53 protein-coding genes and 1 pseudogene (2 of these 54 running past the window's edge) are annotated in these 55,811 nt (G+C 72.1%); 22 read left to right on the top strand and 32 right to left on the bottom strand.

Annotation, left to right across the window (positions count from 1 at the left end; translation table 11 throughout):
- Both OO68_RS18830 and OO68_RS18825 read left to right on the top strand, forming a co-directional pair.
- Window positions 1–372, top strand: the 3' portion of a protein-coding gene (locus OO68_RS18830; RefSeq protein WP_051814719.1) for a PadR family transcriptional regulator. Its footprint begins 231 nt before the window's first position; only the last 372 of its 603 coding nucleotides appear in the window; its start codon lies off the left edge, out of view; the stop codon is at window positions 370–372.
- A gap of 4 nt (window positions 373–376) precedes the next feature.
- The gene (locus tag OO68_RS18825) at window positions 377–1,102 is read left to right on the top strand and encodes a class I SAM-dependent methyltransferase (protein WP_033309536.1); all 726 of its coding nucleotides are present in this window, start codon (window positions 377–379) and stop codon (window positions 1,100–1,102) included.
- 66 nt (window positions 1,103–1,168) lie between these two features.
- Here OO68_RS18825 and OO68_RS18820 read toward each other — a convergent pair whose 3' ends face one another.
- From OO68_RS18820 to OO68_RS18785, 8 genes are all read right to left on the bottom strand, one after another.
- Window positions 1,169–1,990, bottom strand: a complete 822-nt coding sequence (locus OO68_RS18820; protein WP_033309535.1) for an alpha/beta fold hydrolase — start codon at window positions 1,988–1,990, stop codon at window positions 1,169–1,171.
- Window positions 1,991–2,062: 72 nt separating this feature from the next.
- Window positions 2,063–2,872, bottom strand: a complete 810-nt coding sequence (locus OO68_RS18815) for a GntR family transcriptional regulator (protein WP_033309534.1) — start codon at window positions 2,870–2,872, stop codon at window positions 2,063–2,065.
- 130 nt (window positions 2,873–3,002) lie between these two features.
- Complete coding sequence (locus OO68_RS18810; RefSeq protein WP_033309533.1) at window positions 3,003–4,169, bottom strand: EstA family serine hydrolase; 1,167 nt, start codon at window positions 4,167–4,169, stop codon at window positions 3,003–3,005.
- 111 nt (window positions 4,170–4,280) lie between these two features.
- Window positions 4,281–5,249 (bottom strand): acetylxylan esterase, encoded by a 969-nt coding sequence (locus OO68_RS18805; RefSeq protein ID WP_033309532.1) that lies wholly within the window; start codon window positions 5,247–5,249, stop codon window positions 4,281–4,283.
- Window positions 5,250–5,387: 138 nt separating this feature from the next.
- The gene (locus tag OO68_RS18800) at window positions 5,388–5,972 is read right to left on the bottom strand and encodes an Rv1733c family protein (RefSeq protein WP_033309531.1); all 585 of its coding nucleotides are present in this window, start codon (window positions 5,970–5,972) and stop codon (window positions 5,388–5,390) included.
- Between the two features lie 210 nt (window positions 5,973–6,182).
- Window positions 6,183–6,938 carry a ferredoxin reductase gene (locus OO68_RS18795; protein WP_033309530.1) on the bottom strand — a complete coding sequence of 252 codons (756 nt, stop codon included), beginning with the start codon at window positions 6,936–6,938 and terminating at the stop codon, window positions 6,183–6,185.
- Window positions 6,931–7,536, bottom strand: coding sequence for a sulfite oxidase-like oxidoreductase (locus OO68_RS18790; protein ID WP_033309529.1), 606 nt, complete (start codon window positions 7,534–7,536; stop codon window positions 6,931–6,933). The genes OO68_RS18795 and OO68_RS18790 overlap by 8 nt, the downstream gene beginning before the upstream one ends.
- A 106-nt stretch (window positions 7,537–7,642) precedes the next feature.
- Window positions 7,643–8,095: a MarR family winged helix-turn-helix transcriptional regulator gene (locus OO68_RS18785; protein ID WP_403548090.1), complete on the bottom strand. Its 453-nt coding sequence runs from the start codon at window positions 8,093–8,095 to the stop codon at window positions 7,643–7,645.
- 232 nt (window positions 8,096–8,327) lie between these two features.
- Here OO68_RS18785 and OO68_RS18780 point away from each other — a divergent pair, with 232 nt between their 5' ends.
- Window positions 8,328–9,164 carry a putative protein N(5)-glutamine methyltransferase gene (locus tag OO68_RS18780; RefSeq protein WP_051814718.1) on the top strand — a complete coding sequence of 279 codons (837 nt, stop codon included), beginning with the start codon at window positions 8,328–8,330 and terminating at the stop codon, window positions 9,162–9,164.
- Here the strand turns inward: OO68_RS18780 and OO68_RS18775 are convergent.
- The gene (locus OO68_RS18775; RefSeq protein ID WP_033309527.1) at window positions 9,124–11,226 is read right to left on the bottom strand and encodes a SpoIIE family protein phosphatase; all 2,103 of its coding nucleotides are present in this window, start codon (window positions 11,224–11,226) and stop codon (window positions 9,124–9,126) included. The two genes, OO68_RS18780 and OO68_RS18775, sit on opposite strands and share 41 nt — an antisense overlap.
- Window positions 11,227–11,475: 249 nt before the next feature.
- On the opposite strand from OO68_RS18775, the gene OO68_RS18770 reads away from it, so the two are divergent.
- From OO68_RS18770 to OO68_RS18760, 3 genes are all read left to right on the top strand, one after another.
- Entirely contained in the window at window positions 11,476–11,844 is a 369-nt protein-coding gene (locus OO68_RS18770) for a hypothetical protein (protein ID WP_033309575.1), read from the top strand.
- Between the two features lie 171 nt (window positions 11,845–12,015).
- Window positions 12,016–14,031, top strand: a complete 2,016-nt coding sequence (locus OO68_RS18765; protein ID WP_033309526.1) for an NADPH-dependent 2,4-dienoyl-CoA reductase — start codon at window positions 12,016–12,018, stop codon at window positions 14,029–14,031.
- Window positions 14,032–14,059: 28 nt separating this feature from the next.
- Window positions 14,060–14,611: a PadR family transcriptional regulator gene (locus tag OO68_RS18760; RefSeq protein ID WP_033309525.1), complete on the top strand. Its 552-nt coding sequence runs from the start codon at window positions 14,060–14,062 to the stop codon at window positions 14,609–14,611.
- 85 nt (window positions 14,612–14,696) lie between these two features.
- Here OO68_RS18760 and OO68_RS18755 read toward each other — a convergent pair whose 3' ends face one another.
- On the bottom strand, window positions 14,697–15,236 hold the full coding sequence (locus OO68_RS18755; protein WP_033309524.1) for a hypothetical protein: 540 nt from the start codon (window positions 15,234–15,236) through the stop codon (window positions 14,697–14,699).
- A 169-nt stretch (window positions 15,237–15,405) separates the two neighbouring features.
- Window positions 15,406–16,395 (bottom strand): fibronectin type III domain-containing protein, encoded by a 990-nt coding sequence (locus OO68_RS18750; protein ID WP_245237048.1) that lies wholly within the window; start codon window positions 16,393–16,395, stop codon window positions 15,406–15,408.
- A gap of 410 nt (window positions 16,396–16,805) precedes the next feature.
- Between OO68_RS18750 and OO68_RS18745 the strand changes: the two genes are divergently transcribed.
- A complete protein-coding gene (locus OO68_RS18745) occupies window positions 16,806–17,504 on the top strand; it encodes a glycoside hydrolase family 75 protein (protein WP_033309523.1) in 699 nt (232 codons plus the stop codon).
- Between the two features lie 64 nt (window positions 17,505–17,568).
- Here OO68_RS18745 and OO68_RS18740 read toward each other — a convergent pair whose 3' ends face one another.
- The 6 genes and pseudogenes from OO68_RS18740 to OO68_RS18715 all read right to left on the bottom strand — a co-directional run.
- A complete protein-coding gene (locus OO68_RS18740; RefSeq protein WP_033309522.1) occupies window positions 17,569–17,979 on the bottom strand; it encodes a PTS-dependent dihydroxyacetone kinase phosphotransferase subunit DhaM in 411 nt (136 codons plus the stop codon).
- A complete protein-coding gene (dhaL, locus tag OO68_RS18735; RefSeq protein WP_033309521.1) occupies window positions 17,972–18,571 on the bottom strand; it encodes a dihydroxyacetone kinase subunit DhaL in 600 nt (199 codons plus the stop codon). Before dhaL ends, OO68_RS18740 begins: the two co-directional genes overlap by 8 nt.
- Before the next feature lie 49 nt (window positions 18,572–18,620).
- The gene (dhaK, locus tag OO68_RS18730; RefSeq protein ID WP_033309520.1) at window positions 18,621–19,613 is read right to left on the bottom strand and encodes a dihydroxyacetone kinase subunit DhaK; all 993 of its coding nucleotides are present in this window, start codon (window positions 19,611–19,613) and stop codon (window positions 18,621–18,623) included.
- 111 nt (window positions 19,614–19,724) lie between these two features.
- Window positions 19,725–22,172 carry a SpoIIE family protein phosphatase gene (locus tag OO68_RS18725; RefSeq protein WP_033309573.1) on the bottom strand — a complete coding sequence of 816 codons (2,448 nt, stop codon included), beginning with the start codon at window positions 22,170–22,172 and terminating at the stop codon, window positions 19,725–19,727.
- Between the two features lie 249 nt (window positions 22,173–22,421).
- Window positions 22,422–23,387: a glycoside hydrolase family 6 protein gene (locus tag OO68_RS18720; protein WP_033309519.1), complete on the bottom strand. Its 966-nt coding sequence runs from the start codon at window positions 23,385–23,387 to the stop codon at window positions 22,422–22,424.
- 111 nt (window positions 23,388–23,498) lie between these two features.
- A pseudogene (locus OO68_RS18715) lies at window positions 23,499–24,551 on the bottom strand (glycoside hydrolase family 10 protein); the annotation flags it as partial.
- A gap of 529 nt (window positions 24,552–25,080) precedes the next feature.
- On the opposite strand from OO68_RS18715, the gene OO68_RS18710 reads away from it, so the two are divergent.
- The 3 genes from OO68_RS18710 (at window position 25,081) to OO68_RS47710 (ending at window position 29,647) form a co-directional block, all read left to right on the top strand.
- Window positions 25,081–28,284, top strand: coding sequence for a glycosyl hydrolase family 95 catalytic domain-containing protein (locus OO68_RS18710; RefSeq protein ID WP_033309518.1), 3,204 nt, complete (start codon window positions 25,081–25,083; stop codon window positions 28,282–28,284).
- A 168-nt stretch (window positions 28,285–28,452) separates the two neighbouring features.
- Window positions 28,453–29,052, top strand: a complete 600-nt coding sequence (locus OO68_RS18705; RefSeq protein ID WP_033309517.1) for a hypothetical protein — start codon at window positions 28,453–28,455, stop codon at window positions 29,050–29,052.
- A gap of 430 nt (window positions 29,053–29,482) precedes the next feature.
- Window positions 29,483–29,647, top strand: coding sequence for a hypothetical protein (locus OO68_RS47710; RefSeq protein ID WP_245237046.1), 165 nt, complete (start codon window positions 29,483–29,485; stop codon window positions 29,645–29,647).
- A gap of 9 nt (window positions 29,648–29,656) precedes the next feature.
- On the opposite strand, the gene OO68_RS18695 is transcribed toward OO68_RS47710, so the two are convergent.
- The 3 genes from OO68_RS18695 to OO68_RS47705 form a co-directional block, all read right to left on the bottom strand.
- A complete protein-coding gene (locus OO68_RS18695) occupies window positions 29,657–30,031 on the bottom strand; it encodes a hypothetical protein (protein ID WP_245237044.1) in 375 nt (124 codons plus the stop codon).
- The gene (gene ctaD / locus OO68_RS18690; protein ID WP_078625366.1) at window positions 30,028–31,740 is read right to left on the bottom strand and encodes an aa3-type cytochrome oxidase subunit I; all 1,713 of its coding nucleotides are present in this window, start codon (window positions 31,738–31,740) and stop codon (window positions 30,028–30,030) included. Before ctaD ends, OO68_RS18695 begins: the two co-directional genes overlap by 4 nt.
- Window positions 31,741–31,879: 139 nt before the next feature.
- The gene (locus OO68_RS47705) at window positions 31,880–32,020 is read right to left on the bottom strand and encodes a hypothetical protein (RefSeq protein ID WP_245237041.1); all 141 of its coding nucleotides are present in this window, start codon (window positions 32,018–32,020) and stop codon (window positions 31,880–31,882) included.
- A gap of 814 nt (window positions 32,021–32,834) precedes the next feature.
- Here OO68_RS47705 and OO68_RS18685 point away from each other — a divergent pair.
- Both OO68_RS18685 and OO68_RS18680 read left to right on the top strand, forming a co-directional pair.
- A complete protein-coding gene (locus OO68_RS18685) occupies window positions 32,835–33,929 on the top strand; it encodes a carboxylate-amine ligase (protein ID WP_033309516.1) in 1,095 nt (364 codons plus the stop codon).
- Window positions 33,930–33,987: 58 nt separating this feature from the next.
- The gene (locus tag OO68_RS18680; RefSeq protein ID WP_051814716.1) at window positions 33,988–34,437 is read left to right on the top strand and encodes a hypothetical protein; all 450 of its coding nucleotides are present in this window, start codon (window positions 33,988–33,990) and stop codon (window positions 34,435–34,437) included.
- A 6-nt stretch (window positions 34,438–34,443) separates the two neighbouring features.
- On the opposite strand, the gene OO68_RS18675 is transcribed toward OO68_RS18680, so the two are convergent.
- Window positions 34,444–35,673, bottom strand: a complete 1,230-nt coding sequence (locus OO68_RS18675; RefSeq protein WP_033309515.1) for an acyl-CoA dehydrogenase family protein — start codon at window positions 35,671–35,673, stop codon at window positions 34,444–34,446.
- A 263-nt stretch (window positions 35,674–35,936) separates the two neighbouring features.
- On the opposite strand from OO68_RS18675, the gene OO68_RS18670 reads away from it, so the two are divergent.
- Both OO68_RS18670 and OO68_RS18665 read left to right on the top strand, forming a co-directional pair.
- Window positions 35,937–37,037 (top strand): winged helix DNA-binding domain-containing protein, encoded by a 1,101-nt coding sequence (locus tag OO68_RS18670; protein ID WP_033309514.1) that lies wholly within the window; start codon window positions 35,937–35,939, stop codon window positions 37,035–37,037.
- Window positions 37,038–37,150: 113 nt separating this feature from the next.
- Window positions 37,151–37,732, top strand: coding sequence for an Rv1733c family protein (locus OO68_RS18665; RefSeq protein WP_033309513.1), 582 nt, complete (start codon window positions 37,151–37,153; stop codon window positions 37,730–37,732).
- 63 nt (window positions 37,733–37,795) lie between these two features.
- On the opposite strand, the gene OO68_RS18660 is transcribed toward OO68_RS18665, so the two are convergent.
- The 10 genes from OO68_RS18660 to OO68_RS18615 form a co-directional block, all read right to left on the bottom strand.
- Window positions 37,796–39,028: a cation:proton antiporter gene (locus OO68_RS18660; protein ID WP_033309512.1), complete on the bottom strand. Its 1,233-nt coding sequence runs from the start codon at window positions 39,026–39,028 to the stop codon at window positions 37,796–37,798.
- 6 nt (window positions 39,029–39,034) lie between these two features.
- Window positions 39,035–39,523: a cation:proton antiporter regulatory subunit gene (locus OO68_RS18655; protein WP_033309511.1), complete on the bottom strand. Its 489-nt coding sequence runs from the start codon at window positions 39,521–39,523 to the stop codon at window positions 39,035–39,037.
- Between the two features lie 127 nt (window positions 39,524–39,650).
- Window positions 39,651–40,106 (bottom strand): hypothetical protein, encoded by a 456-nt coding sequence (locus OO68_RS18650; protein WP_033309510.1) that lies wholly within the window; start codon window positions 40,104–40,106, stop codon window positions 39,651–39,653.
- Window positions 40,107–40,280: 174 nt separating this feature from the next.
- Complete coding sequence (locus OO68_RS18645; RefSeq protein ID WP_033309509.1) at window positions 40,281–41,945, bottom strand: purine-cytosine permease family protein; 1,665 nt, start codon at window positions 41,943–41,945, stop codon at window positions 40,281–40,283.
- Between the two features lie 135 nt (window positions 41,946–42,080).
- Window positions 42,081–43,343: a glycosyltransferase family 39 protein gene (locus OO68_RS18640; RefSeq protein WP_033309508.1), complete on the bottom strand. Its 1,263-nt coding sequence runs from the start codon at window positions 43,341–43,343 to the stop codon at window positions 42,081–42,083.
- Window positions 43,340–44,614: a bifunctional glycosyltransferase family 2/GtrA family protein gene (locus OO68_RS18635; protein WP_051814714.1), complete on the bottom strand. Its 1,275-nt coding sequence runs from the start codon at window positions 44,612–44,614 to the stop codon at window positions 43,340–43,342. Before OO68_RS18635 ends, OO68_RS18640 begins: the two co-directional genes overlap by 4 nt.
- A 137-nt stretch (window positions 44,615–44,751) precedes the next feature.
- Window positions 44,752–45,279, bottom strand: a complete 528-nt coding sequence (locus OO68_RS45515; protein ID WP_051814713.1) for a hypothetical protein — start codon at window positions 45,277–45,279, stop codon at window positions 44,752–44,754.
- Window positions 45,280–45,290: 11 nt separating this feature from the next.
- Window positions 45,291–45,797 (bottom strand): SigE family RNA polymerase sigma factor, encoded by a 507-nt coding sequence (locus OO68_RS18625; RefSeq protein ID WP_033309507.1) that lies wholly within the window; start codon window positions 45,795–45,797, stop codon window positions 45,291–45,293.
- 162 nt (window positions 45,798–45,959) lie between these two features.
- Window positions 45,960–46,313, bottom strand: a complete 354-nt coding sequence (locus OO68_RS18620) for a DUF8129 domain-containing protein (protein ID WP_033309506.1) — start codon at window positions 46,311–46,313, stop codon at window positions 45,960–45,962.
- A gap of 45 nt (window positions 46,314–46,358) precedes the next feature.
- A complete protein-coding gene (locus OO68_RS18615) occupies window positions 46,359–46,718 on the bottom strand; it encodes a DUF6479 family protein (RefSeq protein WP_033309505.1) in 360 nt (119 codons plus the stop codon).
- 129 nt (window positions 46,719–46,847) lie between these two features.
- On the opposite strand from OO68_RS18615, the gene OO68_RS18610 reads away from it, so the two are divergent.
- Window positions 46,848–47,222, top strand: coding sequence for a four-helix bundle copper-binding protein (locus OO68_RS18610; RefSeq protein WP_033309566.1), 375 nt, complete (start codon window positions 46,848–46,850; stop codon window positions 47,220–47,222).
- A gap of 96 nt (window positions 47,223–47,318) precedes the next feature.
- Entirely contained in the window at window positions 47,319–48,497 is a 1,179-nt protein-coding gene (locus tag OO68_RS18605) for an acyl-CoA dehydrogenase family protein (protein ID WP_033309504.1), read from the top strand.
- 67 nt (window positions 48,498–48,564) lie between these two features.
- On the opposite strand, the gene OO68_RS18600 is transcribed toward OO68_RS18605, so the two are convergent.
- Complete coding sequence (locus OO68_RS18600; RefSeq protein WP_033309503.1) at window positions 48,565–50,343, bottom strand: helix-turn-helix domain-containing protein; 1,779 nt, start codon at window positions 50,341–50,343, stop codon at window positions 48,565–48,567.
- Window positions 50,344–50,560: 217 nt separating this feature from the next.
- Here OO68_RS18600 and OO68_RS18595 point away from each other — a divergent pair, with 217 nt between their 5' ends.
- The 6 genes in view from OO68_RS18595 to clpB are tightly spaced (at most 52 nt apart) and all read left to right on the top strand, a layout consistent with a single transcriptional unit that may run on beyond the window.
- Window positions 50,561–51,049 (top strand): general stress protein, encoded by a 489-nt coding sequence (locus tag OO68_RS18595; RefSeq protein ID WP_033309502.1) that lies wholly within the window; start codon window positions 50,561–50,563, stop codon window positions 51,047–51,049.
- Window positions 51,050–51,101: 52 nt separating this feature from the next.
- The gene (dnaK, locus tag OO68_RS18590) at window positions 51,102–53,009 is read left to right on the top strand and encodes a molecular chaperone DnaK (protein ID WP_033309565.1); all 1,908 of its coding nucleotides are present in this window, start codon (window positions 51,102–51,104) and stop codon (window positions 53,007–53,009) included.
- A 9-nt stretch (window positions 53,010–53,018) separates the two neighbouring features.
- Complete coding sequence (locus tag OO68_RS18585) at window positions 53,019–53,636, top strand: nucleotide exchange factor GrpE (RefSeq protein ID WP_033309501.1); 618 nt, start codon at window positions 53,019–53,021, stop codon at window positions 53,634–53,636.
- A 6-nt stretch (window positions 53,637–53,642) separates the two neighbouring features.
- Window positions 53,643–54,602: a DnaJ C-terminal domain-containing protein gene (locus OO68_RS18580; protein WP_033309500.1), complete on the top strand. Its 960-nt coding sequence runs from the start codon at window positions 53,643–53,645 to the stop codon at window positions 54,600–54,602.
- On the top strand, window positions 54,599–55,006 hold the full coding sequence (locus tag OO68_RS18575; RefSeq protein WP_033309499.1) for a chaperone modulator CbpM: 408 nt from the start codon (window positions 54,599–54,601) through the stop codon (window positions 55,004–55,006). Before OO68_RS18580 ends, OO68_RS18575 begins: the two co-directional genes overlap by 4 nt.
- Window positions 54,997–55,811: the start of an ATP-dependent chaperone ClpB gene (clpB, locus tag OO68_RS18570; RefSeq protein WP_033309498.1), read on the top strand. 1,825 nt of this gene lie beyond the right edge of the window; the window shows 815 of its 2,640 coding nt (coding positions 1–815); it begins with the start codon at window positions 54,997–54,999; the stop codon falls past the right edge of the window. Before OO68_RS18575 ends, clpB begins: the two co-directional genes overlap by 10 nt.

Below are 55,811 nucleotides of genomic sequence, written 5' to 3'. Positions count from 1 at the left end.
GACCTGCGCACGTTCGCCGCCGCACCACCCCGTCGTCCCACCGCCATCCGCGACGAACTCCTCATCAAGATCCAGGCGATGGACGGCGCCGATCCCGGGGCGACCCGCGCGCTGGTCGAGGAGCGCCAGGCGTGGGCCCGCGGCAAGCTCGCCCGGTACCGGCGCGTGCGCGAGCGCCTCCTGGCCGGCCGCAGCGAGGAGGAGTATCTCCGGGAGGCCGACCGCGTCGGCCCGTACCTCACCCTGATGGGAGGCATCGGCTTCGAGGAGGAGAACCTCCGCTGGTGCGAGCGCGTGCTCGCCGTCCTGGAGCAGCGGGCCTCCCTGGAGGGGGCTCCTGACGCAACTCCGCGGCGCCGCGCCCTAGGCTGAGCCGATGTTCAGCCCCGAAGGCCCCAGTCTGCGCGAGCTCGCCGTCCAGGCGCTGTCGTCCGTCGAGCGCGGCTACGACCTCCTCGCGCCGAAGTTCGACCACACGCCGTTCCGTACACCCGAGGCGGTCCTCGACGCCGTCGGCTCGCTGCTGCGGCGGACCGGGCCCTACGACGCCGGACTCGACTTGTGCTGCGGCACCGGAGCGGGCGTCGGGGTCCTTGCGCAGGTGTGCCGTGAGCGGGTCACCGGCGTCGACTTCAGCGCGGGCATGCTCGACGTCGCACGGAAGCAGGCCGCGCCGACGGGCCCGCCGGTCTCCTGGGTCCGGGCCGATGCCCGTGCCCTGCCCTTCGCGCCCGCGTTCGACCTGGTGGTGACCTTCGGGGCCTTCGGGCACTTCCTGCCCCGCGAACTGCCCGGGCTGTTCGCGCAGGTCCGGTCCGTCCTGCGGCCGGGCGGCAGCTTCGCGTTCCCGCTGGTCGCCCCGCCCCGCCCGGGCTCGCCCGGCTACTGGACACTGCTCGGCTTCGACACCGTGATGCGGGTGCGCAACGCGCTCTGGCGGCCCCCGTTCGTCATGTACTACCGCGCGTTCCGCCTGGGAGACGTGCGGCGCGGACTCACGGAGGCCGGCTTCCGGGTGGAGCTCCACGCGCTGCCCGAGTTCGGGCGGCGACCGGACGGCAGCCCCCGGGTACGGCTCGTCATGGCCAGGCTGCCGGGCTAGGTGTGCTGTTCGGGCAGGTTGGTGACGCGGCTGGCTGGCGTTTGGCCGCCGATTCCGGTGTGCGGGTCAGCCGCGCAGGAAGTTCAGCAGATCGTCGTTGAACGCCTTCTCGAAGTCGCCGACCAGGCCGTGCGGCGCGCCCGGGTACACCTTCAGCGTCGCGTCCTTGACGAGCTGGGAGGTCCGGTGGGCCGAGGCGGCGATCGGCACGATCTGGTCGTCGTCCCCGTGCGCGACGAGCGTCGGCACGTCGATGCGCCCGAGGTCCTCGGTGAAGTCGGTCTCCGAGAACTGCGCGACGCAGTCGTAGGCGCCCTTCAGCCCGGCCTGCATGCTCCACATCCAGAACGCCCGCCGCACGCCCTCCGACACGGCGGCGCCGGGCCGGTTGAAGCCGTAGAAGCTCTCGCTCAGCTCCCAGTAGAACTGCGAGCGGTCCGCCGCGACGCCGGCCCGGATCCCGTCGAAGACGTCCTTCGGCGTGCCCTCCGGACTGGCCTCCGTCCGCAGCATCAGCGGCGGCACCGCGCCCAGCAGCACCACCTTGGCGACCCGCGCGGTCCCGTGCCGTCCGATGTACCGGGCCACTTCGCCACCGCCGGTCGAATGCCCCACCAGGACCGCGTCGCGGAGGTCCAGCGCCTCGATCAGCTCGGCCAGGTCGTCGGCGTACCGGTCCATGTGGTTGCCCTGCCAGGGCTGTCCGGAGCGGCCGTGCCCGCGGCGGTCGTGTGCGATCGCCCGGAAGCCGTGCTCGGCGACCAGCCGGGCCTGGCCGTCCCAGGCGTCCGCGTTGAGGGGCCAGCCGTGACTGAACACCACCGGCTGCCCCTCGCTCCAGTCCTTGTAGTAGAGCTCGGTTCCGTCGGAGGTCGTGAAGGTGGCCATGGGGATGGATCCTTTCGGAAGTCGCCTGGGGAAGCCGTGCGGGGAAGCCGTGCCGTGTTCCGATGATCTCCGTCATCTCCGGAAACCGGCGTGGGCAGTCCGCCGAACGGGTGACCGATGCTGGTTCGCCGGGGCCGGTACCGCTCGGCCCGGCAGTGTGAACTCGTAGACCAGCGCGTCCCGTTGGGCGTCCACCACGAGATCGGTGATCTCCAGCGGGCGCGCGTACTGGTCGTGCACCCGTCGCGTGACCCGTACCGAGGGGGTGCTCGCGAGGGGCGTGATGGCATCACGGTGGTGCAGGCTCAGACCGGCCCGGCGCATCCAGTCGTAGGCGCGCCGCAGCTGCGCGGCGGCGGTGCCGTCGGCGCGGTCGCGGTAGCGCGCCAGCTCCTCCACCTCCGCGAGCGCGACGGCGGAGAACGAGGTCACGGCGGTCCGCAGACCCTGTCCGTCGGCGGTCGCGTACCGGTAGCGGTGGACCAGGGTCGGGCGGCCGGGGGCCAGCTCCAGGGCCTCGGCGTGGTCCGCCGAGGGTGGCTCCCAGGTGACCGTGGCGCGGGCGACACCGCCCGGCGCCGCCGTCCGGGCCCCGACCGGGAAGGTGAGCGACGCCGGGGTCTCGACCGGCAGGCCGGGCAGGGTGGCGTGACTGCCGCGCCGGTCGGTGGCGACGAGGCCGTCGCGGCGCAGGAGGCCCAGCGCCTGCCGTACGGTCTCCCGGCTGACCCCGAAGTGACCGGCCAGCCGCCTCTCCCCGGGCAGTCGTTCACCGGGCGGGACGATGCCGTCGCGCAGCTCGTTGAGCAACTCCGTCGCGATCCGGCTGTACAAGGGCTCTCCCTCGGCCGACGGGGGGTCGTGCGGGGTGGTGCGGGCCATGCCGCCCCTCCTGTGGGTGACGTTCGGTAGCCGTTCGGGCTCGGTGCGCCACCACATCTAGCATTGGTCTAAACCAGCAGGGAAGGGCGGCCGGGCGGTTCGGCCGAAACCGGCCCGCCCGCGCCCGCCCTCACAGCGCGCTGTACAACGCGTCGACCAACGCCGTCTTCCGCGGGTCGTTGGCTATGCGGGGACCCATCCGGTTCATCACATAGCCCAGGGACACTCCCGCCTCAGGGTCGGCGAGTCCGCAAGAGCCACCGAAGCCGTCGTGTCCGAAAGCGCGCGGGTTGGGCCCGTACCAGCCGTCGGGGCCGCTGAGCCAGAGGCCGAGGCCGACCTCTGTCTCGTGCTCGAAGCCGGCGCCGAGCACCAGGTCCCGGCAGCTCCCCTGCCCCTCGCGCACCCGCTCCGCCGCTTTTGGCGACAGGATGCGCCGGCCCCCGTACGAGCCGCGCCCCGCGAAGACGCCGTACAGCCCGGCGACGGCACGCGCGGTGCCGTGCCCGTTCGCCGCCGGAATCTCGGCGGCCCGCCACCCGGGGGTGCCGGCCGCGGCGGCGGACACCGCCGGGTTGGTCAGCGCCGCGACGGCCGCGGGCGCCAACTGCGCGAAGACGGCCGCCTGTTCACTGCTCGCCGCGACCGCCGGCTGGACCAGTTCGGCCGCCCGGCCGGCGTCCCGCTCGGGCAGTCCGATGCGGAAGTCGATGCCGAGCGGCCCCGTCACCTCCCGCGCCAGGAACGCGCCCGGCCGCAGCCCCGACACCCGCCGTACGACCTCGCCGACCAGGTGGCCGTAGGTCAGCGCGTGATAGCCGGAGCGGGTACCCGGCTCCCACCAGGGCTCGGTCGCCGCGAGCCGCTGCGTGGTCAGCTCCCAGTCGTAGAGCTGCTCCAGCGCGTGCGGCTCACGCAGGCCGGCGAGGCCCGCCCGGTGGGACAACAGGTGCCGGACGAGGACCTTCTCCTTGCCCGCCGCCGCGAATTCGGGCCAGTACACGGCCACCGGCGCGTCCAGGTCCAGCAGCCCCCGGTCGGCGAGGATGTGCGCGCACAGCGCCACCGGCCCCTTGGTCGTGGACCACACGTTGACCAGGGTGTCCCGCTCCCAGGGGCGGGAGCGGGCCGCGTCCGCCCAGCCGCCCCACAGGTCCACCACGGTCTCGCCGCCGACGGTGACGGCCACCGCGGCGCCCAGTTCGTCCCGCTCCCGGAAGTTCTCCTCGAACGCCGTGCGTACCGCCGTGAACCGTGCGTCGCAGTGACCGTGCACCTGCGTTTCGTTCCCGGACATGAGCCCCCTCCGCCGACCGTCACCGGCCCGGGCGCCGCGTCGCGGCCCGGGCGCGATGAACGTACCGACTGGTCGGACCAGGTGGAAGCTCGTCGGGGGTGAACGGCCGGATCAGATGTACGAGCGCATCCAGCGCAACTTGAGCGCCTGCTGGAACGGGCCGCCGCCCTCGTGGTCGTTGAAGTCGTAGACCTCGATCGCCTTGTCCTCGTGGCTCCACGCGTTGAACGCCGCGAAGACGGTCGAGGGCGGGCAGGTCTGGTCCTCCAGGGCGGCCGAGAAGAGCGCCGGTGCCCGGCCGCGGGCGGCGAAGTGCACGCCGTCGAAGTAGGACACCGTGCGCAGGGCGTCCTCGGTGCGGCCGCGGTGCGTCTTGAGGTAGAGGCCGATCTCCCGGTACGGGTGCCGGTCGGTGATCGTCGCAGCACGCGGGAAGTCGCACAAGAACGGTACGTCCGGCGCGATGCCCGCCAGGTCCGGGACCAGGCCGCCCACCGCGATCGTGATGCCGCCGCCCTGGCTGGAACCGACGGCCACCGTGCGCGCCGGGTCGGTGAGGGGGTGCGAACGGGCCGCCTCCACGGCACGCACGGCGTCCGTGTAGACCCGGCGGTAGTAGTAGTTCTCCGGGGCGTCGATGCCGCGCGTCATGAAACCGGGGTACGCGGGCGCACCGCCCACCGGGTCCGCCGTGCCGCCGCCCCCGCCCCAGGCGCTGCCCTGCCCGCGGGTGTCCATCACGAAGTGCGCCCGGCCCGAGGACGCCCACAGCAGGTGCTCGTGGGGCAGCCCGCGCCCGCCGCCGTAACCGATGAACTCCACGACCAGCGGCAGCGGGCCCTCCGCTCCGGCCGGCAGCGTCAGCCACCCCTTGACCGGATGACCACCGAACCCGGCGAATGTCACGTCGAACACCTGCACGGTGGACAGGCCCGTGTCGACCGGTTCGAAGCGGGCGTCCAGATCGTGCCCCCGCGCTTCCTGGAGCGTCTTGGACCAGAACGCGTCGAAGTCCTCGGGTTCGGTGGCTGCGCTGCGGTACTCGCGGAGTTCGTCGAGCGGAAGGTCGAACAGGGCCATGCAGGACCGCCTTGGATGAGGAGCAGCTACGAGGGCAGTGCGGATGATCACACTACGGGGGTGATCGGAGGACTGAACAGGGTGCTGTTCCGGCCTCACCGCCGGGCCGGCCACCGGCGCGGAGGTCCGCCGCGCGTCTCACGCGTCGCGGTGCGTCCACTGCGGTTCCGTGCGGGCCCATGCCCGGTCCCACTCCGCCAGCCGGTGGCGCAGCGCCACCCGGCGTACGAGGAAATGGCCGAAGAGCACCACGAGCACCGCACCGCCCGCCGCGCAGGTGCCGATGGTGAGGGTGTGCTGCCAGACCGCCGCTCCGTCCACCGGCGGCAGCACGTTCCGGCCCCGGTCGTCGAACCAGACGTCCACGGTCTCGCCCTGTCGGGTGTCGGCGGGAACCCGGGCCGTAGCGGTGCGCGTGCCTCCGCCCGGCTCGGTCCAGCGCACGGTCGCCCGGTAAGCGTGCTGTCCGCCCGCCTGCACCGAGGGCAGCGAGTCGTCGTTCCTGTCGACCACCTCGGCCCGGACGCGGTGCCGCTCGGCCCGCTGCTCCGCCGACACCGACCGCGCCTCGCCGTGCGCCCAGAGGGCGGCGGCCGTCCCGGCCAGCGGCGCGCCCACGAGGATGAGGACGGCGACCACCAGGACCGTCCACGCTTCCACCACATCCGACCGGCGCCGCAGCGGACTGCTCCGCCAGCGCCAGCCGCGCACCCGGGTTCGCATGCACACCTCCTCGCCGTCACCCCGCGGCGGAGGCCCGGACCGGCCGTGCGCCGCCGCTCCCTCCGCATCACGCCACGCGCGCGAGTGCCCTCACGGACGGAGTACCCCCTCCGGCGCCCACCGATCGCCACGGGTTCGTGGGCACAGCGGAGCGGGCCCGCGGTGGGCCTCCGGCTGGGTGCCCGGCGCGACCGCGGCAAAACACCGGGGTCAGCCGAAACGCTCGATGCGGATCCGGTCCACCGGTTGACCGGCCGTCACCAGCAGCCGGGAGGCGTGCTCGGCGAAGGAGTTGGAGCCACACACATAGGCCTCCCACCCACCGGGGGGCTGCTCGGCCAGGAGCGGCGCCACATGTGCGGCCGCCATACGTCCCACCGCCACACCCTCCGGCGCGCTCCGGGTGAAGACGGCGGTCGTCTCCGCGCCCAACTCCCGGGCGTAGACGAGTTCCTCGGGGCTGCGCGCGGACACCACCAGCCGCAGTGGCACGGCCAGGTTCCGGGCCCGGTGGTGCCGGATCATCGACATCAGCGGTACGACGCCGGAGCCGGCCCCGATGAGCAGCGCGGGCCGGTCGCCCGGCCAGGCGAAGAAGCCGCTCACCGGGCCCCGCACCTCGACCCGGTCGTCGGGCCGGGCGACGGTGTGGAACCAGCCCGACACCTCGCCGCCCTCGACGTGATCCAGGGTCAGCTCGATCTGCCCGGAATCGTCCGGCGCGGACGCGATCGAATAGTGCCGCTGCGCCGCATAGCCGTCCTCGGCGGTCAGCCGCACCATCAGGTGCTGCCCGGGCAGATGCCCCGGCCAGTCCGGCACCGCGAGCCGGAAGGTGGTCACCCGCGGGGTCTCGCGGCGGATCCCCGTGATGGTGGCGGTCTGCCACTCGGACGCGGCCTGCTCGCTCACGGCGATGCGCCCGGGCACGGCGAACCGTGTGGGGGGCACGAAGGTCTCAGTCACCGGAGTACCTCTGCTCCTCCCAGGGGTTGCCCCGCTCGTGGTAGCCGTTGCGCTCCCAGAAGCCAGGCTCGTCGTGGTCGAGGATCCGCAGGCCCGCGATCCACTTGGCGCTCTTCCAGAAGTACAGGTGCGGCACCAGCAGCCGCGCCGGGCCGCCGTGCTCGGGAGCGAGGGGCTTGCCGTCGTATTCCCACGCGATCCAGGCGCGTCCGCCGGTCAGGTCGGCGAGCGGAAGGTTCGCGGTGTAGCCGGTGTGCGAGTAGGCGACGGCATGGGTGGCCGACGTGTGCGGCCGGGCCGAGTCCAGGAACGCGTCCAGGGACACACCCGCGAACCGCACCCCGAACTTCGACCAGCTCGTCACGCAGTGGATCGCGCCCTCGTACGCCGACGGCGGCAGCCGGTGCGCCTCCTCCCAGTCCCAGGTGCGGGGCTCGGCCACCAGTCCGTCGACGCGGAAGGTCCAGTCGGCGGGCGCCAGCTCGGGAGTGACCTCGGCGGACAGCACGGGCCAGTCGTCGCCCGCGTCGTACTGGCCGGGCGGCAGACCGGGGTCGGCGACGCGCGGTCGCCCGGTGAAGCCTCGGGTGATGTGCATGGGGTGGTGCCTCCGGGCGGGCCGGCGGTGCCCCGCCGGACCGGTGTGCTCGGTGTTTGCGTCCTCAACCGTACGTGCAGGCCGTCCTCGTCCCGCCGGCCGGCATCTACGCGTTGTAGCGCACGAGGTACTCCGCGAACCGGCTCAGGTCCTCCTCCGGCCAGCCTGCCAGGCGCTCCCGGAAGGCCGCCCGGCGGCTCTCGGTGACCTGGGCCAGGACGTGCCGCCCGGACCGCGTCAGGTGCAGGACCTGGACACGCTGGTCCGCCGGGTCGGGGCGGCGCTCGATGAGCCCGGCGCGCTCCAGCCCCGCCACCTGGCGGCTGACGGTGGACTTGTCCAGGGCGTAGTGGGCGGCCAGGTCGGTGGCCCGGCATCCGCCGCTCTCCTCCAGGTGCCCCAGCAGCGTGTACGACACCAGCGACAGCTCGGGGTGCATCCGGCCCGCGGCGGCCCGGGCCCGGCGGGCGAAGACCGTCATCTCCCGCTGGATGGTCTCCACGGCGTCGGCGCTGTGCACGGGACCTCCCTCACCACGGTGCTGCACGGCTCCTTCCATGGTTGCACAACCCAACCACTTGACCGGACGGCGTCACGATCGCCGTACGGGGCGGCCGGTGCGTCGGGTAGGGTTGCCGTCCGGCCGGGGAGGACCCGGCCGCCGGAAGCCGAGGAGGTGAGACCCATTACCGCTGTGTCAGCTCGGGTGCTCTCCCCTCGACGTCGCGCGGATCGCCGGTCGTAGGCGATCTCCGGAGCGCCCTTCGGTTCCCGAAAGGCTCTGGGCTTCCATGCCGTCTGTGTCTTCCTCCGTCCCCCCTTCCCTGCCGCCGTCCCGTGACGCGCTCGTCACCGCCCTGCGCACCGCGGGGTGCGTCTTCGCCGAGGACGAGGCCGAGTTGATCCTCGCCACCGCGCGCACCCCGGCCGAGGCCGCCGCCATGGCCGAGCGCCGCGTCGCCGGTCTGCCGCTCGAACTCGTCGTCGGCTGGGCCGAGTTCCGGGGCTTGCGCATCGCCGTCGCCCCCGGTGTCTTCGTACCGCGCCGGCGCACCGAGTTCCTGGTGGAGCAGGCCCTTGAGCAGGCGCCCGGGGCTGCCGTCGTCGTGGACCTGTGCTGCGGGTCGGGCGCCGTGGGAGCGGCTCTGGCCGCCGCGCTCGGCGACGTCGAGCTGCACGCCGCCGACATCGACCCGGCCGCCGTGCGGTGCGCCCGCGGCAACGTCGCCGCCGCTCGCGGCCGGGTGCACCAGGGCGATCTGTTCGAAGCGCTGCCCGTCACGCTGCGCGGCCGCGTCGGTATCCTCGCGGCCAACGTGCCGTACGTGCCGAGCGACGAGATCGGCCTGCTGCCGCAGGAGGCCCGTGACCACGAGCCGCTGGTCGCCCTCGACGGAGGCACGGACGGCCTCGACGTGCTGCGCAGGGTCGCGGCCGAGGCACCCCGCTGGCTCGCCCCCGGCGGCTGCGTCCTGGTGGAGACGAGCCGGCACCAGGCCCCGGCCGCCGTCGAGGCCTTCGCGCGTACCGGCCTGGTGGCACGGCCGGCCGTGTCGGAGGAGCGTCACGCCCACGTGGTGATCGGCGTCAGGCCGCAGGGCTCGCAGGTCCTCGGTCCGGCGGGGTGACCCGCGCGATGAGCAGCGCCACGTCGTCGAAGTTGTCCGGCTCGTGCAGCGTGCGCAGCAGCAGGTCGCAGACCTCTTCCAGCGGCCGGTCGGGCCCGTCGAGCAGGGACAGCAGGGTGCCGAGCCGTTCGTCGAGCGGGTCGCGCCGGGTCTCGACGAGGCCGTCGGTGTAGAACACCAGCCGGTCGCCGGGTTCGAGGCCGACGGTGGTGGTGGAGAAGGCGACACCGCCCACGCCGAGCGGCACGCCGGTCGGCAGGTCGAGCAGCTCCGGGGGCAGGCCCGGCCGCACGCGCACCGGCGGCAGATGCCCGGCGTTGGCGATCCGGCACTGCCGCAGATGCGGGTCGTGCACGGCGTAGACGCAGGTGGCGATGGTCTGTTCGAGACCCGCTGTGATCCTGTCGAGGTGCTCCAGGAGCACGTTCGGGTCGAGGTCGAGGGAGGCGAGGGTGTTGGTCGCCGTGCGCAGCCGCCCCATGGCCGCCGCCGCGGGGATGCCGCTGCCCATCACATCGCCCACGACGAGCGCCGTCTTCCCGGCGTCCAGCGGGATCACGTCGAACCAGTCGCCGCCGACCTCGCTCGTGGCCCCGGCCGGCTGATAGCGGGAGGCGACCTCCAGCCCGCCCGTGACCGGCGGATGGCTGGGCAGCAGGCTGCGCTGGAGGGTGAGCGCGGTCTCACGGGCGCTCTGGTACCAGCGCGCGTTGTCGATCTGCACGGCGGCCCGGGCGGCCAGCTCGCGCGCCAGCAGCAGGTCGTCCTCGCTGAACGGCAGCGGATTGCGGGTGCGCTTGAGGTCCAGGGCCCCCAGCACCTCGCCCCGCGCGATCAGCGGCACCGCGAGATACGAGTGCACCCCGGCCCGGCCCAGCAGCTCGGCCGCCTCGGAAGAACGGGCGATGCGGTCCAGGTCCTCGTCCTTGACCTCAGGCAGCATCACCGGGCTCGCGGTGCGCACGCACTGGGTGACGAGCCGGTCGGGGGCGTACCGGGCGACCTGCCCGGGCGGGTCGGCCGCCTCCAGCGCCTCGGCGGAGTCGTACCCCTGCACCGCCAGCGCCCGGATGACGGCCGCCTCGGCGGGACCCAGGCTGGTGCGCCGGCCCTGCACCACCGCGTCCAGCAGGTCGACGGCCGCGATGTCGGCCAGCTCCGGCACGGCCACCTCGGCCAGCTCGGCGGCCGTGCGGTCCAGGTCCAGTGTGGTGCCGATCCGGCCCGAGGCGTCGGCGATCAGGGCCAGCCGCCGGCGGGCGGCCTCGGCCTCGATGCCCGCCCGGTACTGCTCGGTGACGTCGACGATCGAGACGGCCACGCCCAGCACCGTCCCGAAGGCGTTCTCCAGCCGGTACAGCGAGATCGACCAGGCGTGGTCCTCGTGCGGGTCGGCCGGGGTGCGGCCGATGGTGGACTGGTCGACGACCGGTGTGCCCGTCTCCAGGACCCGGCGCGTCGCGGTCTCCAGGGCGTCGACGTCCATCCGGGGCACGACCTCCCGGGGCGTGCGTCCCAGGTGTTCCTCGGCGGGCACGCCGTTGATCTCCTCCAGCGCCCTGTTGACCGAGACGTACCGCAGCTGGGTGTCGAGCACGGCCAGCCCGATCGGGGACTGCGCGATCATCCGCGTCGACAGCGCCACCTCCCGCTCCAGCCGGTGCACGGTCGTCTGGTCGGCGCACAGCCCGAGCGCGTAGACGTCGCCCTGGTCGTCCAGCAGCCGCATGTTGCGGAACTCCACCAGCCGGGTGCTGCCGTCCTTGCGGCGGATCGGGAAGGCCCCCGCCCAGCTCTGCCCGGTGCCCATGACATCGGCGAACAGCTTGACCACGAGGTCGACGTGCTGTTCGTGGACCATGATCCGGGCGGCGTACTGCCCGAGCGCCTCCCGCGCCTCGTACCCGAACAGCTCCTCCGCCTGCGGGCTCCACAGCACGATGCGGCCCTCGGCGTCCAGGACCACGGAGGCCACGCGCAGCACGTCCAGCAGCCCGCTCGGGCGCGCCGACCCGCGCACCGGACGGTCGCCCTCGGACTCGGGAGACCCGGCTGCACTCATCCCACGCCCCGCCTTCGCCGTCCTCGCGGCACGCCGTCGTGTGCCGACACCCCATGTTCTACCGCGCGGAGCCGCTTCCCGAAGGCCCCTTCCGTCACCTTCCACCATCTCCCGACACGGCGCGGGCCGCCCCGCAAACCCGTCACCGGAAGCGGTGCACCGCCGGTAGTGCTCGCCGGACGGTGGTGCTTTGCTGGGGTAGGGGCGGATACGGCATCGGTGGCCACGAGAGGAGCGATCACGATGGCGATGGACCACGAGCGACCGCACCCCCACTCCGTCTCGGTGGAGATCAGCGGGTGCAGCAAGCACGACGCCCGGATCGTGTTCGACGCGCTGTGCTCCTGCTTCGAGTCCGACCGGTGCGCCGACGACGTGCCCGAGGAACTGCACGAGACCCGCCCGACCGTCTGGCTCGGCACCTTCGACGTCGCCGACGAGCACGAGGGCGCGCAGCCGGTGCACCTGTCGTCCTCCGTGGAGGCCGACCTGCACGGCGGCTACTGGGCGATCGAACGGTTCCGCACCACCCTGGACTCGCTGTTCGACGTGCACGATCTGAGCACGGTCTCCGGCGACCAGGAGAAGGAACTCCACGTACGTCTGCGGAGCCGGTGACCGCCCCTCACCGCACCGGCCGCCCGGCAGCGCGACCGGCCATGCCCTGACGCCCCCGTAGGGCCCCTGGTCATGGCCCTCCTGTGCCCTCCATCACCTTGTGCAACTAGTTGCACAAACCCGCGGTAGTCCTCTACAACTACAGGCACGACACCGCGCACGGAGGGCCCGATGAGCCGTTACCCGCACCTGCTGACTCCTCTCGACCTGGGCTTCACGACCCTGCCCAACCGGGTCCTCATGGGCTCCATGCACGTGGGCCTGGAGGAGGCCGAGGGCGGCTTCGCGCGCATGGCCGCCTTCTACGCCGCCCGCGCCCGCGGGGGAGTGGGCCTGATCGTCACCGGCGGCATCGCCCCGAACGACGAGGGGCGCCCCTACGAGGGCGGCGCGAAGCTCACCACCGAGGCGGAGGCGGAGCAGCACCGGGTCATCACCGACGCCGTGCACCGCGAGGGCGGGCGGATCGCGATGCAGATCCTGCACTTCGGCCGGTACGCCTACCACAAGGACCTCGTCGCGCCGAGCCCCGTCCAGGCGCCGATCAGCCCCTTCCCGCCCCGCGAGCTCACCGACGCCGACGTCGAGCGGACGATCGAGGACTACGTCCGCGCCGCCCGCCTCGCCCGGCAGGCCGGCTACGACGGCGTGGAGATCATGGGCTCCGAGGGCTACCTCATCAACGAGTTCATCGCCCTGCAGACCAACCACCGCACCGACCGCTGGGGCGGCTCGTACGAGAACCGGACGCGCTTCCCGCTGGAGATCGTGCGCCGGGTGCGCGAGGCGGTCGGCGAGGACTTCATCGTCATCTACCGGCTCTCCATGCTCGACCTCGTCCCGGGCGGCTCGACGCTCGACGAGGTGATCACGCTCGCCAAGGCCGTGGAGGCCGCCGGGGCGACGATCATCAACACCGGCATCGGCTGGCACGAGGCCCGCATTCCCACCATCGCGACGTCCGTGCCGCGCGGCGCGTACACCTGGGTGACCAAGCGGCTCATGGGCGAGGTGTCGGTCCCGCTCGTCACCACCAACCGCATCAACACCCCCGAACTCGCCGAGGAACTGCTCGCCGAGGGCGCGGCCGACATGGTGTCGATGGCCCGCCCGATGCTGGCCGACCCCGACTTCGTCACCAAGGCGGAGGCCGGCCGGCCCGAGGCGATCAACACCTGCATCGGCTGCAACCAGGCCTGCCTCGACCACACCTTCAGCGGCCTGATCACCTCCTGCCTGGTCAACCCGCGCGCCTGCCACGAGACCGAGCTCGTGCTCTCCCCGACCCGGCTGCGCAAGCGCGTCGCGGTCGTCGGGGCGGGGCCGGCCGGGCTGGCCTGCGCGGTCTCCGCCGCCGAGCGCGGGCACGAGGTGACGCTGTTCGACGCGGCGAGTGAGATCGGCGGCCAGCTCAACGTCGCCCGCAAGGTCCCGGGCAAGCAGGAGTTCGACGAGACGCTCCGCTACTTCCGCACCCAGCTCGACTGGCACGGTGTCGACGTCCGGCTGAACACCCCGGTCACCGTCGCGGACGTCGACGGCTACGACGAGGTCGTCGTCGCGACCGGCGTCACTCCGCGCACCCCCGAGATCCCCGGGGTCGACCACCCGAGCGTCGTCGGCTACCTCGACGTCCTGCGCGACGGTGCCCCGGTCGGCGACCGGGTCGCGATCCTCGGCGCGGGCGGCATCGGCTTCGACGTCGCCGAGTTCCTCACCGACGGCGGCGACAAGGCCCACGAGGACCCGGCCACGTACTTCCGCCAGTGGGGCGTCGACATGGACTACCGCGGCCCCGGCGGGCTCGCCACGCCCGAGCGGCCCGCCCCGCCGCGCACCGTCCACCTGCTCCAGCGCAAGACCTCCAAGGTCGGCGCCGGCCTCGGCAAGACCACCGGCTGGATCCACCGCGCGGAACTCAAGCACCGCGGCGTCACCATGGTCCCGGGCGTGCGCTACGACCGGATCGACGACGCCGGAGTGCACATCACCGTGGGCGAGGAGAGCACGGTGCTGGAGGTCGACACGGTCGTGCTCTGCACCGGTCAGGAGCCGCGCCGCGCCCTGTACGAGGAGCTGCTCGCCGCCGGGTGCAGCGCGCACCTCATCGGCGGCGCCGACGTGGCCGCCGAACTGGACGCCAAGCGCGCCATCAAGCAGGGTACCGAGCTCGCGGCCGCCCTGTAGTGCACCGACGCGTCCCTAGGATGAGGCCATGTCACTCCCGCACGCGATCCTCACCGCCCTGCTCGAGAAGCCGTCGTCCGGGCTGGAGCTGACCCGCCGGTTCGACCGGTCGATCGGCTACTTCTGGTCGGCGACGCACCAGCAGATCTATCGCGAGCTCGGGAAGCTGGAGGCCGACGGCCTAATCAGGGCCCTGCCGTCACAGCAGCCGGCCCGCGGGCAGAAGAAGAGTTACGAGGTCCTGCCCGCGGGCCGCGCCGAACTGGCCCGCTGGACCTCCGCCTCCCAGGACCCCAAGCCGCACCGCGACACCCTGCTGCTGCGGCTCAGGGCGGCGGCCGTGGTCGGCACGGCGGGCCTGGAGACCGATCTGCGGCGCCATCTGGAGCTGCACGAGCGGCAGCTGGCGGAATACGAGGAGATCGAGCGGCGCGACTTCCCGCCCGGCCGGGACGGCACCGAGGACCGGCTGCGGCATCTGGTCCTGCGGGCCGGCATCGACCTGGAGACCTTCTGGACCCAGTGGCTGCGGCGCGCCCTGGAGGACTTCGCCGAACTCCCGGACGGCGAACCGACCTGAGCGTCCCGTCCGTCCTCGCCGCGACGTGACGGCGGCCCGCCCGACCGGAGCGCTTCGGAAGGGGCGGGCCGCCGTTCGCACCGGATCAGAGCCGGTGCGGCTTGTTGCGCCGGCGCAGGTACCAGGCCGCCCCGAGCAGACCCGATCCGACCAGCGTGCCGCCCGCCACCAGCGTGACGGTGCCGTAGTCCGTCGAGGACCCGCCGACCCCGCCCATGACGCCGCGGGACGGCGAGGCCGACGGGGTCACGGACCGCGAGGGGGAGGGGGCGGTGGACACCACGACGGACTGGGTGCCGGCGGTGGTGCCGTCCGAGCAGATGACGATCACGGTGTACGTGCCCGGGGTGACGTTCGACCAGGCGGCGGACTGGCTCGTGGACGTCCCCGACAGCGTCACCTGGCGGCCCTGGGCGAAGCTGCCCTGGCTGCTGGTGAGGAGCGATGCGGTGCCCCAGCTGCCGCTGATCTGGGTGCACGAGCTGGTCGTGACCGAGACCGTGGACCCCGTGGTGCTCACGGAGATGCCCGGGCCCGCGACAGCGGCCGAGGCCAGGGCGAAGGGCAGCGCGGCGGCGACTGCCACGGTCAGGCCGGAGCGGAGAACTGGCGATGAGTTGCGCATGTGGACTGCCCTCCGGCGGCACGGTTGGCGGTACATCCCTAGCGCCGCCGAGGGTCGGGGAACGCCCGTGCTGCCTCGGGGTCAGCCAAAGCTCCCTGGGCCCCCACCGCACTCCGAGCGCCCCCGTGCAGGTGACGGGTTCCCGCTCCCGGCCGATGCCGGGGGTACGTCAGCGCCCCGTGCCCGTCGTCACCGCCCGCTCCGCCGAGAAGCCTCCCCAGGTGCCGTCCGGCAGCATCGCCCGGACGCGGACCCGGTGGGTGACACCGGCCTTCCGCCCCACGTAGAAGCTGTACGTGGCCCGGTCGCGCGGCACGCTGCCGCCGTACACCAGGGACGTGGCGGGCCGGCCGTCCAGCTGGACCTGGTACTTGGCGATCTCACCGTCCACGCGGGGTGGCACCCAGCTCAGGTCGACGTGGTACGCCCCGTCCTCGCGGTGGCTCGTCGCCCGGAAGCCCGTGGGGGCCGTGGCGCGGCCGTCGTCCGTGCCCGGGGTGGTGAGGCGGACGGGGGAACCGGCGGGGGAGACGTTGCCCGCCGCGTCCCGGGCCCGGACGGTGAACACGTAGCGCGTGCCGGGCCGCAGCCCCGTGAGCACCGTGGCCGTCTGGCCCCCGCCCACACTGTGGATCTTCGTGCCTCCCTGGTGGATGTCGTACGACACCACGCCCCGGTCGTCCGCCGAGGCGGACCAGGACAGCTGGACGGCCCGGCTTCCGGCCGCCCGGCCGCGGGGCGCCGCCGGGCGGGTCGGCGCGGAGCGGTCGTCGGCGACCGCCGCGGGCGTCCTCGCCCGCACCGTGCGGCTCGGCGGGCCCAGCCGCCCGTCGGTGTCGCGTGCCCGTACGGAGAAGGCGTACTGCGTCGAGGGCCGCAGCCTGGTGACGTCCACCATGTGCTTCGAACCCGGCACCTCGGTGACCTTCGTGGTGCCGCGATACACCTCGTAGACCTCCGCCCCTGCGGTCGCGTTCCACATGACGTGCACGCTCGTCGCGCTGCCCGCCGCGGCGGTGACACCCGTGGGCGCACCGGGCACGGCACCGCCGTCCCCTTCCTCCGCTCCCGCCCAGCCGCACGAGGCGACGAGCGCCAGAGCGCCGCACAGCGCCAGGTTGCGCAGGACGGACGAGGTCGCGGCGGAACGGCTTCGCACGGCACTGCCTCCCGGGGGTGGCACACGTGAATGGTCCGGACCAATATGGCGCCGTTGGCGCGATCACATCAAGAGGGCGTCGCCCGTGGCGTGAAAGCGGCCACCGGAAGAGGGCGTCACCCCGGCCGGGCGCGACCACCCGGGAGAGTTACGTATGCTGAAGGTCCTCACGGTCGAACTCCTGGCGGACACCAGGGAGTTCGGGCCTGTCGCGCGGACAGCTGTCGTCGCAGATCCCGCGCCGGCACAGGCGGCCGGGCGGCCGGGGTCTCACACGGACTCAGGTCCCCGGCCCCTGTCGGGGGTTGGGGCCGTGCACCGTCCGGCCCTCCAGCGGTGGCCGGGTGATCGCCTTGGGGCACAGATTGGGCTGAGTGCCCGTCAGGTTCCCCACGAGAGGCTCCCGTATCGTGCGTGTCCAGTCGCTCACCCTGGCCGCGGCCAGCGCCGCCCTGCTCGCCCCGACGACACCGCCTGCCGCACACACCCACCCCGCGGTATGGCGCAAGAGCACCGTCAGCGCCGCCGAACTGCTCGCCGAGGTGCGGGACTGCGATCCCGTCTCGCGCGGCCACTACCGCAGCGACAACGGCGCCCCCGCGGACATCCCGGTCTGTGGCACCCGCGACGCCGTGTTCTGGAAGGCCGACATGGACATCGACTGCGACGGCCGCCCCGGACCCCGCTGCAACCGCCGCACCGACCCGTACTTCGCCGCGAGCACGGCCTACGCCCAGTCCGACGGCCGCCCTTTGAGCGCCGAACGCCTGCCCTTCATCGTCGTACCGGCGCCGAGCGGCCTCTGGGACTACCGGGATCACGGCATCGGCGGCGGCTCGGTGGTGGCGGTCGTCTACCGCGACCGGGTGCAGTACGCGGTCGTCGGCGACACCGGCCCGCAGGGCATCATCGGGGAGGCGTCCTACGCGACCGCCAAAGCCCTCGGTATCCGCGCCGACCCGCACGGCGGCGGCGCACCCTCCGGCGTCACCTACATCGTCTTCAAGAACACCAAGGTGTCGCCCGTCGAGGACCACGCGGCGGCCGTGACGGAAGGGGAGCGGGCGGCGAGGCGGTTCGCCGACGGGCCCCAGGCCGACGCAGAGTGAGCGGATGACGACGTGTCACGGCGCGGACGGCCTGCGGCCGGGCGTCCCCGGCCGCAGCCGTCGCTCACACCTTCCGGTAGGTGTACGCCTCCGTGGCGGCCGCCTCCACCGCCGCCAGGTCCGCCCCGGTGGACGCCGTGACGACCGCGGCGACGGCACCCTCCACGAAGGGTGCGTCCACCAGGCGCGTCCGCTCCGGGAGTTCGTCGCCCTCCGCGAGCAGCGCCTTCACCGTGAGCACCGCGCTGCCCAGGTCGGTCAGGACGGCGACCCCGGCTCCGCGGTCGACGGACGCGGCCGCGGCGGCGATCAGTTCCGAGTTCGTACCCAGCCCGCCGCCCTCGGTGCCGCCCGCCGGAGCCACCGGCACCACCGCGCCACCGCCCGCGAGCCCCTTCGCCAGCTGCGCGACCGACGCGGCCACCTCCGCGCTGTGCGACACCAGCACGATTCCCACCAGCTGCTCGTCACTCACCGGCGGCCTCCGCGAGTCCGGCGATCAGCAGCGCCGACGACGTGGCGCCCGGGTCCTGGTGGCCGATGCTGCGCTCGCCCACATAGCTCGCCCGGCCCTTGCGCGCCTGCAAGGGCGTCGTCGCCACCGCGCCCTCCTCCGCTGCGGTCCGGGCCGTTGCGAACGAGTCGCCGAGCGCGTCCGCCGCGGGCACCAGCGCGTCGATCATGGTCTTGTCGCCCGGGGCGGCGCCGCCGAGCGTCATGACCGCGTCCACCCCCGCCCGGAACGCCTCGGCCAGCTGCTCCGCGCTGACCTCGCCGGCATCGCCCAGCGCCTTGCCGGTACGGCGCAGCAGCGTCCCGTACAGCGGCCCCGAGGCGCCGCCGACCGTCGAGATCAGCTGGCGTCCGGCCAGGGTCAGGACCCCGCCGGGCGTGTCCGGGGCCTCCTTCTCCAGGGCGGCCACGACGGCCGTGAACCCACGCTGGAGGTTGCTGCCGTGATCGGCGTCCCCGATGGGGGAGTCGAGGGCGGTGAGCCGTTCCGCCTCACGGTCGACGGACGCGGCGGTGGCCGTCATCCAACGGCGGAAGAAATCGGCGTCGAGCACTGGATCTCCTTGCCTGGTAGGTACGTGGTGATCCTCTACCCCCTGTGTGTCACACGCCCCAGCGCAGACCCGGGGTCTTCACCGGCGCGTCGTACAGCCGCAGCAGCTCCTCGTCGACCTGGCACAGCGTGAGCGAGGCGCCCGCCATGTCCAGGGAGGTGACGTAGTTGCCCACCAGGACGCGGGCCACGGGGACGCCGCGCTGGGCGAGCACCCGGTGCACCTCGGCGTTGAAGCCGTACAGCTCCAGCAGGGGCGTCGCACCCATGCCGTTGACCAGGACCAGCACCGGATTGCGCGGCTGCAGGTCCTCCACCACCGCCTCCACGGCCGCCTCGGCGATCTCGCCGGAGGTCATCATGGCGCGCCGCTCCCGGCCCGGCTCGCCGTGGATGCCGATCCCCAACTCCAGTTCGCCCGGCGGCAGATCGAAGGTCGGGCTGCCCTTGGCCGGGGTGCTGCACGCGCTCAGCGCGATCCCGAAACTGCGGGAGCTCTCGTTCACCTGCCGGGCGATGGCCTCGACCCGCTCCAGCGGCATCCCCTCGACAGCGGCGGCGCCCGCGATCTTCTCCACGAACAGGGTCGCGCCCGTGCCGCGCCGCCCGGCCGTGTACAGGCTGTCGGTCACCGCCACGTCATCGTTGACCAGCACCTTCGCGACCTGGATGCCCTCGTCCTCGGCCATCTCGGCGGCCATGTCGAAGTTGAGCACGTCGCCGGTGTAGTTCTTCACGATGAACAGCACGCCGGCCCCGCTGTCCACGGCGGCGGCCGCGCGCAGCATCTGGTCGGGCACGGGGGAGGTGAACACCTCGCCGGGACAGGCCGCCGACAGCATGCCGGGGCCCACGAAACCACCGTGCAACGGTTCGTGCCCCGAGCCGCCGCCCGAGATCAGCCCCACCTGTCCGGCGACGGGGGCGTCCCGCCGCACGATCACCCGGTTCTCCACGTCCACGGTCAGCTCCGGGTGGGCAGCCGCCAGACCGCGCAGCGCGTCCGCGACCACGGTCTCCGGGACGTTGATCAGCATCTTCACGGGAACCTCCTAGACAACCTAGTAGATGAGCCCTTGAACTCCAGCTTCGCAGGCCACATTACGATTGACCAGTTGTCGATCTTGGCGGTTGCCGACGGTGGTTACGAGCCGTCAGGTAGGGGATGGTGTCGCCTGCGCGCACCAGATCGTCTTGCCGTTGCCGGTGTGCCGGGTGCCCCACCCCTGGGTGAGCTGGGCGACGAGCAACAGGCCCCGGCCGCCCTCGTCGAAGGCGCGGGCCCGGCGCAGGTGCGGGGCGGTGTTGCTGGCGTCGGAGACCTCGCAGATCAGCGAGGTGTCGCGGATCAGGCGCAGTCTGATCGGCGGCTCGCCGTACCGGATGGCGTTGGTGACCAGCTCGCTGACGACCAGTTCGGTGACGAACGCCGCCTCCTCCAGGCCCCAGGCGTCCACCTGGTCGACGGCGAACTTCCTGGCGTTCGGCACCTGTGCGGTGTCGGGCTCGACCTCCCAGTCGGCGACGTGGTGGGGATCCAGCGCGCACGTGCGAGCGAGCAGCAGGGCGGCGTCGTCGGTCCGGCGGTCCAGGAGCATGCCGTCCATCACCGTGTCACACAGCTCCTCCAGCGAGGTGGTCGAGTGGTTCAGGACCCGCTGCAGTTCGGCGATCCCCTCATCGACATCGCGCTCGTGGCTCCTCACCAGCCCGTCGGTGTAGAGGGCCAGCAGGCTGCCCTCGGGCAGTTCGAGCTCGGCGGCTTCGAACGGCAGCCCTCCGAGGCCGAGCGGCGGCCCCGGATGGGCGGGCACCGGGGGCAGGGTGCCGTCCGGGGAGATGACCAGCGGCAGTGGATGGCCGGCGCTCGCCAACGTGAGACGGCGGGAGACGGGGTCGTAGACGGTGTACAGACAGGTGGCGCCGGACTCGCCGGTCGGCTGGAAGTGGCCGTCGGGCCGGTGGTCGCCGGCGAGGTGCAGGACCAGGTCGTCCAGGTGGGTCAGCAGCTCGTCGGGCGGCAGGTCGACGTCGGCGAGGGTGCGCACCGCCGTGCGCAGCCTGCCCATGCTGGCCGAGGCGTGCAGACCGTGGCCGACGACATCGCCGACGACCAGGGCGACCCGGGCGCCGGACAGCGGAATGACGTCGAACCAGTCACCGCCCACTTCCGCGCCGGTCCCGCCGGGCAGGTAGCGGGATGCCACCTCGACCGCCTCCTGGGTCGGCAGGCCCTGCGGCAGCAGGCTGCGTTGCAGGGTCAGTGCGGTCGTGCGCTCGCGCGAGTACCGGCGGGCGTTGTCGATGGCGACGGCCGCCTTCGCGGCCAGCTCCTCGGCGAGGATCAAGTCGTCGGCCGTGAACGCCTCGGGCCGGTCGAGGCGGGAGAAGGACACCACCCCGAGCAGCGCGCCGCGCGCCTGGAGCGGCACGGTGATCCGCCCGGTCAGCCCGTCGGCGGCGATGGACCCGTCGATCACCGGGTTGCCCGGTGGCCAGTGGGCCGGGTCGGCGGCCAGTCCGGGCCCGAAGGCCCATTCGCCGCCCTCGCCGGGCTCAGTGGTGAGCTCGACCGTGGGCCTGCCGGTGGCCATGCAGCGGGCGGCGACGGAACCGGGCGCGTGGGTGACCGATGCCATGGCCTCCGGAGCATGGTCGGCGTCCACCTTCGTGCTGTGCTGGGCGGCACGGCTGAGCCTGATGGTCTCGCCGGGGTCGAAGGAGGACACGGAAGGCGGTTCCTCTCCGCGCAGCACCTCGTCGAAGAGGTCCACGCCGACGAGGTCGACGAATCCCGGCACCGGGGTCCTGGCCAGCTCCTGGGCGGTGCCGATCACGTCGAGTGTCCGGCCGATGCCGCCGCTGGCCTCGTTGAGGATGAGCAGGCGCTGCCGGGCCCAGTACTCGGCGCTCATGTCGAAACCCCAGTTGGCGATCGCGCGGACCCTGCCCTCGGCATCCCGGACGGGCCAGATGCTGGTGGCCCAGGCATTGGCGTAGTCGCTGCCGCGAGGGCGGAAGACGGTGATGAGACGCGTGGCCTCGCCCGTCCTCGCCACTTCGGCGAGCGCGTCGGTGTAGGGCTTGTCGTCCCTTTCGGGAAACAGCGTGCGGTCGAACTCGGGAAGCACCTCGCGGTAATGCTTACCGAGCACTTGGTCCTCGGAGTGCGCGATCACCCGGCCCGAGGAGGCGTTGATCCACAGAAACCGCAGCTCAGGGTCGTAGACGCCCAGAGCGAAGGGAGACTGCTCGAAGGCCCGGTCGGCGACCACCGGGCGGCGTCCCCAGCGCTGGACGGTCACCGCGTGCCCCAGCGCCCGGCCGTCTGGGCCGAACAGTGGGTGAGCGGTCAGCACCGCGTCCACCGTGGAACCGTCCCGGTGCCGCAGGGCTGTGAAGCCGGTCGGGTCGGGGCCGGATCTATAGCCCTCGGGGAAGCCGCGGGGCGGGGGGTCGACCAGCAGGTCGGCCACGGGGCGGCCGACGGTGTCCTGCGCGGTCCAGCCCAGCAGCAGCCGGCCCCCTTCGCTCCAGCCGCTCACCACGCCGTCCGGGTCCACCACGACAACGGCTGTGGGCGCGTCCTGCTTGCCGGCCATCTCCACGCGACACGCCTCCGTCCGGACAGCGGTCCCCGTCAGGGCTCGTTTCCAGCGGCCGCTTCCAGCCTAGGTCCGCCACGGCGTCACGGCGCCCCGGGGCCCGGTGCCCCGGGGCGGTGCGGAGCGGTCGACGCCCGTCGAAGCGCTTCGACTCTGCCGCCGGTCCGACGGCGCGACGCCACAGCCGGCGGTCCGTCGCCGGGTGCGCCTGGCCCGGGATCCCAGGCGCACCCGAACTTCCCCGGATCAGTAGCCGTAGATCATCTTGTACGCGACCTCAGGGAGGAACTGCCCCGCCGAGGAGCCGCCTCCGACGCCGCAGTTGCCGTCGGACTCGCCCGGCACCTTGATCCACAGGAGCATCTCGGCGCCCCCGCCCAGCTGGGTGGGAGTGCCGATACGGCGGCCCGAAGGGTTGCACCACTGGCCGTTGGAGCCGTTGCCGTTGCGGCTGGTGTCCACGACGAACGGCTTGGTGTAGCCGTACCGGGCGCCGAGTTCCCTGTTGACGGCGTTGCCGTACGCGGTGTTCTCGGCCGTGGTCAGGTAGTTGGAGACGTTGAGCGAGAAACCGTGGGCCTGCCGGACACCCGCTTCGTGCAGACGCCGGGCCATGGTCGCCGCGCTCGCCCAGGCCGGGTTGCCGGCGTCGAGGTAGACCCAGGTATTGGGGGCCTGGCGGTTGAACTCGGCGAGCGCTCCGGTCAGCATGCCCTCGCGCTCGTCGATCTGCGCCTGGGTCATGCAGCCGTAGTCCCCGAGGGAGTCCGGTTCGAGGACGACGAGGGCCGGGCGGCCGGCGATCCCGCCCGCGAACTGGGCGATCCAGCTCCTGTAGGCGGACGGCGAGGAGGCTCCGCCCGCGGAGTGCCCGCCGCAGTAGTCGCGGTTGTAGATGTTGTAGGCGACGAGCAGGGGCAGCTTGTCCCGGGCGTCCGCGGCGCCCGCGTACGCGCCGGTGGCGGTGCCGATGGTGCCGCTCCAGGAGCCGAACCAGCGGGCCGTCGGGACATTCGCGATCGAGGTGTTGATCGCGGACGCCCGGCCGTCACCGGGGTTGGCGGCGACCCACCGTTTCGCGCTGGAGTCGGGGTCCACGTAGAACCCGTTGGTCATGGTCGTCGGGTCCGCCGCGTGGGCGGCCGGGGCGGCGGCGAGCGCCAGCGGCAGTGCGCACAGCGCTGCCACCAGGGCGGGGAGGACACGGCGCATGGCAGGTACCTCGGCTTTCTGACAGGGGGTGTGTCCGAAGGTCGGCGGTGAGCCAAGGGGGATGGGGAGCGCTCCCGGCAGGAGCGCTCCCCACGGCGCGGTCGGTCAAGGGGTGACGGCGGGCTTGCCGTGAGCGGCGGTCGGCGTGCCGCCCATCGCCGTCAGCGTCGCGTTGTACGCCGGCTTCTTGTTGCCGCTGCGGTCGAACAGCAGTGGGTTCTCGCCGCTGCGCCAGGAGTCGCTGTCGCGGATGCCCCAGACGGTGATGCCGGTGCAGCGCGGGACGTTCATGCAGGCCCGGACCGTGTTCGCGTAGGCGGTCGGCGGCGCCTGCGCGATGTCCAGCTCGGTGATCTGGACGTCCACCCCGAGAGCGGCGAAGTTCGACAGTGTCGTCTGGAAGCTGCCGGGCGGGCCGCCGGCGCCGAAGTGGGCCTGGAGCCCGACGCAGTCGATGGGAACCCCGCGCGACTTGAAGTCACGCACCATGCGGTAGACGCCCTGGGTCTTGGCGTCGCTCCAGTTCTCGATGTTGTAGTCGTTGTAGCAGAGCTTGGCCGCCGGGTCGGCCGACCGTGCCGTGCGGAACGCCTGCTCGATGAAGCCGGTGCCCAGCACGTCCCGGAAGACCGAGCTGCGCATCTGGCCGCTGCCGCCGTCGGCGAAGGCCTCGTTGACCACGTCCCAGGAGTGGATCCGGCCCTTGTAGCGGTTCATCACGGTGGTGATGTGGTTGTTCATCACGCCGCGCAGCGTGTTCGCGTCCCTGATGGAGCCGACCCAGCCGGGCAGTTGGGAGTGCCAGACCAGGGTGTGGCCGCGCAGACGCTGACCGCGGGCCTGAGCGCGGTTGGCGATCTGGTCGGCGCGACCGAAGGTGAACGAGCCCCGGGACGGCTCGGTCGCGTCCCACTTCATCTCGTTCTCGGCCGTGACCGAGTTGAACTCACGGTCCAGGATGCCGGTGTACGTGCCGTCGCCGAGCCGTCCGGCCGACACGGCGGTTCCGAAGTACCGCCCGGACTGGGCGGCTTGGGCGCCCAGGGTGGAGGCCTGCACGGCGTCGGGCGCGCCGGTGGCCGTACCGGGTGTCACCAGGACGGTCGCGGCCAGCAGACCGAGGACCGAGGCCCGGCGACAGCCGAGCCGTTTCAGCAGGTTCATGGATCTCCTCGTGGGGGGTGGGTGGGCCAGCAGGGCAGCACGTATGGGGCGTTTGATGGGTCCATGACATTTGTGCGTGGTGCTCATGCCTTGCCGCGAACGAGAGGAGCGCTGCGCCTGGTTCGGGATGTCGAACATGCATCGCTGTGTCGAGCATTCTGGATGATAGAAGTCCCGCCGACTCCGTCAATCCTTCTCGCAGGATTCGATTTCAGTGACGAAACATTCGGAATCTGGAGGCGGCATCACAGCAGTTCAGTCGCCTGCCCGACAGGGATGCCCGTGGTGTTGACTTGGCCGAGCCTGCGTCGGTCATCTCTGGCGCCGCGAGTTTCCGGAACGGCATGCGAAATTTCGAACCCACTCGGGATGCATGGATGCGAAGACGGCCGGTTGACCGACTGCTCTGTGATGCACACCTATAGACATCCGATCTATTTAGTGCCGACGATGTTCATGCCGCCGACAGATGTCGATGTGGCGTCACTTGCCTGCGAAAGAACCGATGAATAGGTCGGGAGATCTCACTGTGAGCGATGGAAGCCAGCCGCAACGACGCAGTGTCATCAAGTTCGGCGGCGGCCTCGCCGTCGCGCCGCTGCTCGCTCAGCTCACCGGCGGATCACCCGCACCGCAGGCCGTCGCCGCAGGGGGCGGCGACGCGGCGTACGTCCCGTGGCCCACCCTGTCCCGCGAGGCGCTGACCTACTCCGTGCCTGCCACGGACTGGCAGTCGCAGGCCCTGCCCATCGGCAACGGCCGGCTCGGTGCCATGCTCTTCGCCGATCCCCACCAAGAGCGCATCCAGTTCAACGAACAGAGCCTGTGGGGCGGTGTCAACAACTACGACAACGCCTTGGCGGGCAAGCCGGACAGCGACTTCGACACCGGCATGACCGGCTTCGGCTCGTACCGGAACTTCGGCGACCTCTTCGTCACTTTCGCTCCCCCTGCGACTCCTGAGGTCACGGCTCCCGGGGGACCGTACAGCAGCAGCTCGTCGGAAGGCGTCGACAAGACGTATGACGGTGACGCGAACACCAAGTGGTGCATCGAGGGACCGGGGCCGAAGGTGCGCTGGCAGGTCGAGCTCCCCGCCCCGGCCACGGTGGCGGCCTACCGGCTGACGAGCGCCAACGACGTACCGCAGCGCGACCCGCAGGAGTGGACGTTCTCCGGTTCCACCGACGGCACCGCCTGGACCACACTCGACAGACGCACGCTGGACGCCCCCTTCGAAAACCGTTTCCAGACACGGGAATTCACCTGCGCCGACACCGCGGCCTACCGCTTCTACCGGTTCGACTTCGTCCCGAAGGCGGGCGTCAGCCACTTCCAGGTGAGCGAGATCGGCCTGGCCGGAGTCGACCTCGGCGGGGGCGGCACGATGTACCTGTCGTCGCCGAGCGGGCACTCCGCAGGGTCCGGGACCGGGTCCCGGCCCACGGACCTGTTGCGCTCGGTGGACCGCGATCCGGCCACGGTCTGGCGGGTCGGCGCGGCCGCACCGGCGGTCGTCTGGCAGGCCGACCTGCCCCGCGCGGTCACCGTCACGTCGTACGCGCTGACCTCGGCCCCGGACCGTCCCGAGGACGACCCCGCGGGGTGGCGGTTCGAGGCGTCGCAGGACGGGCGTGCCTGGACGACCCTCGACACGCAGAACCCCTCCACGCCCTTCGCCGGCCGCGGTGAGACCCGGACCTTCCGGATCGCCGACAGCACGGCCTACCGCACCTTCCGCCTCACCCTTACGCCACGCGCCTCCTCCACCGGCCTGCAGATCGCGGAGATCGCGCTGGAGGGCAAGGGCTTCGACTCGCGCACACAGCGCGCGGTCGTCGACTACCGGCGCTCCCTCGACTTCGTGAACGGCGTCCACGTCACCGGCTTCGGCGCACCGGGACGGCGCGTCCTGCGCGAGGCCTTCGCCGGCCGGTCCGCGGACGTCATGGTCTTCCGGTACACCTCGGAGCGGGCCGGCGAACTCTCCGGGGCGATCTCGCTGACGTCCGGACAGGACGAGGCGCCGACGACCGTCGACGCCGCCACCGGGCGCATCGGCTTCCGCGGCGTCATGGGCAACGGCCTCAAGCACGCGTGCACCGTCCAGGCCGTGCACACCGACGGCGACCTGCGCTCCGACCGGTCCGTGCTGTGGTTCAGCGGCTGCACGACCCTCACCCTCTTCCTCGACGCCCGCACCGACTACAAGCTCGACGCCGCCGCCGGATGGCGCGGAACCGACCCGGCGCCGGTCGTCGCCAGGACGCTCCGCAAGGCGGCCGCCCGGTCCTACCGCGCGCTGCGCGACGAGCACACCGCCGAGACGCGTGCCCTGATGAACCGTGTCGCGGTCGACTGGGGCACTTCCGGCGCCGACGTCGTCGCCCTGCCGACCGACGCCCGGCTGGCGCGCTACGCGGCGGGCGGGGAGGACCCGACGCTGGAGCAGACGATGTTCCACTACGGCCGGTATCTGCTGATCGGCTCCTCCCGCCCGAACGGCCTGCCCGCCAACCTCCAGGGCCTCTGGAACGACAGCAACCAGCCCGCCTGGGCCTCCGACTACCACACCAACATCAACGTCCAGATGAACTACTGGGGCGCCGAGACGACGAACCTGCCGGAGTGCCACGAGGCGCTCGTCCGGTACGTCGAGCAGGTGGCGGTGCCCAGCCGCGTCGCGACCCGCAACGCCTTCGGCGCGGACACGCGCGGCTGGACGGCCCGCACCAGCCAGAGCGTCTTCGGCGGCAACGCCTGGGAGTGGAACACCGTCGCGAGTGCCTGGTACGCCCAGCACCTGTACGAGCACTGGGCGTTCACCCAGGACCTGGACTACCTCCGCAGCGTCGCCCATCCGATGATCAAGGAGATCTGCGAGTTCTGGGAGGACCACCTCAAGGAGCGCGCGGACGGCCTCCTGGTCGCCCCCGACGGCTGGTCCCCCGAGCACGGGCCGCGCGAGGACGGCGTCATGTACGACCAGCAGATCATCTGGGACCTGTTCCAGAACTACCTCGACTGCGAGTCCGTGCTCAAGGAGGACCCCGCCTACCGGGCCAGGATCGCGGACCTGCAGGCGCGTCTCGCACCGAACAAGATAGGCAAGTGGGGACAGTTGCAGGAGTGGCAGGAGGACATCGACGGCCCCACCGACATCCACCGCCACACCTCGCACCTCTTCGCGGTCTACCCGGGCCGCCAGATCACCCCGCGGACACCGGACTTCGCGGCCGCCGCCCTCGTCTCCCTCAAGGCGCGCTGCGGCGAGAAGGAAGGCGTCCCGTTCACGGCCGGGACGGTGTCGGGCGACAGCCGCCGCTCGTGGACCTGGCCCTGGCGGGCGGCCCTCTTCGCCCGCCTGGGCGACGGGCAGCGCGCCGGGATCATGCTGCGCGGACTGCTGACGTACAACACGCTGCCCAACCTGTTCTGCAACCACCCGCCCTTCCAGATGGACGGCAACTTCGGCATCTCGGGCGCCGTGGCGGAGATGCTCCTGCAGAGTCACGACGACGTCATCCACCTGCTGCCCGCCCTGCCGGACGGCTGGAAGGCCAAGGGCTCCTTCACCGGGCTGCGCGCCCGTGGCGGTTACGAGGTCGGCTGCACGTGGCGGAACGGGAAGGTCACGTCGTTCAGCATCACGGCCGACCGGGCCCGCAACCGCCGCAAGGTCACCGTGCGGGTGAACGGCACCGACAGGAAGGTGAAGCCGGCCGGGCCCTGACCGGGCGTCGGCGCGCCCGAGGGGCACTTGGGGAAGCCGGAGCCGGAGTCCCGCCGACTCCTGACCGCCCTCTGCCGCAACGGCTGAAGACGCGTCGGGGCGGCCTGCCCGGAACGGGCTTGCCGCATCAGGTCCGTGGGGGCCGGCCGCGATGAGAGGGTCGGTTTCATGTCCACCTCAACGCTCGCCCGCCGGGTCCGTCCGGCCGCCGTGGCCCTCGCGGCCGCCGCGGCCCTCACCTCCTGCGGCGACCTGCACGCCCCGGACGCCACCCCGGGGGCGTCCTCCCGGCCGTCCGGCTCATCCTCGCCCAGTGCCTCGGGAGCCTCGCCGTACGTAGAGCCGGGAGCCGGTGACGGGGCGCCGCACTACAACGAGAACAACGCCTACCGCCGGGCCGGTGAGATGGCTCCCGCCCACGCCTCGGACGCCGAACGGGAGGCCGCCCGCATCAGGCCGGTGCTCAAGCGGCTGTGGGAGCAGCGGAAGTGGGACCCCGAGACCGTCCGGACGGCCCTGCTCCGGCTCGGGTACGAGGAGGAGCGGGTGGCGCAGGACGGCAAGCGCCTCGGCGGCACGCTCACCGTCACGGGACTGCCCGCGCACGGGGAGGGCGACGGCCCGGTCACGCCCGAGGGGTCGCGCGTCGCCCTGCGCGTGCACGACGACGCCTGCGTCACGGCCTTCCTGCAGCAGTCGAACTTCGCGGTGTCCACCCACGGCCCGTGCCCCGAGACCGGCTGCTTCCAGCCGCCGTACGGCCACTGAGGCACGCCGGGCGACGGTGTCGGTGCGTGAGGCCGTGGCCGCCGGGGTACTCGCCGACGCATGATCAGGCGCGCGCTGTGGCAAGGGCTGGTCGCCGGTACCGCCGGAGGCGTCGTGATGACGCTCGGCGAGAAGATCGAGCAGGCCGTGACCGGCCGCCCCGACTCCCATGTGCCCGCCCGGGTCCTCCATCGTCTGACCGGCCTGCCCGAACACCCCGGCACGCAGCCGCTGCCGGTCAACCGGGCCATGCACTTCGGGCAGGCCGCCCTGCTCGGCGTGCTCCGTTCGATCATGGCCCGGTCCGGGCTGCGCGGTCCCGTCGCGTCGGCCAAGTTCACGGTCGTCCGCCTCACCAACGACCAGATCCTGGAGAACGCCACCGGGGTCGGCGCCCCGCCCCCCCACCTGGCCCCGCGCGGAACTCGTCGTGGACCTCCTGCACAAGGCCGTCTACGGTTTCGTCACCGGTGCCGTGGCCGACGCCCTGGCCGCCCGGAACGGCCCCGGCCCGGGCGAACGCCACGCCGCCCGCCTCCCGGGCCGCCATGCCGGCTCCGGGCCGCTGCCCCGCGAGGACGGTCACGGCCGCTGATCCGGAACGTCAGCGGATGAGCACACCGGCCACCGCGCCCACCCCGGCGGCACAGGCCAGGACCGCGCAGGCACCGGCCGCGTGGCGCCGCAGCAGGCCCCTCCGGAGCTGGGCGTAGCGGTTCTCGTACTCCTGTCGCAGCTCTGCGGCCCGTCGTACGGTGCCGAGCATCAGCTGCCGGGTGACATCGAGACGCCGGCGGACGTAGTGGGCGGTGAGTTCCTCGGTCTGGGCCGTGGTCAGCCATGGCATCCCCGCGCAGAGCTCCTCGGCCTCGCGCTGTGCCTGGTCACGGTGGGCGTGGGCGAGAAGGTAGCCCTCGGTCTCGTCGGCCAGAACGCTGCCCGGCTCACCGGCCGGTGTCCCGCGACGGCCGCGTCTCAACGCCGGTCGCCCTTGTGCCCCTCGGCGTCGATCACATCGCGCCGCCCGGTGTTCTCCGCCTCGTCGAAACTCGCCACGTCCGGGTGGCGCAGGTCGAAGGCGGGCGACTCGGAGCGAATCTTGGGAAGAGTCAGGAAGTTGTGGCGGGGCGGCGGGCAGGACGTGGCCCACTCCAGCGAGCGGCCGTAGCCCCAGGGGTCGTCCACCTCGACCTTCTCGCCCCTCTGCGCGGTCCGCCACACGTTGTAGAGGAAGGGCAGGGTCGACAGGCCGAGCAGGAACGCGCCGATCGAGGAGACGGTGTTCAGGGCGGTGAAACCGTCGGCGGCCAGATAGTCGGCGTAGCGGCGGGGCATACCCTCGGCGCCGAGCCAGTGCTGCACCAGGAACGTGGTGTGAAAGCCGATGAACAGCGTCCAGAAGTGGATCTTCTCCAGGCGCTCGTCGAGCATCGTGCCGGTCATCTTCGGCCACCAGAAGCTGAATCCGCCGAACATCGCGAACACGATGGTGCCGAACAGCACGTAGTGGAAGTGGGCGATCACGAAGTAGCTGTCGGTGACGTGCCAGTCGAGCGGCGGGGAGCCCAGGATGACGCCGGTCAGGCCGCCGAAGAGGAAGGTGACCAGGAAGCCGAGCGCCCAGAGCATGGGTGGTTCGAACGACAGAGAGCCCCGCCACATCGTGCCGATCCAGTTGAAGAACTTCACGCCCGTCGGCACGGCGATCAGATACGTCATGAAGGAGAAGAACGGCAGCAGGACCGCGCCGGTGGCGAACATGTGGTGCGCCCACACCGTCACCGACAGCCCGGCGATGGAGACGGTGGCGCCGACCAGGCCGGTGTAACCGAAGATCGGCTTGCGGGCGAAGACGGGGATGATCTCGGTGATCACCCCGAAGAACGGCAGCGCCAGGATGTACACCTCGGGGTGGCCGAAGAACCAGAACAGGTGCTGCCACAGGACCGCGCCGCCGTTCTCGGCGTTGAACACCTGGGCCCCGAAGCGCCGGTCCGCCTCCAGCACCAGCAGTGCGGCGGCCAGCACCGGGAAGGCCAGCAGCACCAGCACCGAGGTGAGCAGCACGTTCCAGGTGAAGATCGGCATCCGGAACATGGTCATGCCCGGGGCGCGCATACAGATGATGGTGGTGATGAAGTTGACCGAGCCGAGGATGGTGCCGAAGCCGGACAGCGCCAGCCCCATGATCCACAGGTCGCCGCCGACCTGGGGGGTGCGCTCCCCGCCGCTGAGCGGGGTGTATGCGGTCCAGCCGAAGTCGGCGGAGCCCTGCGGGGTCAGGAAGCTGCCGAGTACGATTAGTCCGCCGAAGAGGAACAGCCAGTACGAGAGCATGTTCAGCCGTGGGAAGGCCACGTCGGGCGAGCCGATCTGCAGTGGCATGACCGCGTTGGCGAAGCCGGCGAAGGTGGGCGTCGCGAACAGCAGCAGCATGATCGTGCCGTGCATGGTGAACGCCTGGTTGTACTGCTCGTTGGAGACGATCTGAAGCCCCGGCCGGGCCAGCTCGGCCCGGATGAGCATCGCCAGCGCCCCGGCGATCAGGAAGAACCCGAACGACGTGATCAGATACAGGTGCCCGATCTTCTTGTGATCGGTGGTCGTCAGCCAGGAGACGACCACCTTCCCTCGGCCGCGGCGCTCCACCGCGGGTACGGGCGCAACCGGCTCAGTATGTGTCGCCATCAGTTCCTCGATCGGCAGCAACGGTGCACGGACGGTCTTCCGCCCGGAGGAACCTATTCCGTCCGGTTCGTCACCCTTGTGTGCCGTCGAGTTTTCCTGGGCCGAATGGCTGAGTGATCCATTCGACCGGGCGGTGGGCTCAACGCCGTTTGCGCACGATCGCGGCGACCGCGGCGGAGACGAGGAGTCCGGTGAGTCCGGTGAGCACCCTCCTCACCACCGCTGAGGGGAGGACCGGTCCCAGTCCGTCGCGTATCCGGTCGTAGAGGCCGAGCGGCACGCCCAGCAGCGCGTTGCCGGGCGGGCGTCGCGGGACGGACCGGGTGGGGGTGCGTGGGCGCGGTCCTGCGCACCGTCTCCCACGCGGCGCCGAGCCGGCGCAACCGGGCGTCCTCCAGGGCCTCTTGCGGCCGGGGCAGACCAGGTCCTCCTCGTCGCGGATGTCCTGGCGGATCAGGGCGAATACGCGCTCCGTCTTCTCCTCGCGCTCCGGGTCGCCGGGATCCAGACGCTCGATGCCGGCGACGAGATCGTTGATCTGCTGATGCCTCGACCCGCGAGGTCAGTTCCTCGCCGTGGGTCACCGAGCGCCGCACGGCCGGCCACAGGACGGTCTCCTCCGCGAAGGCGTGGCTGAAGACGAGTTGGACGACCTCCTTGAGGGGCCGCTCGCGCTGCTCACCGTCCGCAAGGGCCAGGTACCGCTCCATCAGCCGGTCCATCTCCGCGTGATCGCGCCGTTGCCGCGCGAGGACGCTGCTCGGACCGCCCAGTTCCTCCACGGTCTGCTCTTCGATCGTCCCGGGCATGGACCGCTCCCTTCCGCAGGCCGGCGAGGACTCCGGCACCGTGACGGCCGCCGGCCGGCCACCGGCCGGGCCGCCGGTGCGCGAGTACCCCGGCCCGGCGGACGGCACCACCCCGGCGACTTTTCGCCGTAAGCGGTTTCTAGGTCTGTGTCACGTTTTGTTCCAGCGCGACCGCGGCACTCGGTAACCCACGGGCGGGCCCCCGGAAGGTGGTGACCGCTGCGTGCGGTGCGCCTTCCGCGCGCCGGGATCCGGCCCGGCCGCCGGGCGGAACAGAGGGTGTCGATGACGACGATCGGCGTGGAAGAGGAGTACCTGCTGCTCGACCCGGTCACGGGCCTGCCGGTACCTCAGGCGGACAAGGTGCGCGCCGCGGCGGGCGTGGGGCATCTCGTGTCCGACCAGGAGGTGCAGTACGAGCTGCTCCAGGCGCAGGTCGAGGTGGCCACCCCGGTCTGCGACACCCTGGAGGAGGTCGGCGGCCACCTCCTGCGGCTGCGGCACGCCGTCGGCGTGGCCGCGGAGGAGCACGGCTGCCGGATCGGGGTCTGCGGGACACCACCGGTGCGGCACGGCCGCCCCATCGCCGTCACCGACCAGGCCCGATACCGGGCCATGGTCACCCAGGCGCCGCAACTGGTGGCGGAGCAACTGGTCAACGGCACGCACGTGCACGTCGCCGTCCCGGACCGGGAGGCGGGCGTGCAGGTCCTGAACCGGATCCGCTTCCGGCTGCCGACGCTGACGGCCATGGCCGCGAACTCCCCCCTCTGGGACGGCCACGACACCGGCTTCGCCAGCTGGCGCACGGTGATCTTCAGCCGGTGGCCGGTCAGCGGCATGCCCCCGCACTTCGAGGACGCCGCGGACTACGACCGGCGCGTGGCACGGCTTCAGGAGTCCGGCCTGATCTCCGACACCGGACAGCTCTACTGGCAGGCCCGGCTCTCGGCCACCTACCCCACCATCGAGGTGCGGTGCGCGGACGTCCAGCTGCGTGCGGACGAGGCGGTCATGCTCGCCGCGGTCATCCGGGCCCTCGTGGAGACCTCACTGGCGGAAGCGACCGCCGGCACACCCCTGCCCGACTGCGCGCCCGAACTGCTGCAGGCCGCCATGTGGCACGCCGCCCGCCACGGCCTCGGCGACACCCTGATCGACCCCGACGGCACACCGCACCGCGCCGGCGACGTGCTCTACGAGTTCCTGCGGCACGTCGCCCCCGCCCTCGACGCCTCCGGCGACAGCCGCCAGGTCACCTCCCTGATCCACCGGCTGCTCCAGGACGGGACCGGCGCGGACCGGCAGCGTGCCGCCCTCGCCCACGGCGGTCTGCGCGCGGTCACCGAACTGATCAGCGCGCAGAGCACGATGCCGTGACACCGCGGAACGGCCCTCGTTCCGCCGCCGCGAGCGTGGCGATCGGAGGTGAACGCTGATGGAGCGCAGCGGCGAGGGCGGCCGGCGGATGCTCGCCGACCTGCTGGACGCCAGCCACCTCATGCCGATCGAGTCGCTTCCCGACAAAGCGGCCGAGTGCGCCCGCGCGGCCTCCTTCCGCGAGGTGCTGATCTACGTGGCAGATCTGCAGCGCACCACCCTGCGTCTGGTCTCCGGGGACGAGGCGGCGGCCCAGGGGCACGAACCGGAGCTGCCCATCGAGGGGACGGTCGCCGGGCGGGCCTACCAGTACGGCGACGTCCTGCCGGCCGCACCACCCGGCGGCGTCTACCCGTGGTGGGTGCCGCTGCTGGACGGGACGGAGCGCATCGGGCTGCTGCGGGTGACCAGCGAGCACAACGACGCCGCAGCCCGGGCGGACATGGAGGCGTTGGCGGCACTCGTCTCCCTGGTCCTCGTCAGCAAGCAGGCGACGGGCAAGGACTGAGCGCGGTCAGACCGGCAGGACGAACGGAGGGTGGGCACCGTTGAGGAAATAGTCCCCGACGTCCCGCAGCCGGTGCCCGACGGGCTCGTACAGGGTGTGAGTCCGGGCGTTGCGCCAGAACCGGTCGAAACCCAGCCGTGCCGAGGCGGAGCGGGCGCCGATGATGTCGAGGGCCCGGGAGGTGGACTCCTGGGCGGCCCTGGACGCGGCGGATTCGGCCATGGCCACGAGGATCGAGATCTCCGCGTACTCCTCGTAGGTGAGGTCCTCGCCGCGGGCCAGGCCGCCCTGGACGGCCCGGCGTGCCTGGCCGGCCAGGGCGGACGCCGAGCGGGTGAGCACGGTGAGCTCCCCATAGGCCGTCAGCACCTGCGGATCCTGCGGGGAGCCGACCGGCCAGTCCGGACGCCGGTGCGAGGGGCCGGTCCTGCTGTACTCACGGGCCTCGGCGAGCACGCCTTCCGCCATGCCGAGCCGGAGCTGTACGGACAGCAGACGGCCGACCGGTGACATCAGGGCCGTCAGGGGCGACAGGACGTCCTCGTCCGCCGAGAGGGACCCCAGTACGTCGTCCGGGGTGACCGGCACGGCGTCGAACTCCGCGCTGCCGCCCGCCGCCAAACGCTGGCCGAAGGGGTCGGCGTCACCGTCGACGACCACGCCCGCGAGAGCCGGATCGACCACGAGGGCGACGGGTTCGCCCGTGTCGGCCCGCACCGCGCGTACGGCTAGGCGGTCGGCGACCAGGACGCCGGCGGCATAGCTCTGCCGGCCGTCGAGGACGTACCCCCGCGCGTCCTTGACGACCGTCAGCGCCGGTTCCTGGCGGGCCAGGCCACCGCCCCAGCACCACTGGTCCGCCACGGAACGCCGATCCAGCCGGGCGGCACGGTCCGCTCCGGCGAGGAACCGGGCGCTCCAGGACGTGAAGTAGTGACAGCCGAGCAACTGACCGATGGCGCCGTCGGCCGCCGCGATCTCCCGGACCACGGCGTACGCCTCGGTCCAGTCGGCGCCGCCGCCCCCGGTTTCGGCCGGGACGAGGAGCGTCAGCAGCCCCGACTCGCGCAGCCGCGACACCTCGTCGAAGGGAGGCTTGCCCGCCTGGTCCCTGGCCACCGCGTCCGTGGCGAGGTCCTCCGCCGTCTCACGGGCCACGCGCAGCCAGTGCGCACGGCCGGGCCCGGCCTGGTCCGACTCCGTGGCCGGGCCGGACGGCGCCGGGGCAACGCCCATCACAGGGGTCTCCTCAAGTCCGGTTGCGGAATGGGGCATTGAGCCTCACCGCGGGAAAAGATGTGTGGGCCATGCGCATCATCCTGCGCAGGAACGCAAGGTGCCGTCAATGCTTTCCTAGTAATTCGATAGGAAACATAGGGAAGAGGGTCGCGCGCCGGATGCGGTCACGAACCGACCGCATCCCGTGCGACGGTGAGCGGGCACGCCGCCGGACACCTGGACCACGGGCCGGCACACGACGCAGAGGCCGAGGTGCACCGATGACCGTTCTCGACGCCCGGGCGCTCAACCGCGCCACCCTCGCGCGGCAGTTGCTCCTCGACCGCGCCGACCTGCCGGTCCTGGACGCCGTCGCGCACCTGTGTGGCCTCCAGGCGCAGGAACCGCAGGAGCCGTTCCCCGGCCTCTGGTCGCGGCTGCGGGCGTTCGACCCGGCGGAACTGTCGGACCTGCTGACCGCGCGGCGGGTCGTGCGCACCCACCTCATGCGCCGCACCGTCCATCTCGTCACCGCCGACGACGTCCTGGCCTGGCGCGCCCGCCACGACGGCATGCTGCGCCAGCGGGTCCTCGGGGTCTACCGCCGCGAGCTCGACGGGGTCGATCCCGGCGAACTCACCGCGGCGGGCCGGAAGGTCATGGCGGACGGCGAACCCCGCTCCATGCCCGACCTCGCGCGCGCCGTCGCCGACCGCTGGCCCGCGGCCGGGCCCCGGCCCCTGGGCGAGATGCTGGTCGCCGCCCTCCTCCCGACGGTCCAACTGCCGCCGCGCGGACTGTGGCGCACGAAAGCCGGAGTGCGCTACGCGCTGATCTCCTCCTGGCTGGGGCGCGAGGTCGACCCGCCCGCGACGGACGGCTCCGACCCGGTCGGCCAGGCGCTGGTACGGCGCTACCTGACGGCCTTCGGCCCCGCCGCCTCGGCCGACCTGCGCGCCTGGTGCGGCCTCGCCGGACTGCCCGCCGCGGTCTCCGCCCTGCGCGGGGAACTGGTCGCCTTCCGCGACGAACGCGGCCGGGAACTGCTCGACCTCCCCGACGCGCCCCGCCCCGACCCCGACACGCCGGCGCCCGTGCGGTTCCTGCCGGCGTTCGACAACGCGATCCTCGGCTACCACGACCGCAGCCGCATCATCGACGACGCACACCGCCACCTGTCCGTCGCCGGCGAGCGTGTCGTCCTGGTCGACGGCAGGGTCGCCGCGACCTGGACCGTCGAGGCGGACACGGTGGTGGTGAACCCGCTGCGCCGCTTCTCCCGGGCCGACCGCACCACCGTCGCCGAGGAGGGCAGCGCGATGGCCTCCTTCCTCTCCGGCGACGAGAGCGACCGGGTACGGATCGCGGCGTCTCCCGCGTGAACCACGCCCTCACCCCCTCGCGATGAGCCGCCCGGCACTGATCGGCGAGCGTCGGCGGCAGTCAGGCGCACACTGGAAGGGTGCTGCCGGTGCTCACGAGGGGGTGTCGGCCCATGGAAGCGTCAGAGCGGGTGACCGTGCGGTGGTGGCGGTGGCGACGCAACGCGCTCAAACGGCGCGTCGACGTCGTCGAGGCCTGGGTCGTGCTCGTCGGCTGGGTGCTCGCCCTGCTGGGTGGGCTTGCCGCCGGGATGATTGCGGCGGGCACGGTCGAGCGGGCCGCCGAACGGCAGCGGGCCGAGAGCCACCAGGTCAGGGCGGTGGTCGTCGAGGACGCGCCCGGTCCGTCTCCGGCCCGTGCGGCGAGCGACCACCGGGTGTGGGGCAAGGTGCGGTGGACCGCGCCCGACGGCTCCACGCACCGGGAGGAGGCCCGGGTGGCGCCCAGGGCCCCCGCCGGGAGCACCATCTCCGTGTGGGTGAACCGGAGCGGTGACATCACGAGCCGGCCGGTGTCCGGCGGCGAGGTGTGGCTCCACACCGCGATGGGCGGCGCGCTCGCAGGAGCCTTCGCGGGCGGGGCTGTCCTGGGAGTCGTCTGGCTGACCCGTCTGGCCCTCGACCGGCGGCGCCTGGCCCAGTGGGACGCGGAGTGGGAGCGGATCGACACGCGCAGGGGCTGGAAGACCGGCTGAAAACGCGGCGGTGCCGCCGGGCCTGTCGCTCGCTCCGGCGGCCCGCCGAGGGCGACGGCCCGCTCAGGTGCGGCCGACCGTGTCCTGGTCGTCGAGTGCCTCGTGCGCGCCGGGGGGAACCGGCGCGCCGCGCCGGCGGGAGCGTCCGGTCAGGCGTGTGGCCAGCGGTTCCGTCCAGCGGGCGGTCAGGGGGCCGAGCAGGACCAGGATGAGGACGTACGCCGTGGCCAGGGGGCCGAGGGAGGGCTCGATGCCGGATGTGACGGCCAGCCCGGCGATGACGATCGAGAACTCGCCGCGGGCGACGAGCGTGCCACCGGCGCGCCAGCGGCCCCTCGGCCCGATGCCCGCGCGGCGCGCGGCCCAGTAGCCCGTGGCGATCTTCGTGGCGGTGGTGACGACGGCCAGGGCGAGGGCGGGCAGCAGCACCGGCGGAATGCTGGCCGGGTCGGTGTGCAGCCCGAAGAAGACGAAGAACACCGCGGCGAACAGGTCCCGTAGCGGCGCGAGCAGACTCGTCGCGCCCTCGGCGACCTCACCCGACAGCGCGATGCCCACCAGGAAGGCGCCCACCGCCGCCGACACCTGCAACTGCTGGGCGACCCCGGCGACCACGAGTGTCAGCCCGAGGACGACCAGCAGCAGTTTCTCGGGGTCGTCACTGGAGACGAAGCGCGAGACGAGGCGGCCGAATCGCACCGCGAGGACCAGCACCAGGGTCAGCACGCCCACGGCGATGGCCAGGGTGACGCCGCCCGCGGCCAGGCCCACCCCGGCCAGCAGGGCCGTGACGATGGGCAGGTACACCGCCATCGAGAGGTCCTCCAGGACGAGGATGCTCAAGACGGCCGGGGTCTCCCGGTTGCCCAGCCGCCCCAGGTCTCCGAGGATCTTGGCGATGACGCCCGAGGAGGAGACCCAGGTGACGCCGGCCAGGACGACGGCGGCGACCGGGCCCCAGCCGAGCAGCAGGGCCAGGACCGCGCCCGGCAGGGCGTTGAGGACGGCGTCGACGAGCCCGGCGGGGTAGTGGGTCCTGAGGTGGGAGACGAGGTCGGTGGCCGTGTACTCCAGGCCCAGCATGAGCAGCAGCAGGATGACGCCGATCTCGGCGCCGACGGCGACGAAGTCCTCGCTGGCGCCCAGCGGCAGCAGCCCGCCCTCCCCGAAGGCGAGGCCGGCCAGCAGATAGAGGGGGATCGGCGAGAAGCGGAAGCGCCCGGCGAAGCGGCCGAGCAGCCCGAGACCGAGGATGAGACAGCCGAACTCGATCAGGAAGACAGCGGAGGATTGCATGGCGGGTCACTCCCGCCCGAGTATCGCGGCGGCCGCCTCCACGCCCTCGCGGGTCCCGATGACGATGAGGATGTCGCCACCGGCCAGCCGGAAGTGCGGGGTGGGGGAGGGGATCGCCTCCGCCCGGCGCAGCACCGCCACCACGGACGCACCGGTCTCGGTCCGGATCCGGGACTCGCCCAGCAGCCGCCCGTTCCAGTGCGAGGAGCCGGGCAGTTCGATCCGCTCGGCGACGAGCCCCAGGTCGGTGGTGGACAGCAGGTTCGGCGTGTGGTGCTCGGGCATCAGGGCGTCGATGAGCGTGGCCGCCTCCTCCGACGTCAGGCGCACGGAGAGGTCGCAGGCGTCCGGGTCGTCCTCGCGGTAGGCGCTGACCGTCCGGTGCCCGTCGCGGTGCGCGACCACCGAGAGGCGCCGGCCGTGGTCCCGTGTCGTCAGGTCGTAGCGGACCCCTATGCCCGGCAACGGGGTGCTGCTGAGGCGTGGCGCGCTCATCTCCGTCCCCCTTCGGTGGGTGCCTGCGCTTCCTGCCTGTGGGGGGCCGCGCCCGGACGAGCGCCCAGATCCGGCCTGTGTGGCTCATCCTAGGCGGCGGGGCGCGACCGTACCCCCCTCGCGTGGGCTATCGGGACGGCTGCGGGAAGGGGGATGCCGGCGGGACGGGTGTGGCCGTGGGCAGCCGGGCGGTCGCCCCCTCGACCTGCCGCACCGTGCCCTCGCCGGGCCGGTGGCCCGGGCCCGCGCCGGTGGACAGCTGGGACCAGGCCCCCAGGGCCAGGGCGACGGCGGCCGCGGTGGCGACGACCCGTCCCACGCGCCGGACCTTGGCGCGGCGGTCCAAGTCCTGCCACGCCACGCGCACCCACAACTCCTCCGGCTGCCACAGGTCGCCGACGGCGTACGGGGGCTGGAGCCGCCGCCCCGCCGCCCGTTCCTCGGCGGAGGGCTCCCGGGGAGCGGAGACGCGTATGGCGGACTCGCTGTCCGTGAGGAATTTCAGCCACACGTCGTCGGGCGCCGGGGGGATGCCGGGCGGCTCGTGGGGGGTTCCCCGTCCGTCATGCTCATCGGTGGTCACGTCGCGTCATCCCCTCTCCGACCGTCGGCCCGCTCACTGCGCAGCTCAAGATCAGTATGCCGCCCGGGCCCCGGAACCGCCGCTCCCTCCGTCCCCGCGCAGCGCGTCCGAGACCGAGTTGGAACGTGAACGCGCCGTACGGCGGGAGCGCCCGGACGCGCCCCCGCCCCTGGGTCAGACCGTGGCCGGCAGGACGTGGTCCCCGACCTTGTCGGTGCTCAGGCACAGCGAGCAGACGACCGCGTCGTGCGTCCGGCACGCGGCGACGTCCGGCCGCTCGAACTGCTGCCGGCACACATGGCATGGGTAGGCGACGGCGCTGGGGTTGCCGTCCTCGTCCAGGAGGGGCTCGGCGATGCCGTCGTCGGTGCGGCGCAGGTAGTACCTGCCCTTGGTGACCACGGCCATCAACGGCGTGAGGACGAAGGCGATGACGGCCGCGGCGACGGGCGAGTACGGCTGGAGCGTGTCGCCGAGGGCGTGGAAGTACATCGCGATGGACAGCCCTGAGGCGGCGACGAAGGAGACGACCCCGACCGGGTTGACGGCGTAGAGCATGCCGCGGCGGAACTCGGGGGCGTGCGGGGACAGCTTCAGCACGTACTTGTTGACGCCGATGTCGGTGGCCACGGTGACGACCCAGGCGATCGCGCAGTTCGAGTAGAAGCCCAGGATGCTGTTGAGGAAGCTGAACATGTCCGCCTCCATCAGCGCGAGCGCGAAGCCCAGGTTGACCAGGACGAAGACCATCCGCCCCGGGTAGCGCCTGGTGACCCGGGTGAAGGAGTTGGTCCAGGCGAGGGAGCCGGAGTAGGCGTTGGTGACATTGATCTTGATCTGGCTGATCACGACCAGGGCCACGGCCAGCGGGAGGACGATCCAGGACGGCATCATCGCGTCGAACGCGTGCTTGAACTGCTGGATCGGCTCGGGCGCGGCGGAGGCACCGACCTCGGCGATGATGTACACCGCGAGGAACACGCCGATGGCCTGCTTCAGCGCGCCCAGCACCACCCAGCCCGGACCGGCCATCACCACGGCCGTCCACCAACCGCGCTTGTTGGCCTCGGTCTTGGGCGGCATGAAGCGCAGGTAGTCGATCTGCTCGCCGATCTGCGCGATCAGCGACAGACACACGCCCGCGCCGAGCAGCACGGAGGCGGTGTTGACGCCGCCGTCCCCGTCGGTGCCCGCGTAGGCCAGGAAGCGGTCGACGGAGCCCGGGTCGGTGGCGACCAGGTAGACCAGCGGGCCGACCATCAGCAGCAGCCAGATCGGGGTGGTCCACACCTGGAGCTTGCTCAGTGCCGACATGCCGTAGATCACCAGGGGGATCACCATCAGCGTGGAGACCAGGTAGCCCAGCCAGAGCGGCAGTCCGAGGCCCAGCTTCAGGCCCTGGGCCATGATCGAGCCTTCGAGGGCGAAGAAGATGAAGGTGAAGCTGGCGAAGATGACGCTGGTGAGGACCGAGCCGAAGTAGCCGAAGCCGGAGCCGCGGGTGATCAGGTCCAGGTCGATGTTGTAGCGGGCCCCGTAGTAGGCGAGCGGGAAGCCCGTCACGAAGATGACGACGGCGGCGACGGCGATCGCGAGCAGCGCGTTGCCGGTGCCGTGGGCGAGGCCGATGCCGGCCCCGATGGAGAAGTCGGCCATGTAGGCGATGCCGCCGAGCGCGGTCGTCGCCACCACCATCGGGGTCCAGCGCCGGTAACTGCGCGGCGCGAAGCGGAGGGTGTAGTCCTCCAGGGTCTCCTTGACGGCCTGGTCCGTGCTCCGCGCCGCCTCCTGCGCGGGGTCCGGCTCGGTGACTTCTGCCAGTCGTGGCTCGGCACTCATGCCACGCCTCCTTGCTGCGGGTCGGGGACGACAGGGCAGGCACGGTAGGCAGCGGTCGTTACCCCTAAATACTTCCTGGGTGAAGGGAATGTTTCGGAGGCATCTCGCCGGGCTCCAGGGGCCGTTCACGGTTGTCTAGGGCACTCCGAGGACGAACAGCACATACCCCGCGTACGACCCGGAGGCCAGCGCGGCCGTGCCGAGGACGGTGGCGAGGGACGGCCATCCGAGCCTGCTCATCGCGAGCGCGAGCGGGACGAACAGCGGGAAGAGCGGGAGCAGGTAGCGCGAGACGTTGCCGAAGTACTGCTGGGTCGTCATCACCATGAGGTAGGACAGGACCGTGTAGACGACGAGCACGGCGGGCGGTCGCAGCCGCAGCAGCAGCACGGTCAGCACCGGCACCATCAGGACCACGCAGACGCCGATGACGTCCTCGAAGGGCATCGCGAACAGGTAGTCGAAGTGACCGACCGGGATGGACGTCAGCACGTTGAAGGTATGCACTCCCCAGTCGAACTTGTGGGCCCAGGCGCCGTCCTGGAGCTTGGAGTAGCCGTTGATGTCGCCCATGCGGTAGTTGACCCAGGCGAGGTAGCCGAACAGGCCCAACGGCGCGACGCCCACGGCGGCGAGCGGGCGCCGCACCCCGTCCTCACGGCGGCGCAAGGACAGCGCCACGGCGACGGCCAGTGCCGCGACGAGCGTCACGGCAGTCGGTCGGCAGAGCCCCGCCGCGCAGGTAAGCAGGCCGGCGGTGATCCAGCGGCGGGACATGACGGCGTGACAGGCCCACGCGGCCAGCGCCGTGTAGAGGCTTTCCGAGTAGCCCGACCACTCCGTGCCCGAGCCGGGCCACACCGCCCACAGCCCGGCCGCGACCAGACCGGCCCGGTGGCCGCCCAGCCGCTTCGCCACGGCGTAGACGCCGAGGGCCGCCACGAACGAGGCGATGACGGAGACCGTCATGCCGGCGCCGTACAGGCCCAGTCCGGTGCACTCCGAGACCAGTCGCATCAGGGTCGGGTACAGCGGGAAGAACGCCGCCGAGTTGCCCTCCAGCGTGATCAGGCCCTTCGCGCCCGGAACCGGCTCCAGCGCGGGGTCGTACCCGTGCTCGGCGATCTGCTGGTACCACCAGCCGTCCCAGCTGGCCAGCACGTCCCAGGCGTGTTCGCCGCCGCCGAAGCGCGGGTTCTTCTTCCGGAAGTCGCCCGCGGAGTCCAGCAGATACATGAAAACGGCGAAGCCTGCCAGCTTCAGCACGCCGTACGTCAGCAGCACGGGCCCGTAGCGGACGAGGGCGGCGCGCATCCTCGGCCGCAACTCCCTTTCCCCGTATGGGACTTCAGGGTCGCCGACGGTGGAGGGCGGGCGGCGCAGCTGGATGGTACTCATGGCGAGACGGATCCTGTCGTACGGCGGGCCGGGAACACCCAGGCCCGGAAGAGGAGGAAGCGCAGCAGCGTCGCGGCCAGATTGGCGGCGATCAGCGTCACCAGCTCGACCCGGTGGCCGGCCCCGGGCGCGGCGTGGTGGAGCACGGCCAGTGAACCGCTGGTCAGCGTCAGCCCGACCACGAAGGCGGCCAGGCCCTTGAGCTGGTGCCGGAGCGCGCCGTCGCGGCCCCGCACGCCGAACGTGAGCCGCCGGTTGGCCGCCGTGTTGGCGACCGCGCTGGCGAGCAGGGCGAGCCCGTTGGCGGCCTGCGCTCCCGTCGCCGGTCTGAGCAGGGTGTACAGCAACAGGTAGCACAGGGTGCTGGCCGCACCGACCGCGGCGAAACGCACCGCCTGCCGGGCCAGGCCCGCGGGCAGCTCCCCGTCGAGGTCGCCGCCGCTGCGGCGCAGCGCGGTGAGCGGCAGCCGGCCGCCGGCCAGGGCCCGGCCGAGTCGGGCCATGCCCCGCAGATCGGCCAGTGCCGTGGAGAGGATGCGGACCCGGCTGTCGGGGTCGTCCACCCAGTCCACCGGCACCTCGTGGATGCGCAGCCCCGCCCGCTCGGCGATCACCAGCAGCTCGGTGTCGAAGAACCACTCTCGGTCCTCCACCAGCGGCAGCAGTCGCTCGGCGACGTCCCGCCGCACCGCCTTGAACCCGCACTGCGCGTCGGAGAACCCCACGGCGAGCGTGGAGCGCAACAGCCCGTTGTAGCAGCGGGAGATGATCTCCCGCTTCGGTCCGCGCACCACCTGCGAGCCCCGGGCCAGCCGGGTGCCGATGGCGATGTCCGAGTGACCCGAGATCAGCGGCGCGACCAGCGGCAGCAGCGCGGCCAGGTCGGTGGACAGATCCACGTCCAGGTACGCGAGCACCGGGGCGCGGGAGCGTGACCACGCGGTGTGCAGCGCCCGGCCCCGCCCCTTCTCGGCGAGCCGGATCCAGTCCGTGCCGGGCAGCTCCGCGGCCAGCCGTGCGGCGATCCGCGGGGTGGCGTCGGTGCTGGCGTTGTCGGCGATGGTGATGCGGAAGGCGTAGGGGAAGGTCTCGCCGAGGTGCGCGTGCAGCCGCCGGACGCAGGGCTCCAGGTCGTTCTCCTCGTTGTACACGGGGACGACCACGTCGAGGACGGGTTCCGGGTGCTGCGCGGGCAGGGGCGCCCGCCGGGGCAACGCGGACGGCTCGGGTATCGGGCGGTCGATCAGGGCCGACCGCCGTATGGTTCGCATGGCTGTTTCACGGTCCTTCTCTGGCGCGGGGCAGGCCCGGGCGCCGGTTCCGGGCATGCCGAAGGCGCCCGTGGCGGATGGTGCGGTGAAGGAGTCTCGGGGCGCAGGCGCCCTGCGGGGAGGGGCCGCTCAGACGGCTACTCGGGGTAGACCGATGCCGAGGGTTCCTCGGAGTCCACCGGGGACGGCGGGGCCGTCGTCCGTGTGGGGGAGGGCGGCGGCGTGGCGGGCGGCGTCGTGCCGGACCGGCTCTCGGAGGCCGTGGCCGTCGGCGTGGGGTCCGGGGCCGGCTCGCTCGTCGGCCCGGACGGTGTGACGCCGCCGGTCATGGTCGCGGGCAGGGTGGTCTCCGGCTGCTCGGTGGGCGTCGTGCTCGGCGCCGGTGGTGCGGTCGTCGGTGTGCCGTCCGGCGAGGTCGTCGGGCTCGTCGTCGGCTGTGGCCGGTGATCGGCGGGCTGGGCGCGGGTGAGCATGCTGGGCAGCAGGGCCAGCCCGACACTGAGCCCGGCCACCGCCACGGCGGAGCCACCCGCCTTCCACAACAACCGCGACCGGCGGCGGGACCGGATGCCCGCGTGCAGCCGCTGCCGGTGCTCGGGCTCGTAGGGGGTGTGCTGCTGGGTGTCGCGCATCAGCCGCGACAGGTCCCGCTCGAAGTCGTCCATCGGTTCTCCTTTCACCCCACGGGCCTGACGGCGTCGGACAGGATCTGGCGGAGCCGCGCGACTCCGCGTGACGCATGGGACCGGGCGGTGCCCACCGGGCAGCCCAGGGCCTGGGCGACCTGGGACTCGGGCAGGTCCTCGTAGTAGCGCAGGACCACCGCGGCCCGCTGCTTCGGCGACAGCAGGGCCAGCGCCGCCTCCAGCCGCGAACGCTCCGCGACGGCGGACGACATGTCGCCCGGGTCGGCCCGGTCCGGCAGTTGCTCCACCGGGCGCTCCCCCCACCAGCGCCGCCGCGCCGAGCGGGCCGCGAGCCGCACCAGCACGGTGCGGACGTACGCCTCCGGAGCCTGCTCGGCGACCTTCGGCCAGGCGAACCACAACTTGACCAAGGCCTCCTGCACCAGATCCTCGGCACGCTGCCGGTCACCCCCCGTGAGCAGACGCGCGACATGGAGCAGCGCCGACCAACGGGCGGCCGCGAACTCGTCGAAGCCGTCCGCCCGAACCTGCTCCATCCTCACCGTCCTGCGTCTCAGTGGCCCCCTACACCTCTCGAAAGACGCTGGACCCCGCCCCACGCTGCACCCTAAACCTGTGATCCACCTCACTCCGCCTGGAGCAGGGCAGGGAAAAGGGCCCGTGCACAGGCACGGGCCCTTTCTGAGCAGGGCGGCTTCCTACGTGCGGTCGCCCTTCGGCTGGGCCGGCTGGTCCGGTGTGCCGTGCGGCGGCGGGCTGTGCGGCTGCGGCGAGGTCGCCGGGGACACCTGGGAACCTCCTCGGCCGCCCGGCCCCGCTTCGGGGCGCAGGGCGTTCGGGTCGCCGGACGTCGGCTCGGCGCCCCCGTGCAACTGGTCCAGCCGGGAGTCCAGCAGCCGGGTCACCGGCAGCCGGTCGGCGTGCGACCGCTCGTAGGCGAACAGTTGCTCGACCTCGTCCGCGGACAGCGACCGCACACGGCTCTCCAGGCCGCCGATCGGCAGGTGGTCGTAGTCGGGCAGTGGCAGGGTGCTGCGGGCGGGATCGGCCATGGTTCTCACTGCCCTGAGTACGACGTACTGTGCGAGCCGGCGGGTTCAGCGGGCTCCCGGGCCGCCGCTGCCGAAGCCGCCGCTGCTGCCCTCGTTCCAGCGCGGGCGCGTCTGCGAGCCGCTGGTCCGGTCGCTCTGGTTGCCGTGGGTCTTCAGCTCGTGCGGCGTCAGACGCTCCTCGCTTCTCGGCATCTCGTCGGGCTCGCGGCGCTCCAGCGTTTCGCGGACCGGGCCGCCCTCGGGGACCCTGGGCTGCTCGTCGGGCCGCGGCGGGCGCCGGCGCTTGTGCCGCAGGCCCACGATGACGGCGCCCAGCAGCAGGGCCACGACCACCAGACCGGTCACGGCCAACCCGAAGCCGGGGGCGTCGCCGCCCGCGGCCATCTCCATCCACGCGCTATTCATGGCATGCGGGTACCCCCGGCCCGCACCGTGAACCCGGTCCCCTCGACCGGCGGAGGGAGGGTCGGTCCCGGACGGTTCTCCGCTGCGAACACCGGTTTGACCGACGTCGAGAGGGGCTACCCGCGCGGTGTGACTTCGACGACATCCCAGCAGGAGCTGTTCCGGTTCCTGGAGGACCGTTTCGCGTGTGCGCAGGCGTGCACCGAGTGCGCGCGGGCGTGCGCGCTGCGCGCAAGCCTCGTGGATCCCGACGGCACCGAGAACCAGGAACTCGTACGGCGCAAGGGCATCATGTGCGCGGAGGTCTGTGACGCGACCTGCCGTGTGCTGTCCGAGCAGAACCAGGTGGACGAGAGCACGATCCGGGTCCAGGTGGAATGGTGCCGGACCGTGTGCCTGGAGGCCGCCCACGTCTTCGACCGGCAACCAGGAGCGGAGGACTCGGCGGCGGCATGCCGTGCTTGCGCGCGGGCGTGCACGGACTTCCTCGCCATGCTGAACTGACCGACACCATTCCGTCTGACCGACGCCATTCCCTATTTCTGGAACACGTTCTACGGTGTGCGCCGACAGGACCGGCCTTGGGAGCCTGGAGGCGCCGTGCACCTCGAATACACGCCCGAGCAGCAGCGGCTGCGCACCGAACTGCGGTCCTACTTCGCCGAGCTGGTCCCGGACCACCTGTACGCCCGGCACGGCGACCCGGCCGCACAGAAGCGGTTCTACCGTCAGACCATCCGGCGGCTCGGCACGGACGGCTGGCTCGGCGTGGGCTGGCCGAAGGAGTACGGCGGGCGCGGCCTGACGGCCATGGAGCAGTTCATCTTCTTCGATGAGGCCGCCCAGGCCGGCGTCCCGCTGCCGCTCATGGCACTGAACACCGTCGGCCCGACGATCATGCAGTACGGCACCGACGAGCAGAAGGCGTACTTCCTGCCGAAGATCCTCTCCGGTGAGATCGACTTCGCCATCGGCTACAGCGAGCCGGGCGCGGGCACCGACCTCGCGTCCCTGCGCACCCGGGCGGTACGGGAGGGCGACGAGTACGTCGTCAACGGCCAGAAGATCTGGACGACCAACGGCGACACGGCCGACTGGGTCTGGCTGGCCGTGCGCACCGACCCCGACGCCCCGCCGCACAAGGGCATCACCATGCTGCTGGTGCCGACCACCGACCCCGGCTACTCCTGCACCCTGATCAACACCCTCGCCTCGCACGACACCACCGCCAGCTACTACGAGAACGTCCGCGTCCCCGTCTCGCGCCGGGTCGGCGCCGAGAACCAGGGCTGGCGGCTGATCACCAACCAGCTCAACCACGAGCGGGTGACCCTGGCCGCCCACGGCACCATGGCGATCCGGGCCCTGCACGACGTGCAGCGCTGGGCGATGGAGACCAAACTCGCCGACGGCCGCCGCGTCGCCGACCTGCCCTGGGTGCGCCGCCTCCTGGCCCGCACCCACACCCGGCTGGACGCGCTGAAACTGCTCAACCGGCAGATGGTCGGCGCAGTCCAGGACGGCACCCTCACCCCGCAGGACGCCTCGGCCGTCAAGGTCTACGGCTCCGAGGCCCGACGCGACGCCTACGCCTGGCTGATGGAGATCGTCGCGGCCCCCGGCGCCCTGAAGGAGGGCTCGGCCGGCGCGGTCCTGCACGGCGAACTGGAACGCGGCTACCGCTCGGCGGTCATCTTCACCTTCGGCGGCGGCAACAACGAGATCCAGCGGGAGATCATCTCGTGGATCGGGCTGGGGATGCCGAGGGTGCGACGCTGACGGGGTGTGTTTTCAGAGGTGTCAGCTGCTGCCGGGCGAGGCTCGTCTGCGCATCTGAGTGAATACCTCAACCGGGTCCGCCCAGCATGATCTTCCACACCCGGGTCGCGACTTGCAGGTTGAGGCGGTCCTCCACGTCCGTGAGGTCACGGCCGCTGATCTCACGGATGCGCTGGAGCCGGTAGCGCAGCGTGCTGCGGTGGATCGCGAGGGATTCGGCGGTCTCGGCGTAGTTGCCGCCGCAGTCGAAGTACCGGGACAGGGTCTCCACGAGAGCCATACGGTGTTGGCCGTCATAGTCGACGAGGGTTCCGAGCCATTCTCGAACGAACGCCTCCAGCTCCCGGTATTCGTTTCCAGGCCCCAGGATGCGGTAGAGCCCCAGGTCATCGAAGTATGTCGTGCCGTATCGGCTTCGTGACTGGCGGCGTATCTCCAGGGCGCGCAGTGCTTCCTGGTAACGGCCGGGGATACCGCCCGGGGTGTCGCAGCGGGCGCTCACCCCGATCGTCCCGTCCCGCGTTCCGGTCTCACGGGCGAGCGTCTCGTACAAGGCGTGGTCGTGGGGGCTGCCCTCGGCGATCAGGACCACGTGGTCGGAACGCCTGGTCACCAGCGACGGCATGCCCACGGCCGAAGCTGCCCGGCCCACCGTCCGCGCGAAAGCGTCGTCCGGGACCCGGTTCCTCCACTGCACGACGACCACGTACTGGATGCGGTGCAGGTCGTGTCCGAACGCCTCGGAGCGGGCGTAGGCGCTCGCCTCGTCCGTGCCCCCCAGGAGATCGTCGACCAGTTCGCGGCGCAGTCGCAGCTCGGCCTCCGCCAGATGACGCAGGTGCGACAGTTCCAGGGCGAGCGACGTGGCGGCGTGCTCCAGCGCGAACACGGTGTATTCGTCGGCGTCGTCCGAAGGATCGACCACGGCCAGGACTCCGAGGACCTCACCGCGAGGGCGTACGAGGGAGATCAGCCGGTCCTTGATGCGTACAGGTCCGCCACTCCGGGCGACCTCGTGGAGCAGCTCCTCACGGCGTGCGGGGTCCGGTTCCGGATAGGGGTCGGGACGACCGGGACCCGACCAGGACCGCAGTCGGCCGAAGCGGTCCTCCGCCAGCACCGGAAATCCGGTGAGCTCATGAAGTGCACCGGTGATGGCCTCTTCGCCGCCGCCCGAAGCCGCGACCTCGGCGAGGGCCTCGTGCACGGCCCGCTGATATCCCGTCTTGACCACGAGGGAGATCAGCTGGTGCTGGAGGGTTGCTCGCTCTCGTCGCAGGCGGTGCTGCTCCAGCGCCTCTTCCTGCTGGTGGCGCTGCGCGACGGCGACCGACAGGGCCGCGGCGGTGAGGCGTACCAGCACTGCGAGCAGGAATTGCTGGGCATGAGTGGGCCGGAAGCGAGACGTCACCACGAGGTAGCCGTGCAGTCCCACGGGGCCGTGCAGGGCCAGGGCCCGGCCCCGTGAGCGGCCGGGCACGGCCACGGGGCCGTCCCGCCCCGTCAGCTCTCGCACCGTCCGGTCGACGGCTGAAGCAGGGGCCGGCCTGCCCTGCGGGCTGGGGACCAGCCGGCCTTGCATCCTGAGGTATCCGGCCTCGGCTCGGTACGGGCCGACAGCTGACACGTGGTCCATGGCCAGGCGCAGGATCTCGCCTTCGTTCCGGCTGTCGAACAGGAGGCGGGAGATTGCCAGCAGTTCGTGGGGAGGGTCGGCCGGGCTGGGAAGGTGCGGGCGGGACCTTCTCCACAAGACCGTCGGGTGCCGCCCGGGACGGCGCCGTGGAAGGCTGCCTTCCTGGACGGGACGGCCTCGGCGCATGTTCCGGGCCCAGCGGGCGACCATGGGATCACTCCCTTTCCCGAGCCCTCAGAGAGGCGGGCGGCCTTCGCGTACCCCGCTGCGACCGGCTCACCCCAGGTCTTCGGAGTTTTCGCCTCGTGCTCGCGGGGGGACGGGCTCCGTCGTTCTTTGACCTGCCGGACGCAGGCGTAGAGCTCCTCGGTTCGCGAATCTGGGGCGTGCCGGGGGCGCCGTGCGTACCGGCAGGAAGGACTGGGCGATGACCGAACAGCCTCGTATGCCCGTTGCCACGTACCAGACGTACCAGGAAGCCGAACGCGCCGTCGATCACCTCTCGGACCAGGGGTTTCCCGTGGAGAGGGTGGCCATCATCGGCCAGGACGTCCGCCTCGTCGAGCAGGTCGTCGGACGTATGGACTACGGCCGGGCCGCCCTGCACGGAGCGGCGAGCGGAGCCCTTCCCGGTGCGCTGATCGGCTGGCTCTTCGGCTTGCTCGACTGGGTGGACCCCATCGTCTCGGCCCTGCTCGTTGCCCTCTACGGCCTGATTTTCGGGGCGATCGTGGGCGCGCTGTTCGGCCTGCTGCTGTACGCCCTGCAGGGCGGCCGCCGGGACTTCGCCTCGGTCCGCTCGATGGAGCCCAGCCGGTACGACGTCGTCGTGGACGAAGCGGTCGCCGATGAGGCCATACGGCTGCTCGGCGGGCTGCACACCACCGGCGCAGGCGGACGTCCCGCCCATACATGAACGATCGGATCCGCAGCTGCGGCGTATGCCGCCGCACCGGGAGGAGCTCCTCATGGCCAAGGCAGTGGGCATCGACCTGGGCACCACGAACTCGGTGATCGCCGTGTGGGAGGGCGGCGAAGCTTCCGTCGTGCCCAACAGCGAGGGCAACCGCACGACACCGTCCGTGGTGGCCTTCACCGACACCGGGGAACGGCTGGTGGGCCAGCTGGCCCGGCGCCAGGCGATCCTCAATCCCAAAGGCACCATCTACTCGGCGAAGCGGTTCATCGGCCGGCACTTCGACGAGATCTCGGACGAGGCCAGGGCAGTGGCGTACGACGTCGTCGAGGGCCCGGGCGGCGTCGCTCGCTTCAAGGTGCGCGACAAGCTCCATGCGCCCGAGGAGATCAGCGCCCAGGTGCTGCGCAAACTCGCCGACGACGCGTCCAAGCAGCTCGGGGAACGGGTCACGGAGGCGGTCATCACCGTGCCCGCCTACTTCAACGACGCCCAGCGCACCGCCACCAAGGACGCCGGCCGGATCGCGGGACTGGAAGTGCTGCGGATCATCAACGAGCCGACCGCGGCCGCCCTCGCGTACGGCATGGACAAGAAGCACCACGAGACGGTGCTCGTCTTCGACCTCGGTGGCGGCACGTTCGATGTGAGCATCCTCGACGTCGGCGACGGCGTGGTGGAGGTGCGTTCCACGGCGGGCGACAGCCACCTGGGCGGTGACGACTTCGACCGGCGTCTGGTGGATCACCTCGCGGACGACTTCCAGAAGGAGAACGGCATCGACCTGCGCAAGGACCCGCAGGCCCTGCAACGCCTGTTCGAAGCGGCGGAGAAGGCCAAGACCGAGCTGAGTTCGGTGACGCAGACGCAGGTCAGCCTGCCGTTCATCACGGCCGATGCCTCAGGCCCCAAGCACCTCACCGACTCGGTCATGCGGTCCACGTTCGAGCAGATCACCAGCGACCTGGTGGAGCGCTGCCTGGAACCGGTCAAGCAGGCCATGGCCGACGCCAAGGTCGGCGAGAGCGACATCGACGAGGTCATCCTCGTCGGCGGTTCCACCCGCATCCCCGCCGTCCAGGCCCTCGTGCGCCGGCTGACCGGCGGCAAGGAACCCAACATGAGCGTCAACCCCGACGAGGTCGTGGCCCTGGGCGCCGCGATCCAGGCCGGGGTGCTCAAGGGCGAGGTCAAGGACGTTCTGCTGCTCGATGTCACGCCCCTGTCGCTGGGTGTCGAGACACGGGGCGGCGTGATGACGAAGATCATCGAGCGGAACACCACCATCCCCGTGCGCCGCACCGAGACCTTCTCCACCGCCGAGGACAACCAGCCCGCCGTCGACATCGTCGTCCTTCAGGGCGAGCGCGAACGGGCCGCAGACAACCGGGTGCTCGGCCGCTTCCAGCTCACCGACATCCGCCCGGCGCCGCGCGGCGAACCGCAGATCGAGGTCACTTTCGACGTCGACGCCAACGGCATTCTCAACGTCAAGGCCCGCGACCAGGACACCGGCAAGGAACAGGGCATCACCATCACCGAGAGCTCCAACCTCGACCGCGGCGAGGTCGAACGCATGGTCCAGGAGGCCGAGCGCAACCAGGGCGAGGACAAGGCCCTGCGCGAGGCCGTCGACGCCCGCAACGGGCTCGACGCCGTCGCCTACCAGGTCGAGAAGCTCCTCGCCGATCTCGGCGACGCCGCTCCCGCGCACGAGAAGTCACGCGCCGAGATGCTGGTGTCGGACGCCCGGGCGGCGGTCAAGGAGGAGGCAGGCGTGGAGCGGGTGCGGCCCCTGACCTCCGAACTCCAGCAGGTGCTGGCAGGGCTGGCGGCGCATCAGGCCGGCGCCACCACGGGCGGTCCCGACCAGGACACCACCGGGGACGGTGCGACCGGTGGCGGCCCGAGTGGCGGTGGTGACGACGACGTCATCGATGCCGAGTTCGACAAGGACTGAGGAACCGCCATGCCGATCCACCCCAGGGAATCCGACCCGGCCGTGCCGGACCCGGCCGACCCGGCTGTGGAGGGCGCCGTACGCCCTCCCCGAGGTGATCTTCCGCCCGCGAGCCCGCCGGACGGGCCGGGGTCCGACACAGGCGAGGCACCCGGCCCCGACGCGGCCGGTGGCCCCGCGCCGTCCGAGGACCAGCACACGGCCGAACTCAAGGAACTGGAGGACCGCTGGCGGCGCGCGCTCGCCGACCTCGACAATCTCCGCAAGCGCCACACCAGGGACCTGGAGCGGGAGCGGACGGCCGAGCGGTCCCGTACGGCCGCCGCCTTCCTGCCCGTCCTGGACAACCTCGAACTCGCCCTGACTCATGCGGGATCCGACCCGGGCGCGATCGTGGAGGGCGTCCGGGCGGTCCGCGACCAGGGGGTGAACGTCCTCGAACTGCTCGGCTACCCGCGGCACGCGGAGACCGGCGTCGCCTTCGACCCGGCCCGGCACGAGGTGGTCGGCGTGGTCCAGGACCCCGACGCCCCACCGGGCACGGTCATCGAGGTGCTGCGGCCGGGCTACGGGGACGGCGAACGGCAGCTCAGGCCCGCCGCCGTGACTGTCGCGAAGCGGGAGTGACCGGTCATGGCACAGGACTTCTACGAGGTGCTGGGCGTGTCACGGAGCGCGAGCCAGGACGAGATCCAGCAGGCATATCGCAAACTCGCCCGCACGTATCACCCCGACGTCAACAAGGACCCGGGAGCGGAGGAACGCTTCAAGGACCTCAACGAGGCGTACAGCGTCCTGTCGGACCCCAAGACCCGGGCCCGCTACGACCGCTTCGGCGAGGACTTCCGGAAGGTCCCCGAGGACTGGGAGGAGCGGGTCGGTGCCGGTGCGGGTCCCGGCGGCGGCTTCCGCTCCCGGAGGACCGCGGGTGCGGGCGGTCCCCATGTCCGGTACTCCACCGGCTTCGGAGACGGCTTCGGAGCGGAAGGCATCGACATCGAGGACCTGCTCGGTTCCATGTTCGGAGCCGGCGCAGCCCCGGGCGGCGTTCCCGGAGCGGACCAGGAGGCCGAACTGCCCCTCACCGTCGAGGAGGCGTACCGGGGCGGCCGCCGCACCGTCACGCTCGCCGGCCCCACCGGGCAGCCGCGACGGTACGAGGTCGACGTACCGCCCGGTGTCACCGACGGGCAGCGCATCCGCCTGGCGGGCGAGGGCGGACGGGGCAGTGGTGACGCCGCCGCGGGAGATCTGTATCTGCGGGTGCGCATCCAACCGCACCCCAAGTTCCGGCTGGACGGCCGGGACGTGCAGGTACAGCTTCCGGTCACCCCCTGGGAGGCCGCGCTGGGCGCGACGGTTCCGGTGCCCACCCCGGGCGGCGGCACGGCCAAGGTCACGGTGCCCGCGGGCTCCTCCAGCGGCCGGCGACTGCGACTGCGCGGCGAGGGCATGCCGAACCCGCGCGGTGCCGACGGCAACCTCTACGCCGAACTCCGCGTCATGGTGCCGCCCAAGCTCAGCGACCGGGAGCGCGAGCTGTTCGAAGAGCTCGCCGCCACCTCTTCGTACGACCCCAGGAGGACGCGATGAGCGACCGACCCTCATGGGCTGCGACCGGCGGCCGTACCGCCCAGGCTGACGCAGGCGGGCGTCCCGTACGGACGAGCACCGGTTCCACGGCTGTGCGCTACGCGCTCGTCCCCGTACCCAGGCTGTCCTTGGACACCGTGGCCCGCCGCGCGGGCCTGCACCCCGACCTGGTCCGCCGGTTCGTCGCCCTCGGCCTGGTCGACGCCGAGCGCGACGCCGCGGGGCGCCTGGTGTTCGACTCCGCGGCCCCGGCGGTTCTCGCCCGCGTCCAGAGGCTGCGCTCCGGTCTGTGTCTCAACTACGCATCCATCGGTCTGGTGCTCGATCTGCTGGACCGCATCAGCCTGCTCGAAGCCGCACTGCGCCGCGTCGGTACGAGGAGTGACATACCGCCATGGACATGAACCGTCTCACCCAGAAGTCACAGGAAGCCCTCCAGGAGGCGCAGACCGCCGCCGTCCGCATGGGACAGACCGAGGTCGACGGTGAGCATCTGCTGCTCGCGCTCCTCGACCAGGAGGACGGCCTGATCCCGCGGCTGCTGCAACAGGCGGGCAGGAAGCCCGAGGAACTCGGTACGGCTGTGCGTGAGGAGCTATCCCGCCGGCCCAAGGTGACCGGCCCGGGTGCGGCACCGGGCCAGGTGTTCGTCACCCAGCGCCTGTCCCGGCTGCTGGACGCCGCCGAGCGGGAGGCCAAACGCCTCAAGGACGAGTACGTCTCCGTGGAGCACCTCCTGCTGGCCCTGGCCGAGGAGGGCTCGGCGACCGCCGCCGGACGCCTGCTCAAGGAGCACGGCATCACCCGGGACTCGTTCCTGAGCGCGCTCACCCAGATCCGCGGCAACCAGCGCGTGACGTCGGCCAACCCCGAAGTGGCGTACGAGGCCCTGGAGAAGTACGGCCGCGACCTGGTCGCCGAGGCCAGGGACGGCAAACTCGACCCGGTCATCGGCCGGGACGCCGAGATCCGCCGTGTCACCCAGATCCTCAGCCGCAAGACCAAGAACAACCCCGTCCTCATCGGCGACCCCGGCGTCGGCAAGACCGCCATCGTCGAGGGGCTCGCCCAGCGCATCGTCCGCGGTGACGTGCCCGAAGGGCTGCGCGACAAGACCGTGTTCGCACTCGACATGGGTTCTCTGGTCGCCGGAGCCAAGTACCGGGGCGAGTTCGAGGAACGCCTCAAGGCCGTGCTGTCCGAGGTGAA

Origin of the sequence: Streptomyces iakyrus (genome assembly GCF_000717055.1) — a bacterium.
Taxonomy (GTDB): Bacteria; Actinomycetota; Actinomycetes; order Streptomycetales; family Streptomycetaceae; genus Streptomyces; species Streptomyces iakyrus.
Note: the sequence above shows the minus strand (reverse complement) of the source record. Positions and strands in the feature narration are given on the sequence as shown.

What these genes read in the sequence shown, in the direction of transcription:
- OO68_RS18825 (WP_033309536.1), top strand. Translation starts at nt 377, where the DNA reads ATGTTCAGCCCCGAAGGCCCCAGTCTGCGCGAGCTCGCCGTCCAGGCG.
- OO68_RS18820 (WP_033309535.1), bottom strand. Translation starts at nt 1,990, where the DNA reads ATGGCCACCTTCACGACCTCCGACGGAACCGAGCTCTACTACAAGGAC.
- OO68_RS18815 (WP_033309534.1), bottom strand. Translation starts at nt 2,872, where the DNA reads ATGGCCCGCACCACCCCGCACGACCCCCCGTCGGCCGAGGGAGAGCCC.
- OO68_RS18810 (WP_033309533.1), bottom strand. Translation starts at nt 4,169, where the DNA reads ATGTCCGGGAACGAAACGCAGGTGCACGGTCACTGCGACGCACGGTTC.
- OO68_RS18805 (WP_033309532.1), bottom strand. Translation starts at nt 5,249, where the DNA reads ATGGCCCTGTTCGACCTTCCGCTCGACGAACTCCGCGAGTACCGCAGC.
- OO68_RS18800 (WP_033309531.1), bottom strand. Translation starts at nt 5,972, where the DNA reads ATGCGAACCCGGGTGCGCGGCTGGCGCTGGCGGAGCAGTCCGCTGCGG.
- OO68_RS18790 (WP_033309529.1), bottom strand. Translation starts at nt 7,536, where the DNA reads ATGCACATCACCCGAGGCTTCACCGGGCGACCGCGCGTCGCCGACCCC.
- OO68_RS18785 (WP_403548090.1), bottom strand. Translation starts at nt 8,095, where the DNA reads ATGGAAGGAGCCGTGCAGCACCGTGGTGAGGGAGGTCCCGTGCACAGC.
- OO68_RS18780 (WP_051814718.1), top strand. Translation starts at nt 8,328, where the DNA reads ATGCCGTCTGTGTCTTCCTCCGTCCCCCCTTCCCTGCCGCCGTCCCGT.
- OO68_RS18775 (WP_033309527.1), bottom strand. Translation starts at nt 11,226, where the DNA reads ATGAGTGCAGCCGGGTCTCCCGAGTCCGAGGGCGACCGTCCGGTGCGC.
- OO68_RS18770 (WP_033309575.1), top strand. Translation starts at nt 11,476, where the DNA reads ATGGACCACGAGCGACCGCACCCCCACTCCGTCTCGGTGGAGATCAGC.
- OO68_RS18765 (WP_033309526.1), top strand. Translation starts at nt 12,016, where the DNA reads ATGAGCCGTTACCCGCACCTGCTGACTCCTCTCGACCTGGGCTTCACG.
- OO68_RS18760 (WP_033309525.1), top strand. Translation starts at nt 14,060, where the DNA reads ATGTCACTCCCGCACGCGATCCTCACCGCCCTGCTCGAGAAGCCGTCG.
- OO68_RS18755 (WP_033309524.1), bottom strand. Translation starts at nt 15,236, where the DNA reads ATGCGCAACTCATCGCCAGTTCTCCGCTCCGGCCTGACCGTGGCAGTC.
- OO68_RS18725 (WP_033309573.1), bottom strand. Translation starts at nt 22,172, where the DNA reads ATGGCCGGCAAGCAGGACGCGCCCACAGCCGTTGTCGTGGTGGACCCG.
- OO68_RS18720 (WP_033309519.1), bottom strand. Translation starts at nt 23,387, where the DNA reads ATGCGCCGTGTCCTCCCCGCCCTGGTGGCAGCGCTGTGCGCACTGCCG.
- OO68_RS18705 (WP_033309517.1), top strand. Translation starts at nt 28,453, where the DNA reads ATGTCCACCTCAACGCTCGCCCGCCGGGTCCGTCCGGCCGCCGTGGCC.
- ctaD (WP_078625366.1), bottom strand. Translation starts at nt 31,740, where the DNA reads ATGGCGACACATACTGAGCCGGTTGCGCCCGTACCCGCGGTGGAGCGC.
- OO68_RS18685 (WP_033309516.1), top strand. Translation starts at nt 32,835, where the DNA reads ATGACGACGATCGGCGTGGAAGAGGAGTACCTGCTGCTCGACCCGGTC.
- OO68_RS18680 (WP_051814716.1), top strand. Translation starts at nt 33,988, where the DNA reads ATGGAGCGCAGCGGCGAGGGCGGCCGGCGGATGCTCGCCGACCTGCTG.
- OO68_RS18675 (WP_033309515.1), bottom strand. Translation starts at nt 35,673, where the DNA reads ATGGGCGTTGCCCCGGCGCCGTCCGGCCCGGCCACGGAGTCGGACCAG.
- OO68_RS18670 (WP_033309514.1), top strand. Translation starts at nt 35,937, where the DNA reads ATGACCGTTCTCGACGCCCGGGCGCTCAACCGCGCCACCCTCGCGCGG.
- OO68_RS18665 (WP_033309513.1), top strand. Translation starts at nt 37,151, where the DNA reads ATGGAAGCGTCAGAGCGGGTGACCGTGCGGTGGTGGCGGTGGCGACGC.
- OO68_RS18660 (WP_033309512.1), bottom strand. Translation starts at nt 39,028, where the DNA reads ATGCAATCCTCCGCTGTCTTCCTGATCGAGTTCGGCTGTCTCATCCTC.
- OO68_RS18655 (WP_033309511.1), bottom strand. Translation starts at nt 39,523, where the DNA reads ATGAGCGCGCCACGCCTCAGCAGCACCCCGTTGCCGGGCATAGGGGTC.
- OO68_RS18645 (WP_033309509.1), bottom strand. Translation starts at nt 41,945, where the DNA reads ATGAGTGCCGAGCCACGACTGGCAGAAGTCACCGAGCCGGACCCCGCG.
- OO68_RS18640 (WP_033309508.1), bottom strand. Translation starts at nt 43,343, where the DNA reads ATGAGTACCATCCAGCTGCGCCGCCCGCCCTCCACCGTCGGCGACCCT.
- OO68_RS18635 (WP_051814714.1), bottom strand. Translation starts at nt 44,614, where the DNA reads ATGCGAACCATACGGCGGTCGGCCCTGATCGACCGCCCGATACCCGAG.
- OO68_RS45515 (WP_051814713.1), bottom strand. Translation starts at nt 45,279, where the DNA reads ATGGACGACTTCGAGCGGGACCTGTCGCGGCTGATGCGCGACACCCAG.
- OO68_RS18625 (WP_033309507.1), bottom strand. Translation starts at nt 45,797, where the DNA reads ATGGAGCAGGTTCGGGCGGACGGCTTCGACGAGTTCGCGGCCGCCCGT.
- OO68_RS18620 (WP_033309506.1), bottom strand. Translation starts at nt 46,313, where the DNA reads ATGGCCGATCCCGCCCGCAGCACCCTGCCACTGCCCGACTACGACCAC.
- OO68_RS18615 (WP_033309505.1), bottom strand. Translation starts at nt 46,718, where the DNA reads ATGAATAGCGCGTGGATGGAGATGGCCGCGGGCGGCGACGCCCCCGGC.
- OO68_RS18600 (WP_033309503.1), bottom strand. Translation starts at nt 50,343, where the DNA reads ATGGTCGCCCGCTGGGCCCGGAACATGCGCCGAGGCCGTCCCGTCCAG.
- OO68_RS18595 (WP_033309502.1), top strand. Translation starts at nt 50,561, where the DNA reads ATGACCGAACAGCCTCGTATGCCCGTTGCCACGTACCAGACGTACCAG.
- dnaK (WP_033309565.1), top strand. Translation starts at nt 51,102, where the DNA reads ATGGCCAAGGCAGTGGGCATCGACCTGGGCACCACGAACTCGGTGATC.
- OO68_RS18585 (WP_033309501.1), top strand. Translation starts at nt 53,019, where the DNA reads ATGCCGATCCACCCCAGGGAATCCGACCCGGCCGTGCCGGACCCGGCC.
- OO68_RS18580 (WP_033309500.1), top strand. Translation starts at nt 53,643, where the DNA reads ATGGCACAGGACTTCTACGAGGTGCTGGGCGTGTCACGGAGCGCGAGC.
- OO68_RS18575 (WP_033309499.1), top strand. Translation starts at nt 54,599, where the DNA reads ATGAGCGACCGACCCTCATGGGCTGCGACCGGCGGCCGTACCGCCCAG.